Source organism: Cupriavidus gilardii, assembly GCF_013347325.1.
Classification (GTDB): Bacteria; Pseudomonadota; Gammaproteobacteria; order Burkholderiales; family Burkholderiaceae; genus Cupriavidus; species Cupriavidus gilardii.
Map to the genome: position 1 here is coordinate 261,602 of NZ_CP054624.1, position 55,665 is coordinate 317,266.

53 protein-coding genes (1 of these 53 running past the window's edge) are annotated in these 55,665 nt (G+C 69.1%); 28 read left to right on the top strand and 25 right to left on the bottom strand.

All coding sequences use genetic code 11. The annotated features are described in order from the left end of the window. The 4 genes from FOB47_RS01200 to FOB47_RS01215 form a co-directional block, all read right to left on the bottom strand. Nucleotides 1-316 carry the 5' end (the start) of a metallophosphoesterase gene (locus FOB47_RS01200; RefSeq protein WP_174779710.1) on the bottom strand. Its footprint begins 824 nt before the window's first position, so only the first 316 of its 1,140 coding nucleotides appear in the window; the start codon lies at nt 314-316; its stop codon lies off the left edge, out of view. A 149-nt stretch (nt 317-465) separates the two neighbouring features. Beyond that, nucleotides 466-1,965, bottom strand: a complete 1,500-nt coding sequence (locus tag FOB47_RS01205; RefSeq protein WP_244959246.1) for an MATE family efflux transporter — start codon at nt 1,963-1,965, stop codon at nt 466-468. Further along, nucleotides 1,949-2,470, bottom strand: coding sequence for a winged helix-turn-helix transcriptional regulator (locus FOB47_RS01210; RefSeq protein ID WP_144425842.1), 522 nt, complete (start codon nt 2,468-2,470; stop codon nt 1,949-1,951). The genes FOB47_RS01205 and FOB47_RS01210 overlap by 17 nt, the downstream gene beginning before the upstream one ends. A gap of 145 nt (nt 2,471-2,615) precedes the next feature. Continuing rightward, nucleotides 2,616-3,539 carry a LysR family transcriptional regulator gene (locus FOB47_RS01215; protein WP_174779711.1) on the bottom strand — a complete coding sequence of 308 codons (924 nt, stop codon included), beginning with the start codon at nt 3,537-3,539 and terminating at the stop codon, nt 2,616-2,618. 181 nt (nt 3,540-3,720) lie between these two features. Between FOB47_RS01215 and FOB47_RS01220 the strand changes: the two genes are divergently transcribed. From FOB47_RS01220 to FOB47_RS01235, 4 genes are all read left to right on the top strand, one after another. Further along, nucleotides 3,721-5,226, top strand: coding sequence for an acyl-CoA synthetase (locus FOB47_RS01220; RefSeq protein WP_174779712.1), 1,506 nt, complete (start codon nt 3,721-3,723; stop codon nt 5,224-5,226). 178 nt (nt 5,227-5,404) lie between these two features. Then, nucleotides 5,405-6,334 (top strand): Bug family tripartite tricarboxylate transporter substrate binding protein, encoded by a 930-nt coding sequence (locus tag FOB47_RS01225; protein WP_174780806.1) that lies wholly within the window; start codon nt 5,405-5,407, stop codon nt 6,332-6,334. A gap of 123 nt (nt 6,335-6,457) precedes the next feature. Continuing rightward, a complete protein-coding gene (locus FOB47_RS01230; protein ID WP_174779713.1) occupies nt 6,458-7,939 on the top strand; it encodes a chloride channel protein in 1,482 nt (493 codons plus the stop codon). A 97-nt stretch (nt 7,940-8,036) separates the two neighbouring features. After that, entirely contained in the window at nt 8,037-8,828 is a 792-nt protein-coding gene (locus FOB47_RS01235; RefSeq protein ID WP_053822626.1) for a hypothetical protein, read from the top strand. 158 nt (nt 8,829-8,986) lie between these two features. On the opposite strand, the gene dapB is transcribed toward FOB47_RS01235, so the two are convergent. Further along, nucleotides 8,987-9,796 carry a 4-hydroxy-tetrahydrodipicolinate reductase gene (gene dapB / locus FOB47_RS01240; protein WP_053822625.1) on the bottom strand — a complete coding sequence of 270 codons (810 nt, stop codon included), beginning with the start codon at nt 9,794-9,796 and terminating at the stop codon, nt 8,987-8,989. Between the two features lie 152 nt (nt 9,797-9,948). Then, nucleotides 9,949-10,398 carry an Lrp/AsnC family transcriptional regulator gene (locus FOB47_RS01245; RefSeq protein ID WP_053822624.1) on the bottom strand — a complete coding sequence of 150 codons (450 nt, stop codon included), beginning with the start codon at nt 10,396-10,398 and terminating at the stop codon, nt 9,949-9,951. Nucleotides 10,399-10,642: 244 nt separating this feature from the next. Between FOB47_RS01245 and FOB47_RS01250 the strand changes: the two genes are divergently transcribed. The 3 genes from FOB47_RS01250 (at nt 10,643) to FOB47_RS01260 (ending at nt 13,714) form a co-directional block, all read left to right on the top strand. Beyond that, nucleotides 10,643-11,809: a saccharopine dehydrogenase family protein gene (locus tag FOB47_RS01250; protein WP_174779714.1), complete on the top strand. Its 1,167-nt coding sequence runs from the start codon at nt 10,643-10,645 to the stop codon at nt 11,807-11,809. Continuing rightward, a complete protein-coding gene (gene amaB, locus FOB47_RS01255) occupies nt 11,806-13,326 on the top strand; it encodes an L-piperidine-6-carboxylate dehydrogenase (protein ID WP_174779715.1) in 1,521 nt (506 codons plus the stop codon). Before FOB47_RS01250 ends, amaB begins: the two co-directional genes overlap by 4 nt. 151 nt (nt 13,327-13,477) lie before the next feature. Beyond that, a complete protein-coding gene (locus tag FOB47_RS01260) occupies nt 13,478-13,714 on the top strand; it encodes a hypothetical protein (RefSeq protein WP_053822621.1) in 237 nt (78 codons plus the stop codon). A 63-nt stretch (nt 13,715-13,777) separates the two neighbouring features. Here FOB47_RS01260 and FOB47_RS01265 read toward each other — a convergent pair whose 3' ends face one another. The 5 genes from FOB47_RS01265 to prfA all read right to left on the bottom strand — a co-directional run bounded on the left by FOB47_RS01265 (nt 13,778) and on the right by prfA (nt 17,429). Beyond that, nucleotides 13,778-14,377, bottom strand: coding sequence for a UbiX family flavin prenyltransferase (locus FOB47_RS01265; RefSeq protein WP_053822620.1), 600 nt, complete (start codon nt 14,375-14,377; stop codon nt 13,778-13,780). Between the two features lie 16 nt (nt 14,378-14,393). Next, complete coding sequence (gene grxD / locus FOB47_RS01270; protein WP_053822619.1) at nt 14,394-14,705, bottom strand: Grx4 family monothiol glutaredoxin; 312 nt, start codon at nt 14,703-14,705, stop codon at nt 14,394-14,396. A gap of 135 nt (nt 14,706-14,840) precedes the next feature. Further along, on the bottom strand, nt 14,841-15,764 hold the full coding sequence (prmC, locus tag FOB47_RS01275) for a peptide chain release factor N(5)-glutamine methyltransferase (protein WP_174779716.1): 924 nt from the start codon (nt 15,762-15,764) through the stop codon (nt 14,841-14,843). A 79-nt stretch (nt 15,765-15,843) separates the two neighbouring features. After that, entirely contained in the window at nt 15,844-16,170 is a 327-nt protein-coding gene (locus tag FOB47_RS01280; protein WP_006577776.1) for a hypothetical protein, read from the bottom strand. A 176-nt stretch (nt 16,171-16,346) separates the two neighbouring features. Then, nucleotides 16,347-17,429 carry a peptide chain release factor 1 gene (gene prfA / locus FOB47_RS01285; protein ID WP_053822617.1) on the bottom strand — a complete coding sequence of 361 codons (1,083 nt, stop codon included), beginning with the start codon at nt 17,427-17,429 and terminating at the stop codon, nt 16,347-16,349. On the opposite strand from prfA, the gene FOB47_RS01290 reads away from it, so the two are divergent. After that, nucleotides 17,416-17,586 (top strand): hypothetical protein, encoded by a 171-nt coding sequence (locus tag FOB47_RS01290; RefSeq protein WP_158507270.1) that lies wholly within the window; start codon nt 17,416-17,418, stop codon nt 17,584-17,586. The two genes, prfA and FOB47_RS01290, sit on opposite strands and share 14 nt — an antisense overlap. Here the strand turns inward: FOB47_RS01290 and hemA are convergent. Further along, nucleotides 17,583-18,887: a glutamyl-tRNA reductase gene (gene hemA / locus FOB47_RS01295; RefSeq protein ID WP_174779717.1), complete on the bottom strand. Its 1,305-nt coding sequence runs from the start codon at nt 18,885-18,887 to the stop codon at nt 17,583-17,585. The genes FOB47_RS01290 and hemA overlap by 4 nt on opposite strands. Nucleotides 18,888-19,217: 330 nt before the next feature. On the opposite strand from hemA, the gene FOB47_RS01300 reads away from it, so the two are divergent. Beyond that, nucleotides 19,218-19,463, top strand: coding sequence for a hypothetical protein (locus FOB47_RS01300; RefSeq protein ID WP_174779718.1), 246 nt, complete (start codon nt 19,218-19,220; stop codon nt 19,461-19,463). Nucleotides 19,464-19,470: 7 nt separating this feature from the next. On the opposite strand, the gene FOB47_RS01305 is transcribed toward FOB47_RS01300, so the two are convergent. Further along, the gene (locus tag FOB47_RS01305) at nt 19,471-20,286 is read right to left on the bottom strand and encodes a 5'-methylthioadenosine/adenosylhomocysteine nucleosidase (RefSeq protein ID WP_174779719.1); all 816 of its coding nucleotides are present in this window, start codon (nt 20,284-20,286) and stop codon (nt 19,471-19,473) included. 187 nt (nt 20,287-20,473) lie between these two features. Here FOB47_RS01305 and FOB47_RS26320 point away from each other — a divergent pair, with 187 nt between their 5' ends. The 5 genes from FOB47_RS26320 (at nt 20,474) to FOB47_RS01330 (ending at nt 24,898) form a co-directional block, all read left to right on the top strand. Beyond that, entirely contained in the window at nt 20,474-20,854 is a 381-nt protein-coding gene (locus FOB47_RS26320) for a DUF2157 domain-containing protein (protein ID WP_338031295.1), read from the top strand. After that, nucleotides 20,827-22,734, top strand: coding sequence for a DUF4401 domain-containing protein (locus tag FOB47_RS26325; protein ID WP_338031296.1), 1,908 nt, complete (start codon nt 20,827-20,829; stop codon nt 22,732-22,734). Before FOB47_RS26320 ends, FOB47_RS26325 begins: the two co-directional genes overlap by 28 nt. Then, entirely contained in the window at nt 22,731-23,222 is a 492-nt protein-coding gene (locus tag FOB47_RS01320; protein ID WP_174779720.1) for a GDYXXLXY domain-containing protein, read from the top strand. Before FOB47_RS26325 ends, FOB47_RS01320 begins: the two co-directional genes overlap by 4 nt. Then, entirely contained in the window at nt 23,219-24,106 is an 888-nt protein-coding gene (locus tag FOB47_RS01325; RefSeq protein WP_174779721.1) for a DMT family transporter, read from the top strand. Before FOB47_RS01320 ends, FOB47_RS01325 begins: the two co-directional genes overlap by 4 nt. A 66-nt stretch (nt 24,107-24,172) precedes the next feature. After that, nucleotides 24,173-24,898 (top strand): sigma-70 family RNA polymerase sigma factor, encoded by a 726-nt coding sequence (locus FOB47_RS01330; RefSeq protein ID WP_174779722.1) that lies wholly within the window; start codon nt 24,173-24,175, stop codon nt 24,896-24,898. A gap of 33 nt (nt 24,899-24,931) precedes the next feature. On the opposite strand, the gene FOB47_RS01335 is transcribed toward FOB47_RS01330, so the two are convergent. After that, nucleotides 24,932-25,831: a LysR family transcriptional regulator gene (locus FOB47_RS01335; RefSeq protein WP_174779723.1), complete on the bottom strand. Its 900-nt coding sequence runs from the start codon at nt 25,829-25,831 to the stop codon at nt 24,932-24,934. A 106-nt stretch (nt 25,832-25,937) separates the two neighbouring features. Here FOB47_RS01335 and FOB47_RS01340 point away from each other — a divergent pair, with 106 nt between their 5' ends. Together FOB47_RS01340 and FOB47_RS01345 are read left to right on the top strand one after the other, a co-directional pair. Continuing rightward, nucleotides 25,938-26,933, top strand: coding sequence for a zinc-dependent alcohol dehydrogenase family protein (locus FOB47_RS01340; RefSeq protein ID WP_174779724.1), 996 nt, complete (start codon nt 25,938-25,940; stop codon nt 26,931-26,933). Nucleotides 26,934-27,019: 86 nt separating this feature from the next. Then, complete coding sequence (locus FOB47_RS01345; protein WP_174779725.1) at nt 27,020-27,310, top strand: HigA family addiction module antitoxin; 291 nt, start codon at nt 27,020-27,022, stop codon at nt 27,308-27,310. Between the two features lie 104 nt (nt 27,311-27,414). Here FOB47_RS01345 and ychF read toward each other — a convergent pair whose 3' ends face one another. Beyond that, nucleotides 27,415-28,506 carry a redox-regulated ATPase YchF gene (ychF, locus tag FOB47_RS01350; protein WP_053822603.1) on the bottom strand — a complete coding sequence of 364 codons (1,092 nt, stop codon included), beginning with the start codon at nt 28,504-28,506 and terminating at the stop codon, nt 27,415-27,417. A 151-nt stretch (nt 28,507-28,657) separates the two neighbouring features. Between ychF and FOB47_RS01355 the strand changes: the two genes are divergently transcribed. The 6 genes from FOB47_RS01355 to FOB47_RS01380 all read left to right on the top strand — a co-directional run bounded on the left by FOB47_RS01355 (nt 28,658) and on the right by FOB47_RS01380 (nt 37,005). Next, nucleotides 28,658-29,947: a UbiH/UbiF family hydroxylase gene (locus FOB47_RS01355; RefSeq protein WP_174779726.1), complete on the top strand. Its 1,290-nt coding sequence runs from the start codon at nt 28,658-28,660 to the stop codon at nt 29,945-29,947. 268 nt (nt 29,948-30,215) lie between these two features. Next, entirely contained in the window at nt 30,216-30,926 is a 711-nt protein-coding gene (locus FOB47_RS01360; protein WP_174780808.1) for a DsbC family protein, read from the top strand. 104 nt (nt 30,927-31,030) lie between these two features. Then, the gene (gene acuI, locus FOB47_RS01365; protein ID WP_174779727.1) at nt 31,031-32,029 is read left to right on the top strand and encodes an acrylyl-CoA reductase (NADPH); all 999 of its coding nucleotides are present in this window, start codon (nt 31,031-31,033) and stop codon (nt 32,027-32,029) included. 151 nt (nt 32,030-32,180) lie between these two features. Then, entirely contained in the window at nt 32,181-34,049 is a 1,869-nt protein-coding gene (locus tag FOB47_RS01370) for a M61 family metallopeptidase (RefSeq protein WP_174779728.1), read from the top strand. A 58-nt stretch (nt 34,050-34,107) separates the two neighbouring features. Next, a complete protein-coding gene (locus FOB47_RS01375) occupies nt 34,108-36,612 on the top strand; it encodes an FUSC family protein (RefSeq protein WP_174779729.1) in 2,505 nt (834 codons plus the stop codon). A gap of 123 nt (nt 36,613-36,735) precedes the next feature. Beyond that, on the top strand, nt 36,736-37,005 hold the full coding sequence (locus tag FOB47_RS01380; RefSeq protein WP_174779730.1) for an acylphosphatase: 270 nt from the start codon (nt 36,736-36,738) through the stop codon (nt 37,003-37,005). A 108-nt stretch (nt 37,006-37,113) separates the two neighbouring features. Here FOB47_RS01380 and FOB47_RS01385 read toward each other — a convergent pair whose 3' ends face one another. The 5 genes from FOB47_RS01385 to FOB47_RS01405 all read right to left on the bottom strand — a co-directional run bounded on the left by FOB47_RS01385 (nt 37,114) and on the right by FOB47_RS01405 (nt 41,272). Beyond that, nucleotides 37,114-38,016, bottom strand: a complete 903-nt coding sequence (locus FOB47_RS01385; protein WP_174779731.1) for a uracil-DNA glycosylase — start codon at nt 38,014-38,016, stop codon at nt 37,114-37,116. Continuing rightward, nucleotides 38,016-38,723 (bottom strand): CYTH domain-containing protein, encoded by a 708-nt coding sequence (locus tag FOB47_RS01390; protein WP_174779732.1) that lies wholly within the window; start codon nt 38,721-38,723, stop codon nt 38,016-38,018. The genes FOB47_RS01385 and FOB47_RS01390 overlap by 1 nt, the downstream gene beginning before the upstream one ends. Before the next feature lie 44 nt (nt 38,724-38,767). Continuing rightward, nucleotides 38,768-39,571: an indole-3-glycerol phosphate synthase TrpC gene (gene trpC, locus FOB47_RS01395; RefSeq protein ID WP_174779733.1), complete on the bottom strand. Its 804-nt coding sequence runs from the start codon at nt 39,569-39,571 to the stop codon at nt 38,768-38,770. Nucleotides 39,572-39,587: 16 nt separating this feature from the next. Then, the gene (gene trpD / locus FOB47_RS01400; RefSeq protein WP_053822596.1) at nt 39,588-40,616 is read right to left on the bottom strand and encodes an anthranilate phosphoribosyltransferase; all 1,029 of its coding nucleotides are present in this window, start codon (nt 40,614-40,616) and stop codon (nt 39,588-39,590) included. Between the two features lie 86 nt (nt 40,617-40,702). Beyond that, the gene (locus FOB47_RS01405; RefSeq protein ID WP_053822595.1) at nt 40,703-41,272 is read right to left on the bottom strand and encodes an aminodeoxychorismate/anthranilate synthase component II; all 570 of its coding nucleotides are present in this window, start codon (nt 41,270-41,272) and stop codon (nt 40,703-40,705) included. An 875-nt stretch (nt 41,273-42,147) separates the two neighbouring features. On the opposite strand from FOB47_RS01405, the gene pgaA reads away from it, so the two are divergent. The 4 genes from pgaA to pgaD are packed head-to-tail and all read left to right on the top strand — an operon-like array spanning nt 42,148 to nt 48,528. Beyond that, nucleotides 42,148-44,685, top strand: coding sequence for a poly-beta-1,6 N-acetyl-D-glucosamine export porin PgaA (gene pgaA, locus FOB47_RS01410; RefSeq protein WP_244959247.1), 2,538 nt, complete (start codon nt 42,148-42,150; stop codon nt 44,683-44,685). Between the two features lie 14 nt (nt 44,686-44,699). Further along, a complete protein-coding gene (gene pgaB, locus FOB47_RS01415) occupies nt 44,700-46,727 on the top strand; it encodes a poly-beta-1,6-N-acetyl-D-glucosamine N-deacetylase PgaB (protein ID WP_174779734.1) in 2,028 nt (675 codons plus the stop codon). Then, on the top strand, nt 46,724-48,055 hold the full coding sequence (gene pgaC / locus FOB47_RS01420; protein ID WP_174779735.1) for a poly-beta-1,6-N-acetyl-D-glucosamine synthase: 1,332 nt from the start codon (nt 46,724-46,726) through the stop codon (nt 48,053-48,055). Before pgaB ends, pgaC begins: the two co-directional genes overlap by 4 nt. After that, nucleotides 48,055-48,528, top strand: a complete 474-nt coding sequence (pgaD, locus tag FOB47_RS01425; protein ID WP_174779736.1) for a poly-beta-1,6-N-acetyl-D-glucosamine biosynthesis protein PgaD — start codon at nt 48,055-48,057, stop codon at nt 48,526-48,528. The genes pgaC and pgaD overlap by 1 nt, the downstream gene beginning before the upstream one ends. 119 nt (nt 48,529-48,647) lie before the next feature. On the opposite strand, the gene trpE is transcribed toward pgaD, so the two are convergent. The 3 genes from trpE to rpe form a co-directional block, all read right to left on the bottom strand. Next, nucleotides 48,648-50,168 carry an anthranilate synthase component I gene (trpE, locus tag FOB47_RS01430; protein ID WP_053822592.1) on the bottom strand — a complete coding sequence of 507 codons (1,521 nt, stop codon included), beginning with the start codon at nt 50,166-50,168 and terminating at the stop codon, nt 48,648-48,650. Nucleotides 50,169-50,627: 459 nt separating this feature from the next. Further along, nucleotides 50,628-51,356, bottom strand: coding sequence for a phosphoglycolate phosphatase (gene gph / locus FOB47_RS01435; protein WP_053822591.1), 729 nt, complete (start codon nt 51,354-51,356; stop codon nt 50,628-50,630). Continuing rightward, a complete protein-coding gene (rpe, locus tag FOB47_RS01440) occupies nt 51,357-52,058 on the bottom strand; it encodes a ribulose-phosphate 3-epimerase (protein ID WP_174779737.1) in 702 nt (233 codons plus the stop codon). A gap of 235 nt (nt 52,059-52,293) precedes the next feature. Here rpe and apaG point away from each other — a divergent pair, with 235 nt between their 5' ends. Then, nucleotides 52,294-52,668, top strand: coding sequence for a Co2+/Mg2+ efflux protein ApaG (gene apaG, locus FOB47_RS01445; RefSeq protein ID WP_174779738.1), 375 nt, complete (start codon nt 52,294-52,296; stop codon nt 52,666-52,668). 49 nt (nt 52,669-52,717) lie between these two features. Here apaG and FOB47_RS01450 read toward each other — a convergent pair whose 3' ends face one another. Next, nucleotides 52,718-52,966 (bottom strand): hypothetical protein, encoded by a 249-nt coding sequence (locus tag FOB47_RS01450; protein ID WP_174779739.1) that lies wholly within the window; start codon nt 52,964-52,966, stop codon nt 52,718-52,720. Nucleotides 52,967-53,223: 257 nt separating this feature from the next. Here FOB47_RS01450 and mltA point away from each other — a divergent pair, with 257 nt between their 5' ends. Further along, entirely contained in the window at nt 53,224-54,309 is a 1,086-nt protein-coding gene (gene mltA / locus FOB47_RS01455; RefSeq protein ID WP_174779740.1) for a murein transglycosylase A, read from the top strand. 38 nt (nt 54,310-54,347) lie between these two features. Here mltA and paaK read toward each other — a convergent pair whose 3' ends face one another. Beyond that, nucleotides 54,348-55,652, bottom strand: coding sequence for a phenylacetate--CoA ligase PaaK (paaK, locus tag FOB47_RS01460; protein ID WP_174779741.1), 1,305 nt, complete (start codon nt 55,650-55,652; stop codon nt 54,348-54,350). Nucleotides 55,653-55,665 lie beyond the last annotated feature (13 nt).

The following is a 55,665-nucleotide window of genomic DNA, read 5'->3' on the forward strand; positions in this document are numbered from 1 at the left end:
GCAGCCCGGGCGGATACCAGCCGGCCAGCGCGCAGGCGATCAGCACCAGTTCGCGCAGCACGGTCAGGATCAGCAGCGTCGAGAACAGACCCATCGCCAGCATGCCGAGCCAGGACAGTCGGTCGCCCCAGGGTGGCTCGAAGCGGCGCGCCAGCAGCGCGGTCGGCATCGATATGGTCGAGATGGCGAGCCACAGCGCGGCCAGCGCTTTTGCCGCCAGCGGCCACGGCAGCGCGGGCAGCAGGCGCGCGCCGATATAGAGATGCAGCAGGGCGACGATCAGCGCGGCCGTCACGATCGAGCGGCGAGGGGTCATGGTGCTCCGGGCAGGCGTGCCGCGTCGGCACGATAAGCCGCACGATACCGGGGTTACGGCGCGCGCGCATGCGCGGGCCTCGGGTGGCGCCGTGCCCCCGGGGCGCCGCAGCTGACCTGCAGCCGTACCGCTGCTGCCCTACCGCGTCGCTACCTTCCCGACCACACCTCGCGCCGCACGCCGATCGCCGTCACCGCGCCATAGGCGGTGATGCCGAGTGCCACGCCGAGGAAATGGCCATCCAGCCCCATGCCGCCCACATGCGCCAGCAGCCAGCCGCCGCCCGCGGCAAGCCCGATTCGCGCGATGCCGGCCGCGATCGGCCAGCGCATCCGGCCCGCGCCCATCGACGCGAAATACAGCGCCATGCCGAGCCCGAAGCCGCCAAAGGCCGGCGCGATCCACGACAGCGCCCGCGCGGCGATCGCGGCGACTTCCGCATCGCTGGTGAACCAGCTGGCAAAGCGCGCCGGCGCGAGCCCCACGGCGATGCCGATGGCGCCGGCCAGCGCCAGCGCCAGCAGCGCGCCGACCCAGGCGGTGCGCCGCGCGCCGGCCCAGTCGCCGGCGCCGACCGCGCGGCCGACCAGCGCGGTCAGCGCCGAGCCCACGCCAAAGGCCAGCGGGATCATCAGGAATTCGAGCCGCGCCGAGATGCCGTAGGCCGCGACCGCCGCGGTGCCATAGGGGCGCAGCTGCGCCGTCACCAGGATCGTCGCCAGATTGGCCAAGGCGGCCAGCCCGCAGGCAACCAGCCCGACTGACAGGATGCGCTGGAACAGCGCCGCGTTCGGCCGCACGCGCAGCACCGGCACGAAGCCCGCGCCGCCGCGCAGCACGACCACCGCCATGCCGAGCGCCGCGGCCCACGACACCAGCGCAAAGGCGGCGCCGATGCCGGCCAGGCCCATGCCGGCTGCTTCGGCCAGCGTCCAGGCCAGCAGCGGAAACGCGATCCACATCAGGCACAGCACGCGCGCCGCCAGTGCATGGCGGCCGCCGCCGCGCAGCACCGAGGCCATCGTGTTGGCCAGCCAGGCCGGCACCGCACCGGCGCCGAACAGCCAGATCGCATAGCTCGCGGCGGCTTCGGCGGCCGTCGCGCCGGCCACCGCGCCGAGCACGGCATGCGGAAAGCCGGCCAGCGCGATCGCGAAGCCCAGGCCGGCCAGCACGGCGATGATCAGCGCGTGCAGCACCAGCGCCGACGCATCCTCGCGCTTGCCGGCACCGAGCGCACGGGCGATGGCCGACACCACGCCGCCGCCCATCGCGCCGGTCGACATTTGCTGCAGAAGCAGCGCGAATGGCAGCACGACGGCCCACCCGGCGAGCGCGGCGGTGCCCTGGCGCGCCGCCAGCCAGGTCTCGATCAATTGCGCGACGGCCTGCAGCAGTGCGATCAGGCTGGTCGGCGCGGCCAGCTTGACGATGGCGCGCAGCACCGTGCGGGGCGACGCCGCACCGGTCGCGGCCGCCTTCGCGGCGCCGGCCGCAGCCGGTTCGGGAGTGAGAGCGGAAGCGGCAGCCGCAGCGGATTCGGAAGCGGGTTCGGAAGCGGGACCGGGAGTCGGAGTCCGAGCCGGAGCGCGGGTCGGAAAGGCTGCGGCGGGCGCGCCCACCCGCACGGCCTCATGCAGTTCGGTCATCGCCCACCTCCGTGGCTTCGACGGTGTCGGCTTCGGACGCGAAGCGGCGGCGCAGGTGGTGGCCGGCGGCGGGGCCGGCGGTGACGCGCAGATCGTCCAGCGTGACCGGGCTGCCGTCGGCGCGGGTCAGCGCCGGGGCGGCGATCTCGTCGCCGGTGCGCCGGTCCAGCAGCACCGTCATCGGGCCGCGGTCGGTCATCCAGCGGTCGGCCCAGGCCTTCAGCGCGACGAAGGCCGGGAAGAAATCGCGGCCCTTGTCGGTCAGCCGGTAGTGGTGGCGCGCGCCGCCGTCGGCCGGCACGCGCTCGAACATGCCGTGCTCGACCAGCGTCTTCAGCCGCGCGCTCAGGATATTGGGCGCGATGCCGAGGTTGCGCTGGAATTCGTCGAAGCGCGTGCTGCCGTAGAAGGCCTCGCGCATCAGCAGGATCGCCCAGCGCTCGCCCAGTACCGCCATCGAGCGGGCGATCGGGCACGGCATGCTGGCAAAGTCGGTGTGGCCCACGTCTCCTCCGTTTGGGACAGCCAATGACGCAATCGGTCGATCGCGAAATGGCTTTTACTTTCAATTTGCAAGCATTCTAGCTTGCAAATTGAAAGTGCGTGAGGAGCGGTTGGCTGCGAGCGGTTCGGTCGGGTACGTTGGCCGTTCAGGCGGAACCGTCGGGCGCGTCGCGGAACACCGGCAAGGCAGGGATCTGCTCTCGCAGGAAGTCGATCAGCGCCCGCGTCGCCATCGGCGGATGCGGGTTCGGCGTGGTGATCAGGTACAGCCGGTCGCCCAGCCCCTCGGGCCGCCAGTCCGGCAGCACCTTGACTAGCCGGCCGGCGTGCGCGTCCTGCCAGCCGGCGTAGACCGGCAGCAGGCAGACGCCGTGGCCGGCCTGCACCGCGCGGATCAGGAAAGGGAAGTGCTCGGACTGCAGCCGCGGCAGCAACTGCACCGCATCGCGTTCCTCGCCGCGCGTCAGATGCAGTTCAAAGGGGCGGGCGAAGTAGGGCGGGCACAGGAAATCGGCCGCGGCGAGGTCCGCCGGCACCCGGATCGGACCGATCCGTTCCAGATAGGACGGCGCCGCATAGAGGCCCCACTCGATCGCGCAGACGTCGCGCGCCACGTGGTCCAGCGGCGGCTGCGAGGTGACTTTCAGCGCCACGTCGATCTCGGCCGCGATCAGGTCGTTGACGCGATTGTTGAAGAACACGCGCAGCGTGATGCCCGGATGCCGTTCGGCGAATGCCAGCAGCAGCGGCGCGACAAAGGTGTCGCCCAGGCCGGTCGGCACGCTCAGGCGCACATGGCCGCGCAGCGTCTTGCCCAGGCTGTCGATCTCCGCCTGCGCCGACGCGACCTCGCGCAGGATCGCCAGCCCGTGGCGGTACAGCGCGTGACCGGGTTCGGTCAGCTCCAGCCGGCGCGTGGTCCGGCGCATCAATTGCGCGCCCGACTGGATCTCCAGCTCGCGCAGTTGCCGGCTGACCTGCGAACGCGTGACGCCGCGCCGGCGGCCGGCCTCGGCCAGATTGCCGGCGTCGACGATATCGACGAAGGCCTGGATCAGGTTCAGGTCCATGGTGCGTCCATCGGGGATTGCCAGGGGGATTGTCGCGCTGGGCTCAACATTGTGCTGCGCAGGGCGGCAATTGTCGATGACGATGCCCGCCGTTACAGTGACCGGTCAATATGGCGCCCGTGTCCCGATGCCTGATGTCGCTGGCACGCAAGCGGCGCCCCAGCGCAAAGGAGCACATTCCATGGCGGCGGACCTCTGGTTCCAGGATCTTCATCGCAGCGGCGACGAACTGCTGTCGCGCGGCAGCCGGCTGGCCGGCGGCCTGCGCGCGCTTGGCGTGGCGGAGGGCGATGTGATTGCCGTGCTGCTGCGCAACGACGCGCCGTTCGCCGACATCGTGCACGCCTGCCGCACTGCCGGCTGCTACTACTGCCCGATCAACTGGCATTTCACCGCGGACGAGGTCCGCTATCTGCTGGAGGACAGCGGCGCCAAGGTGCTGATCGCCCATGCCGACCTGCTGCCCGCGGTGCAGGCGGCGGTGCCGGCCGGCATGCCGGTGCTGGCGGTCGGCGAAGAGGCGGCCCCGGCGGGGCTCGATGCCGTGGCATACGAACCGTGGCTCGCCGCCCAGCCGTGCTACGACGGCCCGCGCGTCGCGCCGCGCGGCCATATGGCCTACACCTCCGGCACCACCGGCCGCCCCAAGGGCGTGCTGCGCCAGGCGGTGCCGCTCGACCGGCTCGACGCCCAGCAGGCCGCGATGCGTTCGGTGGTGGCGCAGGCCATCGGCATCGTGCCGGGCTGCCGCGCGCTGATGTCGGCGCCGCTGTATCACAGCGCGCCCGGCGTCTTTATCCAGAACGCGCTGCAGATGGCCGAGCGGCTGGTGCTGACGCCGCGCTTCGATGCCGAGCAGGTGCTGGCACTGATCGAGCGGCATCGCATCGATGTCGTCTATCTGGTGCCGATCATGTATGTGCGGCTGCTGAAGCTGCCCGACGAGGTACGCCGGCGCTACGACCTGTCGTCGCTGCGCTTCGTCGCGTCGACCGGCTCGCCGTGCGCGCCCGAGGTCAAGCGCGCGATGCTCGATTGGCTGGGCCCGGTCATCCACGAAACCTATGCGTCCAGCGAGGCCGGCATGGTGACCGTCGCCACGCCCGCCGATGCGCTGGCGCGGCCGGGCACCGCGGGCCGGCCGGTCGACGAGGCCAGCGTGCGCATCCTGCGCGAGGACGGCGCGCCTTGCGAGACCGGCGAGGTCGGCCTGATCTATGTGCGCCAGCCCGCCTATCCGGATTTCACCTACCGCCACAACGACGCCGCGCGCCGCGCAATCGATGTCGACGGGCTGGTGACGCTGGGCGACATGGGCTATCTGGACGCCGATGGCTATCTGTTCCTGTGCGACCGCGCGTCGGACATGGTGATCTCGGGCGGCGTCAACATCTATCCGGCGGAGATCGAGCACCAGCTGGTGCGCTATCCGGGCGTGGCCGACTGCGTGGTGTTTGGCGTGCCCGACGACGAGTACGGCGAGCGGCTGCTGGCGATGGTGCAGCCGATGCCGGGCGAGCGCCTGGACGAGACCGAGATGATCGCCTGGCTGCGCGAACGGCTGTCGGGCTTCAAGGTGCCGCGCACGATCGTGATCGCCGAGCAATTGCCGCGCGACGAGACCGGCAAGCTCGCCAAACGGCGTTTGCGCGACCAATACTGGCAGGGGCGGACACGGCGCGTCTGAACGCGGCCGGCACCCCGACCGGAACGCAGCACACTAGGAAGCAGGACATAACGGAGGAGACACCATGCAAGGCTCGAAAACGGCAGGGCAGGTCCGGCGCGGCATCGCCGCGGTGGGGGCGAGATTGGCGCCGAAATTGGCGAGGTTGGCGCTTTGGTCGACGCTGACGTTGGCGGCGATGTTCGGTGCCGTGACGGCGGCTGGCGCGGCGTACCCGGACCGGCCCATCAAGCTGATCGTGCCGTACACGCCGGGCGGCTCGACCGACCAGTTCGGCCGCGCGCTGGCCGAGGGCATGAGCAAGGTCCTGAAGCAACCGGTGGTGGTCGACAACAAGCCCGGCGCCGCCACGATGATCGGCACCAATCTGGTCGCTCGCGCGCCGGCCGACGGCTACACGGTCGGCTTCGCGACCAACGGCAGCATGGTGCTGAACCCGATGCTGTACAAGAAGATCACCTACGACCCGCCGAAGGACTTCAAGATCTTCAGCATCGGCGCCGAGGTGCCGCTGGTGGTGGTGACCAATACCCAGGTGCCGGCCAACAACATTCGCGAGTTTGCTTCTTACGCGAAGAGCCAGGGCGGCAAGCTGAACTACAGCTCGGTGGGCCTGGGCAACGCGCTGCAGCTGGCCACCGAGATGCTGAAGACCGAGCTCGGCATCGAGCTGACCCATGTGCCCTACAACGGCAGCGCGCCGGCGCTGGCGGCGCTGCTCGCCAACGACGTGCAGCTGATGGTCGATGTGGTCAGCACCTCGCTGCCGCACATCAAGGCCGGCAAGCTGAAGGCGCTGGCCGTGACCAGCCGCAACCGGCTCGACGTGCTGCCCAATGTGCCGACGGTGGCCGAGAGTTATCCGAACTTCCAGGCGGCGACGTGGTTCGGGCTGGCAGTGCCGGCGCAGACGCCGCCCGAGGCGGTCGAGAAGCTGCGCGCGGCGGCCGATCAGACCCTGCGCGACCCGCAATTCCGCGCGACCTTCAACGGGCTCGGCCTGCAGGTGCTGCAGCCGATGAGCCAGGCGGAGATCGACCGCTACGTCGCCGCCGATCGGGAGCACTGGGGCAAGGTGATTCGGGCGAAGAATATTTCGCTGGATTGAGCGAGGGCGGGCGCCTGGGTTTGTTCCAGCACCGGCAAGCGTCCGTCATGCTGAGCGCGGCCCCGTTTCCCCGGGCCCGATTTCCGAAGCGGGTATAGTTGTGCGCGCTGTCGTCTTGTGCCCATGACCGAGCCCGAATCCTCATCGTCCCGCCGCCCGGCCCCGCCGCCGCCTGAACCGGCCGAACCGGCCGAACCGGCCGAACCGGCATCTGCAGCCGACTCCCAGACCGCGCGCCTGCGCCGCCGTGCCCGCATGGCCGCGTGGCGCAAGACGCGCCAGGTCGGCCGCATCTCCCGCACCACCCTCCGTTACGCCATCTTCATGTGCGGTGCCGGCGGGGTGGCGCTGTTCTCGCTGGCGTTCGCCTGGATCGCCGAGATCGCGCTGCACTGGAACCGCCAACTGACCAGCGCGACGCCGTGGCTGGCCTTCGTGATGCTGCCGTTTGGCCTGGCGACGCTGCGCTGGCTGACGATCCGGCTGGCGCCGCAGGCCCGCGGCAGCGGCATTCCGCAAGTGATCGCCGCGGTCACGCTGCCGCCGGCGGGGCCGGCGCAGTCGGTGCTGGTGTCGCTGCGGCAGGCGCTGTGGAAAGTGCTGCTGACCGCCGGCGGGCTGTTGGCGGGCGCCTCGATCGGCAGGGAAGGGCCGTCGGTGCAGGTCGGCGCCGCCGCGATGCTGGCCTGGGGCCAGTGGTGCCATCGGCGGCTGCGCTTCCGCATCGGCTTTCATCCCAACGCGCTGATCGCCGCGGGCGCGGCCGGTGGCCTGGCGGCGGCCTTCAATACGCCGCTCGCCGGCGTGGTGTTCGCGATCGAGGAACTGGGCCGCGGCACGGCGGTGCGCTGGGACCGGCTGGTGCTGTCCGGCGTGCTGACAGCGGGCTTCGTGTCGCTGGCGCTGTTCGGCAACAATCCGTATTTCAACGTCAGGACGCCGATCCTGGCGCTGGACGACGCCTGGGGGCCGGTGCTGCTGTGCGCGCTGATCAATGGCCTGCTCGGTGGCCTGTTCGCCAAGGCGCTGATTCGCGGCGTGCCGGGCATGCTGCCCGCGCGCTGGCGCGGCTGGCCCGCGGCGCATCCGATCCGGGTGGCGTTCGTTTGCGGCCTGATTGCCGCGGCGATCGGCTGGGCCACCGATGGCGCGACGTTCGGCACCGGCTACGAGCAGGCGGCGGGTCTGATCAATGGCGAACCGGTGACCGGCGTGGCGTTTGGCCTGGCCAAGCTGGGCGCCACCGTGGTGTCGTACTTCGCCGGCGTGCCGGGCGGCATCTTCACGCCGGCGCTGGCGATCGGCGCGGGGCTGGGCGAAAACGTTGCCCATCTGGTCGGCGGCATCGGCGAGCCGCGCGTGCTGGCGCTGGTCTCGATGGCGGCCTTCCTCGCGGCGGCGACCCAGGCGCCGATCACCGCCAGCGTCATCGTGATGGAAATGACGCGCTCGCAGGACCTGACGCTGTTCCTGCTGGCCGCGTCGCTGCTTGCCTCGTTCTTGTCGCGCCAGTTCAGCCCGCGGCCGTTCTATCACCAAGTCGGTCACGCGTTCCGCCGCGAGGCCGTGCAGATCGAGCGCAAGGCGGCGCCAACGGCGCCTTAGACCGATCGTTTGCACCTCGGGGCCCGCGTCGGCGTCACATCCGGAACAACGGGCGGTGGGGTTGCTCCAACGCCCGACCCTAATATCAGGAGCTTGAATGCGATTCCATCTTGCCGGCCTGGCTGTGGCCGGTCTTGCCGCGGCCGGTGTGCTGGCTGCGGCGCCTGCAGTCCATGCGGCCAGTGCGGCCTCCGCTTCCACGGCTTCACCCGCGAATGCCGCCCCCGCGGCTTCCGCCGCTCCCGCAGCGAATGCCGCCAGGCCTGTCCAGAACCCCTCCTCGCCATCCACGGCCGACCTGCTGGCGCCAATGCTCGGCACGCTGAAGATCGGCAATCCGATGCCCGACCTGCCCGACTGCGCGGACAAGCGCACGCCGGACGGCACCGATGTGACCGCCTTCTGCGTGGAAGTGCGCGGCGATGGCGCGATGCGCCAGGTCGGCGTGCCGCGCAAGCAGCGCCCGGCCTTCATGGACGGCCCGCATGCGCTGGCGGTGGTCGATCGCAATGCGCTGGTCGGCCTGATCGTGCCGACCGACGGCGTGCGCTCGGAACAGTCGACGCTGCGCACGCTGACCGCGCGCTACGGCAAGCCGTTCCGCGAGGAGCAGGTCGCGCTGCTGGACAAGGACGGCAAGACGGTCAACAGCGTCCACGCCGGTTGGATGCAGGCGCCGCTGACGGTCGAGGTCTATTCGATTCCCGACGATCCCGACACCGGCAGCATCGAGCTGTTGCTGCCGCGCGCCCGCACGGTGATGGCGCAGAAGGATGCGGCGATCACGCAGCAACTGAACCCCGGCGCCGCCTCGGCACCGAGCGCGCCGAAGGCCGTGGCGCAGAAGCCGAAGAAAGGCGAGGGCGACGGCAAGCCGGGCAGCTGGTAAGCACGGCCCGTGTCGTCCGCATGTCCGGTTGTTCCCGCGCAGGCGGGAACTCGGCCGCCCGATGGAGCGAGGTACCGGTCGCCGAGCACGGCAACAGTCGCTGCGCCCCCGCCATCGCGGGGGCGACGATGCCCGGCGTACCTGGAGTACCTGCCGCCCTACAGGCCCTCCATCACCTTGTCCAATCCCCGCACGACGCCGCGCAGGGTATGCACCTTGCGGATCGCCAGCAGCGCGCCGGACACATAGGGCTTGGAGCCGTCGCCGGCCTCGTGCTTCAGATGCAGCCGCTGGCCGTCGGCGCCGAAGATCACCTCGACACCGAGCTGATAGCCGGGCAGCCGTACCGCGTGGACCTGCGTGCCGGACATCGTCGCGCCGCGCGTCTCGACCGGTCCCTTGACCTGGTCCAGCGGCACCGTCTGCGTAGCCGCTTTGACCTGTCCTAGCCGGTAGGCCAGCTCGCGCACGGTGCCCGACGGCACATCGACCTTGCCCGCCTTGGCGTAGTCGATGATTTCCCACTGATCCAGATGGCGCGCAGCCATCTCGGCGAACTTCTGCAGCAGCACCACCGTGATGGCGAAATTGCCGCAGGCCAGCACACCGCGGTCGGCCGCGCGCGCGGCGGCGTCGATCTCCGCATAGTCCTCGTCCGACAGCCCCGAGGTACCCACCACCACATGGGCGCCCTGCGCCAGCGCCTGCAGGATGTTGTGCTTGGCGATGTCCGGCTTCGTGTATTCCACGTAGACGTCGTACGGCGTGCCCGCCAGTTCGGCGATGCTCGCCACCGCCTTGCCCGGCGTGCCGGCGTGGCCGGTCAGCTGCGCCAGCGTCTGGCCGGCCGCGCCGCGCGAGAGCCCTGCGACCAGCGTCATGTCCTGCGCGTGCGCGACGCCGCGCGCCAGTTCGCCGCCGGCCCAGCCGGTCACGCCGCCCACGGCGACACGGATTGGTGTGTTCATCGGCAGATTCCTCCTGGTGCCATGTTGCGATGTTGCGATGTCCGCGTTGCCGCGGACGGCCCGCCAGTTTGCCGCGTTTGCGCGATGTGCGCAGGCAAGCGCGCGGCATCGGGCGGGGGAGGGCGACCCGGCGCCGAAGACGAGGCTGCCCGTCACCCCACGGGGCGCCGCCGATCGATCTTGCGCGCCAGCACGATCGACGTGCTGGTGTGATTGACGCCGTCGAGCGCGCCGATCTCGTCGAGCAGCCTGTCCAGCCGCGCGTGCGTATCGCAACGGATCACCGCCATGTAGTCGACCGGCCCGCTGACCGAATCGAGCTCCACCACCTCGGGGAAGCGCTGCAGCGCGCGCAATACCGTCGGCGCGGTCTTGGGCTGCACCGACAGCCCGCAGAAGGCCAGGATCGCGTTGTCCTCCATCTGCTGGCCCAGCCGCACGCCATAGCCGGCGATCACGCCGAGCCGCTCCAGCCGCGCGATGCGCGCGACCACGGTGGTGCGGGCGATGCCGAGCTTGCGCGCCAGGTTGGCGGCGCTGTCGCGCGCATTGGCCTGCAGCAGCGACAACAGGTGGCGGTCGGTCTGGTCGAGGTCGGTCATGCGGTCTCCGGTCTCCGGTCTCCGGTCTCCAGTGGGTCTTCGGTATGCGAGCGGCGCCGGCATCTCGTCGTTTCGTCGAGACAGGCCGACGAATCGACCGATTATGGCGGGTTTTCGTCAATGTTGTCTGTTCAATCCGACGCCACCGCGGACCATACTTCGATCACGGCATGGCGGTGCAACTGCTGCGCAGCCATGGCCGGCGCGACCAGCGCGCTTCCTTTCCCCGCGTCGGAGGACCGTCATGAACAACAACCTTTCCTTCCCTTCGGCTCGCTCCGGTGCGGCGCTGCCCGTCACCGTGCTCGGTGCCGGCAAGATCGGCCGCACCATCGCCGGCATGCTGCAGGACACCGGCGACTATGCGGTGACCGTGGTCGACCGCTACCGCGACGCGCTCGACGCGCTGCCAGCGGGCGTCTCCACCCGCGTGGCCGATCCGTCCGAGCGGCAGGCCTGCATCGACGCGCTGGCAGGCGCCGCGGCGGTGATCAACGCCTTGCCGTTCCACGCCGCGGTGCCGGTGGCGACCGTCGCTGCTGAAATGGGCGTGCACTATTTCGACCTGACCGAAGATGTCGCCGCGACGCGCGCGATCCGCACGTTGGCCAACGATGCGCACGCGGTGCTGATGCCGCAATGCGGACTGGCGCCCGGTTTCATCGGCGTGGTCGGCCATGACCTGGCGCAGCGCTTTCTGCGCGGCGGCGGCCAGCTGCTGGACCTGCGCATGCGCGTCGGCGCGCTGCCGCGCTATCCGAACAATGCGCTGAAGTACAACCTGACCTGGAGCACCGAGGGTCTGATCAACGAGTACTGCAACCCGTGCGAGGCCATCGTCGACGGCCGCCGCGTGGAGGTGCCGGCGCTGGAGGGGCTGGAGAGCTTCGCGTTGGACGGCATCGAGTACGAGGCCTTCCATACCTCGGGCGGGCTCGGCACGCTGCCGGAAACGCTGGCCGGGCGCGCCCGCCACGTCGATTACAAGTCGATCCGCTATCCTGGCCATTGCGCGGTGATCAAGCTGCTGCTCGACGATCTGCGGCTGCGCGAACGGCGCGACTGGCTGCGCGAGATCTTCGACAGCGCGATTCCGCTGACCGAGCAGGACGTGGTGGTCGTGTTCGCCAGCGCCACGGGACGCACGGCCGGCGAGGACGGACGGCTGGGCCCGCTGACGCAGGCGTCGTTCTCCGCGCGCATCGGCGGCGCCGAGGGCGAGCACGGCCATCTGAACGCGATCCAGCTGACCACCGCCGCGGGCGTCTGCGCCGCGCTCGACATGGTGATCGCCGGCCAGCTGCCGCAACGGGGCTTCGTCCGCCAGGAGGACATGCGGCTCGAGGCCTTCCTCGCCAATCGTTTCGGCAGGCACTACACCTGCCATCCGCTACAGGAGGCCCTCGCATGAAAGCCGACGCATTCGAGCGCTGCTGGCGCGCCATCGGCCAGCCCATTCCCTGGCGCGACGGTGCCGGCGGCCCCGGCGCGCTGCCGGCGCGTTCGCCGATCGACGGCGAGGTATTCGGCCATATCGCGGCCTGCAGTGCCGACGAGGCGAACGCCCGCATCGCCCAGGCCCATGCCGCGCAGAGCGGCTGGGCGTTGGTGCCGGCACCGGTGCGCGGCGAGGTGGTGCGGCGCTTCGGCGAGGTGCTGCGCGAACACCGTGGCGCGCTCGGCGAACTGGTCTCGCTCGAGACCGGCAAGATCCTGCAGGAAGGGCTGGGCGAGGTGCAGGAGATGATCGACATCTGCGACTTCGCGGTCGGCCTGTCGCGACAGCTGCATGGGCTGACGATCGCCAGCGAGCGGCCGCAGCATGCGATGCGCGAGACCTGGCATCCGTTCGGCGTCTGCGGCGTGATTTCGGCGTTCAACTTCCCGGTCGCGGTGTGGGCGTGGAACGCCGCGCTGGCGCTGGTGTGCGGCAACGCGGTGGTATGGAAGCCGTCGGAGAAGACGCCGCAATGCGCGCTGGCGGTGCAGGCGCTGCTCGATCGCGTGATCGAGGCCGCGGCGCCCGAGCAAGCCGGCATCGCCACGGTGCTGTGCGGCGGCCGGCAACTGGGCGAGCGGCTGGTCGCGCATCCCGATGTGCGGCTGGTCAGCGCGACCGGTTCGACGCGGATGGGGCGCGAGGTCGGCTTCGCCTGCGCCGGGCAGTTCAAGCGCAGCATCCTCGAACTCGGCGGCAACAATGCGGCCATCGTCGCGCCGTCGGCCGATCTTTCTCTGACGTTGCGCGCGATGACGTTCGCCGCGGCGGGCACGGCCGGACAACGCTGCACCACGCTGCGCCGCGCCTTCGTCCATGCCGATCTGTTCGGCACGGTGCGCGAGCAGCTGACGCAGATCTTCGCCCGCCTGCCGGTCGGCGATCCGCTCGAGGCCGGCACGCTGGTCGGCCCGCTGATCGACCGCGCCGCCGGCGACAACATGGCCAATGCGCTGGCCAGCTGCCGCGCCCAGGGCAACGCCGTGCATGGCGGCGAACGGCTGCTGGCCGACCGCTATCCGCATGCCTGCTACATGCGGCCGGCGCTGGTGGTCACCGACACGCAGCACGACACCATGCTGACCGAGACCTTCGCGCCGATCCTGTACCTGATGCCGTACACCTCGCTGGAGGAGGCCATCGCGCTGAACAATGCGGCGGCGCACGGCCTGTCGTCGTGCATCTTCACCGAGTCGCTGCGCGAGGCCGAGCGCTTCCTGTCGTCGGCCGGCAGCGACTGCGGCATCGCCAACGTCAATATCGGCACCAGCGGCGCGGAAATCGGCGGGGCCTTCGGCGGAGAGAAGGCGACCGGCGGCGGGCGCGAATCGGGCTCGGATGCGTGGAAGGGCTATATGCGGCGGGCCACCAATACGATCAACTATGGCGACGCGCTGCCGCTGGCGCAGGGCATCCGCTTCGATCTGTGAGGCCGGGAAAGCGCGAACGTGGAAAGGCGGAAAGGCGGCCGGCCGCCAGCTCTTTGTAGGGAACGGTAACGCAGGTTACAGGGCCCTGACCCCGTATTACCAACTCGCCCCGTATAACGGCGTCATCAATTCCGTATAACAGGGGCAAAAAATGAAAGCGTGGTTGGCAGGTCTGGGGGCAGTGGCGGCGGCGGGCTTGTCCGGCTGCGCGGTCTACCCGGCGCCGGTCGATGCTGGCGTCACGGTCGGTGTGGGGGCGCCCGTCTATGTTGCACCGCCGCCGGTGGTGGTCGCGCCGCGGCCTTATTACTACGGCTATCCGTATCGGGGCTATTACCGCGGCGGGCACGGCCACTGGCATGGCCATGGACGCGGGCACTGGCGCTGATACCGGAAGGGGGTGAATCGCAAGGGGGGGCCGTGGCCGGCAGGACGCCGCGATGCCGGCGGCTCAGATCTGTCCGTTCAGGCCGGCCCAGCTCGGCGCGAGTGTCTGCGGCACATCGATCAGGTCGAGCACACGGCCGATCGTATGGTCGACCAACTGCGCGATGGTATCGGGCTTCTGATAGAAGCCGGGCACCGGCGGAAAGACGATGCCGCCCATTTCGGTGACGGCCGTCATATTGCGCAGATGCGCCAGGTTCAGCGGCGTCTCGCGCACCATCAGCACCAGCTTGCGGCGTTCCTTCAGCGTGACGTCGGCCGCGCGGGTGATCAGATTGTCGGACAGGCCATGCGCGATCGCGGCAAGCGTACGCATCGAGCACGGCGCGATCACCATCGCCTGCGCGCGGAACGAACCGCTGGCGATGGTTGCGCCGATATCGCGCACGTTGTGCACCACGTCGGCCAGCGCCTCGGCCTCGGCCTTGCCGATGTCGAGCTCGTGCTGCAGGTTCATCACGCCCGCGGGCGAGATCAGCAGATGCGTTTCGACGTCGGCGACCGCGCGCAGAACCTGCAACAGCCGCACGCCATAGACGGCGCCGGTGGCGCCGGTGATCGCGACGATCACGCGCCGCGGCACAGCGGCAGGCCCGGCGCTCATCGGGGTTTCCAGGGCGTCAGCCCTTCAGCAGGGTTTGCAGCTCGCCGCTCTGGTACATCTCCATCATGATGTCCGAGCCGCCGACGAATTCGCCGTTGACGTAGAGCTGCGGGATGGTCGGCCAGTTGGCGTATTCCTTGATACCCTGGCGGATGCTGTCGTCTTCCAGCACGTTGACCGTCATCGGCGCATCGACGCCGCAGGCCTTCAGGATCTGGATCGCGCGGCCGGAGAAACCGCACATCGGAAACTGGGCCGTGCCCTTCATGAACAGCACGACGGGATGGCCCTTGACGATCTGGTCGATCTTTTGTTGCACGTCACTCATGATTTTCGCTTCGGAGGAGGGGCGCTGAGGCGAACCGCGCGCCATGGAGTCGGAGACGCGCGCCGGCCGATGGCATGAAAAGCCGAAGGGTGGCGCGCGGGATCGGGTCGATTCTACCGGATTCGGACCACCGCTTCAGCGCTCGGACCCGGCCCCGGCGGTGTCAACGCCGGCATCGCCGCCGGGCCAGCGACCGCCGCTGCAGCGTTCGTTGCCGCCCAGGTCGCGCTCGGTGAAGACGCTGCCAAAGCCCGCGTCGCGCAGCAGTTGCCGGGCGGCCTCGCCCTGGTCGAAGCCATGTTCCATCAGCAGCCATCCGCCCGCTTGCAGGTGCGGGCCGGCGCCCGCGACGATGGTGGCGAGGTCGGACAGCCCGTCGCCATGGTCGGTCAGCGCATCGACCGGTTCGAAGCGCAGATCGCCGCTGGACAGATGCGGATCGCCGGCCGCGATATAGGGCGGATTGCTGACGATCATCGTGAAGCGGGCGTCGGCAGGCAGCGCCGCATACCAATCCGATTCGAGGAAGACGACGTTGCCTGCCCCCAGCGCGGCCGCATTGGCGCGCGCGATGTCGAGCGCCGCGGGCGAGATGTCGGTCGCCCAGACCCGCGCATCGGGCCGTTCGCAGGCCAGCGTGACGGCGAGGATGCCCGAGCCGGTGCCGAGGTCCAGCACCCGCGGCGCCTGCGTGCCCGTCAGGCGCGCCAGCGCCGCCTGCACCGCGATCTCGGTGTCCGGACGCGGGATCAGCACCGCGGGACTGACACGGAACGGGCGGCCGTAGAACTCGCGCTCGCCGACCAGATAGGCCATCGGCTCGCCCGCCAGCCGCCGCGCCAGCAGCGCGGCGAGCGCGTCATGCTGGGCGGCGTCGAGCGGCTGGGTATCGCGCGTGATCAGCTGCGTGCGGGAGAGACTCGTTACATGAGTCAGCAGCATCCGCGCTTCCAGCGCCGGCAGCCCGGCCTGCGTCATCGCGGTCAGCGCCTCGCGCAGCGTCGCCTGCGCCGGCAGGGTGCCGGGCGGCAGCGGTGCGGAGGACGGGGAATCGTTCATTGGAATCGAGGCCATCAAAAAGACGAGAGCCCCGCCGGCACTGTGCCGTGGCGGGGCTCGGTACCGCGCGGGCGACGGTTTAGTTCTTGGTCGCTTCCTTGGCCTTGTCGGCGGTCTCGTTGACCGCATTGCTGGCGGCGTCCTTGGCATTTGCCATGGCGGCGGCCGCTTCGTCCTTGGCGCGCTCGGCGGCGGCGGACACGTCCGAAGCTGCGTTGCTGGCCGCGGCCTTTGCAGCGTCGGCGGCGGATTCCGCAGCCGCGGCAGCGTCGCTGGCCGCCGACTTGGCCGATTCGGCCGCGCTGGCCATCGCGCTATCGACGTTCGACGAGGCGGGGGCTTCATCCTTCTTGCCGCAAGCAGCCACTGCAGCGGTGACCATCAACAACGCAAGCAGTTTCTTCATGATTTCGTCCTTTTGTCCGTTTTTCGAGAAAAGACCCGCCCGGTATTTGTGCCGGGTTAGCCGTTTCCGATTATAGCGACCAACCATGTCGTTACCATGGCTGTTTCAGGCATTTACAAGAAATACAAGTATTTTGCCGGCGGAAAACAACCGTAGCGAATATCCCGCCGCGGCATTTACGCGTCCTCGCCCAGCGCCGCCAGTTGATCGGCCTGGTGCTCCGCCGCCAGCGCCCCGATCAGTTCGTCGAGGTCGCCGTCCATGATCATGTCGATCTTGTACAGCGTCAGATTGATGCGATGGTCGGTCACGCGGCCCTGCGGGAAGTTGTACGTGCGGATGCGGTCGCTGCGGTCGCCCGAGCCGATCAGGTTGCGCCGCGTGGTCGCTTCCTTCGCCTGCGCCGCGCGCAACTGCATGTCCTTCAGACGCGCCGCCAGCACCTTCATCGCCTTGTCCTTGTTGCGGTGCTGGCTGCGGTCGTCCTGGCATTCGACGACGATGCCGGTCGGCAGGTGGGTCAATCGCACCGCCGAATCGGTCTTGTTGATGTGCTGGCCGCCGGCGCCCGAGGCGCGGAAGGTGTCGACGCGCAGATCGCCGGGATTGATCTCGATCTCGCCGAGTTCGTCGGCCTCGGGCATCACCGCGACCGTGCAGGCCGAGGTATGGATGCGCCCCTGTGCCTCGGTGGCCGGCACGCGCTGCACGCGATGGCCGCCCGATTCGAACTTCAGCTTAGAGAACGCCGCATCGCCGGCGATGCGCACGATCACTTCCTTGTAGCCGCCCAGATCCGATGGCGACTCGCTCATGATCTCGACCTGCCAGCGCTGCCGCTCGGCATAGCGCGTGTACATGCGCAGCAGATCGCCGGCGAACAGCGCACTTTCCTCGCCGCCGGTGCCGGCGCGGATTTCCAGGATCAGGTTGCGGTCGTCGTTGGGGTCCTTGGGCAGCAGCAGCGTCTGCAGGCTGGCTTCCAGTTCATCGAGCTTCGCGCGCGCGGCATCGATCTCGTCGCTGGCGAAGGCCTTCATCTCCGGGTCGTCGAGCAGCGCCTGCGCGGTGGCCAGATCGTCCTGGGCCTGCCGGTAATGCGCATATTGCTCGGCCACGGGCGACAGCTCGGCATGCTCGCGCGTCAGCTTGCGGTACTGCTCCATGTTCGCGGTCGCGTCTTCGCGCGCGAGCAGGGCGTTGACTTCGTCGAGGCGCTCGGCCAGTTGGTCGAGCTTGGCTTGCATGCTGGCTTTCATCGGAATCCGGCGTGTTGGGGCGGTGTCTTTGGGCGGCGTCCTGGAACGGCGTGCTGGTGCTGAGCGCCTGGCGCAGGCGGATGCCGCGCTGGCGTGGCGCGGTGATGCGGACGACGACCTTGGCGCGAAGGCGCGGACGCTGCCCGCGAGCGGCTAGCGCTCGGAGTGGCTGCTGTGGCGGAACAGGCCGGGCACCAGGCGCAGCAGCGCCTCGCGGTCCTCGCCCTGGGTGTGATTGAGCGCGTGGGTGGGACCGTGCAGGAACTTGCGGGTCAACGCGCCGGACAGCGCCTCGAGCACGGCCTCGGGATCGTCGCCGCGCGCCAGCATCCTGCGCGCGCGTTCGAGTTCGGCCTGGCGCATCGCCTCGCCGTTGGCCTGCAGTTCGCGGATCACCGGCACCACGCTGCGCGTCTCCAGCCAGTGCATGAAGTGCTGCACGCGCGTTTCGATGATCGCTTCGGCCTGCGCCACCGCGGCCTGGCGCATCGCATTGCCTTCGCGCACGATCGCGCCGAGGTCGTCGACGGTGTAGAGGAAGACATCGTCGAGCCGCGCCACTTCGGGCTCGACATCGCGTGGCACGGCAAGGTCGACCATCATGATCGGGCGGTGCTTGCGCTGCTTGACCGCACGTTCGACCGCGCCCAGCCCGATGATCGGCAGCGAGCTGGCGGTGCTGGAGACGACGATGTCGAACTCGTGCAGCCGCGAGCCGAGGTCGGACAGGCGGATCGCCTCGGTATTGAGCCCCTGCGCGGCCAGCTGCTCGGCCAGCTTCTCGCCGCGCTCGACGGTGCGGTTGGCAACGACGATCTGGCGCGGGCTCTGCGCGGCGAAATGGGTGGCGCACAGCTCGATCATCTCGCCGGCGCCGATGAACAGCACACGCTGGCCCGAAATGCTCTCGAAAATCCGCTGCCCCAGCCGTACCGCGGCCGCCGCCATCGACACCGAATGCGCGCCGATCTCGGTCTGGCCGCGCACTTCTTTCGCCACGGCGAAGGTGCGCTGGAACAGCTGGTTCAGATAGGTGCCGAGGGTGCCGGCCTCGCCGGCGGTGCGCACCGCATCCTTCATCTGGCCAAGGATCTGCGTCTCGCCGAGCACCATCGAATCGAGGCCGCTGGCGACGCGGAAGGCATGGCGCACCGCCTCGGACTGCGGCAGCGCGTACAGATGCGGGGCCAGCTCGCCGGCGGGGATATTGTGGTGCTGCGACAGCCAGCGCAGCGTGTGATCGAAGCCCTCCGAGCCGGACAGCACCAGGTCGGTGGCGCAATAGATCTCGGTCCGGTTGCAGGTCGACAGGATCGCCGCCTCGGTGCCGCGCTTGCCGGCCAGCTGGGTGCGCAGCGCGCCCAGCGCCGGCTTGATCTGCTCGAGCGGAAACGCCACCCGCTCGCGAAGCGAGACGGGCGCCGTGTTGTGATTGATTCCGATTGCGAGCAGTTGCATGGTTGGGGACTTTTCGCTGTCCGGCTGGCGGGCCATTCGGCCTCGCGGCAGCCTTGCCTGCGCTGGGCATGGCGGCGCACATATTGCTCTTGCATCGCCTGCGTACTGCCTGCACAGGTTGCGGAGCGTCTTGAGCGTCTTGAATCTATTCGGGCCCTGGTCGAGCGCCGCCGGGACGGCTTGCATTATACCGCCCGGGCGCGATCCTTGCGTTCGGGGGCCGGCCGAGGCTGTCGGGTATCGGCCGGCGTTCCGAGTTGAGTTATCGTTACGCCGCTGCCGCCGGGGCGGTAGGCGGGTCAGGTCGATGGTCGAACACGGAAGCGGGCGATGCTGGGGACGTTCTTGGTGGGCATGGTGGTCGGACTGGTGGCGCGGGCGATGCATCCGCGCGGACCGGTGCTGACCGTGGCGATGGCGCTGCTGCTCGGCGGCGTCGGCGCGCTCGCCAGCTTCTATATGGGCCGGGCGCTGCGCTGGTTCATCGACGGCCAACTGAGCGGCTGGACCGCCGCGATCCTCGGCGCCGCGCTGCTGGTCGGGCTGGCCGGGCTGTTCGCGCAGCGCGGGCGCTGACCCCATTTCAGCGCCGCGCCGCGAGGAAACGCCGGATTACGCCCTCCGAGTAATGACTGGCCACCTCGGCCAGGAATGCCGGGAAATCGACATGGGCGCTGTCGTCCGCCCGATCCGACACGGTACGCATGACCGCATGCGGCACGCCGTATTCGTGACAGACCTGACCGACCGCGGCCCCTTCCATTTCCACCGCCAGCAGGCCGGGCAGCCTCGCCCGCAGTTCGGCCACCGTGGTCGGCGCGCCGATGAACTGGTCGCCGCTGGCGATCATGCCCAGATGCAGGCGTGGCGCGGGGACGCCCGCAGTGTCGCCCGCAGTGAGGTCCGCAGTGAGGTCCGCAGTGACGCCAAAACGGGCACGTACGGCGGCCGGCACGGCGGTGGCCAGATCTTCCGCCAGGAAGGCCTGCGCGGCGTCGCGCAGCGCGGCCGTCAGCGCCGGATCGGTCGGGAATTCGTCCCGGCCCAGCAGCGGCACCTGATGGCGCGGGAACAGCGGACGCGCGTCCATGTCGTGCTGCACGGTGCGATCGGCCACCACCAGATCGCCGACCTGCACGCCGGCGCCGATTCCGCCCGCCAGCCCGGTGAAGACGATGCCGTCGACACCGAATTCGCGGATCAGCGTCACCGTGGTTGCCGCGGCGGCCACCTTGCCGACCCGCGCCAGCACCACCACGCAGCGCTGCCCGTACAGTTCGCCCACGTAGTAGTCGCGCATGCCGATCCGATGGACAGTCGCGCGGGCATCGTCGTGGCGCATGGCGGCGATCAGGCCGTCGATTTCATCGTGGAGGGCGGCGAGGATGCCGAGGGTCATGGCGTACGGGACTCGAAACGGGATGGTGGACGGTCCGGCCGAGCAGGGAGCCTGAGCCGGGAAAGCCGACAGCATACTGGCATCGCCGCGCGCCAGCGGCGGCCGGTATCGCGCGGTTCGGCGCGTGCGGTGGCCATGGCGCTTTGCTAGAGTGCAGCCAACGCCTTTCCGGAGCCCCCTCCTTCCGATGCCCGCCGATCGCCACGCCTCCCGTCTGAACATCCGGCATGCACAGCGGCTTGCGCTGGCGGACTGGTGCGCACAGGGCCGGCTCGCGATGCAGCCGGCGCGGCACGCGTGGGCCGATACGGAACCGCGCCTTGCGGACTGGCACCGCTGGCTGCAGCGGGCGCTGCTCGCGCTCGGCGTGGCGCTGTTGTGTGCCGGCGTGATCGTCTTCTTCGCATTCAACTGGCAGGCCCTGCACAAGTTCAGCCGCTTCGGCTTGCTGGCGGTGCTGATCAGCGCGCTGGCGGCCTTCGCCTGGCGGCGCCCCGACGGCGACGCGGCCGGCCGCGTCGCCGTCGGGGCGCCGCGCAAATGTTCACCGGGGCGTTGCTGGCGGTGATCGGGCAGGTGTACCAGACCGGCGCCGACGCCTGGCAACTGTTCGCGTGGTGGACGTTGTTGTCCGTGCCCTGGGCGCTGGCCGCGCACGCCCCGCCCCACTGGTGGTTGGTGGTGGTGCTGGCCAATGTCGCGCTGCTGCGCTTCTTCAGCGTCGAACTGGGCGCCGGCCTGCCGTTCACGCTGCTGTTCGGCGTCGAAGGCGGCAAGCTGGTGGGCCTGTGGCTGCTTGCCGCGGCCATGCTGCAGTTGGCACTGTGGCTGGTGCTGTCCGCGCACGCGCCGCGTTTCGGCCTGCGGGGTCAGGGCGGCGTGCGGCTGCTGGCGGCGCTGGCTTGCGCGCATGCGGTCTGGCTCGGCCTGGGCGCCTTGTTCGGCGACCGCTTCGACGGCGCGATGCTGATCGTCGCGCTGGCCGCCGTATTGGGGCTGGGCGCCTGGTTCCGGCGGCGCAACGTCGATCTGCTGGTGCCGAGCGTCCTTGCGCTGTCGCTGATTGCGCTGATCGTCGCGGGGCTCGGCCGCCTGTTGTCCGAGGCCGGTGCGGAATTCGGCGGCTTCCTGCTGCTCGGCCTGCTGACACTCGGCCTGTCGGCCGTGTCGGCGACGTGGTTGATGCGCTTGCATCGCGACCATGCGGAGGGGCCCATCGATACGTTCGCCGACGCGTCCACCGACAGCTCCACCGATAGCACCACCGCCACGTTCGCCGAACGGCCGCCGTCGCGTCAGCGGAGCGGGACGGTGCAACCGTCAGCGGCGGTGCAGGCGCTGTGGCGCGCGCTGGCCGCGGAAGGCGCGGTCGAAGGGCACCCGCCCGCCGAGACCGATGCACCATGGTCCGTGCGGCTGTTGACCGGCATGGCCGGATGGCTCGGCGCGGTGTTCTTCCAGCTGTTCCTGCTCGGCACCGTCTTCGTCGCCGCGCGCGAAAACGCCTGGGCCATCCTGGTCTGCGGACTGGCGCTGATCGCGCTGGCCGCGCTGCTGTACCGGCGCCGCGCCGGCCATACCGGCTTCGAGCAATTTGCGCTGGCCAGCAGCCTGACCGGGCAGGGGCTTGCGCTGTATGCCGCCGCCGATCTGCTGGGGCGCGCCCGCGCCGTGGAAACCGCGGCGTTCTGGTGCGAGGTCGCGGCCTGCGAGATGCTGCTCTATGCGGCGATCGGCAATCGCCTGCATCGATTGCTGGCCGCGCTGGCGGCGATGGTGTCCGTGGCGGTTGCCCTGACCATTGCCATTGCGATGGGGCCGCCGACGCCCTGGCAGGCGTTGGGCTGGGCCCTGGTCTGGCTGGCGCCCGTCGCCGTGCTGAAGGCGACGCTGTTTGCCGGGGGCGAGGGACGGCTCGCCGCGCATGGGCGCCATCCATGGCTTGCGCCGGCGGCTGACGCCTTGCTGGTTTGCGGCCTGCTTGGCGCCCTGATCGTGACGGGCATCGGCAATCCGGTCAGCCTTTTCGCCGAACCCCCGGCGCGCGGCGTACCGCATTGGCTGGCGGGCGCGCTGTTCGCCGTGCTGCTGGTCGGCTTCGGCTTCGCCGAAGCGGCTCGGCTCGGCCTGCCATCCCGCGGGCGCACCGCGGCCGCAGGCGTACTCGCGCTGTACGCCGCCTTGATGGCCGGCGCCCCCGCCGTCGTGGCCGGCACGTTGGCGGTGGGACTGGCCCTGCGGCGGGCTTCGCTCGCCTGGCTGGGACTGGGCCTGGCCGCGATCGGCCTGGGCTTCGTCTGGTACTACAGCGCGCTGCACTGGACGCTGGCGATCAAGTCGGCAACGCTGGTGGCGGCCGGCATCGCCGTGCTCGCCGCACGCGCGTGGCTGTCGCGGCCGAGGCCGACGCCGGCCGCAATCGACATTGCGGAGGAGGGCGGCCGATGAAACGCTGGATCCTGATTGCCTGGGTGCTGACGCTCGCGGTCGCCGGCGCCGGCGTGATCGGCAACGAGCGGCTGCTCGCGCGCGGCGATGTGGTGCTGTTGCGGCTGGCGCCGGTCGATCCGCGCTCGCTGATGCAGGGCGACTATATGGCGCTGAACTTCGCCATCGGCGCGCCGATCCTGCGCGCGCTGGAGACCACCGACGACCGTATCCGCACGGCGGTGGTCCGGCTCGATGCGCACGGCGAGGCCAGCTTCGTCCGGCTGCATCGCGGCGAACCGTTGGTCGCCGGCGAACATCTGCTGCGCTTCCAGCTGAAACCGTCGCGCTGGGGTAGCGATCGGATCCAGATCTCGACCGACGCCTTCTTTTTCCAGGAGGGCCAGGCGCGCCGCTACGAGGGCGCGCAATTCGGCGCCTTTCGCGTCGATGCGGACGGCCAGGCGCTGCTGGTCGAGCTGCGCGACGCGGCAAGGCATCCGCTGTGAGCACGCGGCCGTCCGCCGCGCTGGTGGTCGGCTGCACCGCGCTGTCGATGCTGGCCTTCGCCGGCAATTCGCTGCTGTGCCGGCTCGCGCTGCGGGACACCACCATCGACGCGGCGAGCTTTACCACCGTGCGGCTGTTGGCGGGCGCCATCACGCTATGGGTGCTGGTCCGGTTGCGTGGTGGCGCTTCGCGCGCGCCTGAGGCAACGCTAACGACTGGGGCATGGAGCGGCAACTGGCGCTCGGCGCTGGCGCTGTTCGCCTACGCGATCCTTTTCTCGTACGCCTACGCTCAGCTATCGGCGGCCACCGGCGCGCTGCTGCTGTTCGGCGCGGTGCAGGTCACGATGATCGGCCGCGGACTGTGGCTCGGCGAACGGCCTTATCTCGTGCAGACGGCCGGGTATCTGATTGCTGTCGTGGAACTGATCGGCATGCTGCTGCCCGGCCTGTCCGCGCCCCCGCTGGTCGGCGCGCTGCTGATGATCGCGTCCGGCGCGGCCTGGGGCATCTATTCGATCCGCGCCAAGGGCGCACGCGACCCGGTGCGCGCCAACGCCGGCAACTTCCTGCGCGCCTCGCTCTGCTGCGTGCCGCTCTATCTGGCTGCGCTGCCGTGGGCCAGCCACGATGCCGAAGGCATGCTGTACGCGGTGCTGTCCGGCGCGATCGCCTCGGCGCTGGGCTATGCGATCTGGTACGTCGCGCTGCGGGGTTTGACGGTGACCACCGCTGGACTGGTGCAACTCAGCGTGCCGGTGATTGCGGCGGCGGGTGGCGTGCTGCTGTTGGGTGAGGCGGTGACGTGGCGGTTGGTGGTGGCGTCGGTCGCGGTGTTGGGCGGGGTGGCGGTGGGGATGGGGTATCGGCGGGCGACGCGGTGAGGCGCTGCTGTCTCAAGTTGTGAGTTTCGTGATGTCAACGGTTGCACGTTGTTTATTGGAGCAACGATGTTCTCTGATCTCGCTGGCGCGTTTCTCGCCAAACTTATTCCCGCCATTCTTCCTGATCTGGCCCGAATCGCGAAACAGTCGCGAGGCGAAATGACTGTGGACGATCTACAAGGGGAAGCGTGGATTCTTGCAGAGAAATTAAGCCGTAACCGTGATCCGCGACCGGACCCGGCCGACAGAGCCTTCCAACAACAGATCCTCGCGAGGCTGTTCAATCGCTTCGTAAAGTTTGCGGATAAGCGTTTGCGATTCGCAGTGAGGTTGGATGAACAGATTGAGGATGACAACGGCGGAACGCACGAAAACTGGTTTGCCGCGACGCTGACCGCCCCGGAAGCCAATGAGCCGTACCGGATGTTGGAGACATACGAGCAGCTAAACCAACAAGACAAAACGGTATTGGCTCGTTTTGCGGAAGCCGTCGCCTACCTCCGGGTCTTTGCCAACATGCCGAATGACCTGACATCCATCGCAAATCATTTGGCCATTTCAACCGGCACATTGCGCAAGCGGTTGAAGTACGCGGAACGAACAATGGCGCTCCAGCCGTCACTATTCGATGGCGTTACTCAAATAGAAGAGAACTTCATGCCCCCGGCAGCAGGAAGAAAACACCGAATAGTTCCAGCCGTCGATAGCGCTTGCTCTATGGCTGTCCAGTGTCGGCTTTTCCCGCGTGCTTATGTGCCACTTCGACTCATCTGTTTGCAGCAGGGGCGGTAACAGAGTCGGTATCTCAGTGTGCCGGTCGTCTCTCTACACCATCAAATTTGGCAACGCATCCGCAAGCGCATCGACAGCCAGCCGTACCTTGCGCGCAAGATGCGGCGTGCGCAGCCAAAGCGCATAGGCGTCGTACAGGAAAGCCGGCTCGTCCGGGAACAGCCGTACCAGTGCACCGGCGTGGATCCGTTCACGGACGAGCCAGGAGGGAAGCCATGCGACCCCCATGCCGGCGGTCGCCGCGTCGGCAATCGCATCGAGGTCGTCGAGCTGCAGCCGGCCTGCCGGATGCCATTCCACCGGCGGCCCATCGTCGCGCGGGAACAGCCATGGCGCCACCGGTCCGGAGCGGCGATAGATGATCGCATGGTGCTGGCGCAGGTCTTCGATTTGATGCGGCTCGCCATGGCGATCGAGATAGGCCGGCGAGGCGCAGACGATCATGCGCTGGCGAGCGATCCGGCGCGCGATGGTGTCGGCCCGGTCCTGCAGGCTTCCGGTGCGGATCGCGAGGTCGTAGCCGTCTTCCGCCAGGTCGATCAGCCGGTCGCTGAACGACAGCTCCAGTTCCAGCGCCGGATATTGCCGCGCCAGCTCCAGCAGGATCGGCATCGCGCAGTGCCGGCCAAAGTGAACCGGCATCGTGACGCGCAGCTTGCCGCGGGGCTCGGCCAACTGGTCCGCCGCCAGGGCGTCGGCCGCCTCGGCCTCGGCCAGGATCAGCCGGCATCGTTCGTAGTAGGCACGGCCGAAATCCGTCAGGCTCTGCCGGCGCGTGGTGCGGTTCAGCAGCCGCGTGCCGAGGCGCTCTTCGAGGAAGCGGACGTGCTTGCCGACCATCGGCCCCGTGATGCCCAGCGCGTCCGCGGCCGCGGCAAACGAGCCAAGATCGACGGCTTTTACGAACACGGCCATGCTGGTCAGGCGGTCCATGATTCGAAAGTATTGGTTTTGATAGCCGAGCCGGAGCGGCGATTTATCGGTTTGTCGCCGGAAATCATACTGGATTCATCGCAATCAATTTGGAGTGAATTCAGCCATGCAGACCGCTCGTGTCGTCCGTTTCCATCAAATCGGCGGGCCTGAAGTCCTGCGCATCGAACATGCCGAAGTGCCGGAGCCCGGCGTCGGCGAGGTGCGGATTCGCGTCAAGGCGCTCGGTCTGAATCGCGCCGAGGTATTGCTGCGGACCGGCCGCTATATCGAGACGCCGACTTTCCCGTCCGGACTCGGCGTGGAAGCGGCGGGCGTGATCGAATCCGTGGGTCCGGGCGTGGACGGTCTTGCACCGGGCGACGCCGTCAGCGTGGTACCGCCGAAATCGATGGTGCAATGGCCGACCTATGGCGAATGGATCCGCATGCCGGCCGCGCTCGTCGTCAAGCATCCGCCGTCGTTGAGCTGGGAAGGCGCCGCGGCGCTGTGGATGCCATACCTGACCGCTTATGGCGCGTTGATCGATGTCGCCGGACTCGGCAAGGGCGACGTCGTGGCGATCACCGCGGCCTCCAGCAGCGTCGGCCTCGCAGCGATCCAGATTGCCAATATGGTTGGCGCCATTCCCATCGCGATCACGCGATCGTCGGCGAAGCGGGCGGCCTTGCTCGACGCCGGTGCGCGGCATGTCGTGGCCTCGGGCGAGGAAGACCTCGAGGCACGGCTGAAGGAGATTGCGGGCGAGCACGGCGTGCGCGTCGTGCTCGACGCGATCGGCGGGCCGATCTTCGAACCGCTGACGGCAGCGATGTCACGCGGCGGCATGCTGATCGAATACGGCGGCCTCAGCCCGTCGCCCACGCCGTTTCCGCTGTTCACGGTCCTGAGCAAATCGCTGACGCTGCGGGGGTATCTGGTGCACGAGACCATCGGCGATCCGGCGCGGCTGGCGGATGCAAAGGCGTTCATCGTGCGCGGAATCGACGAGGGGCAACTGCGGCCGACCATCGCCCGGACCTTTGCGTTCGACCAGATCGTCGAGGCGCATCGGTTTCTGGAGTCGAACGAGCAGTTTGGGAAGGTGGTGGTGAGGGTTTGAAGGGGGCTTTCTGCAAGAGTGGATCAGCGTGTTGAGGCAATCTCCTGCGCTTCAGTTCATTGTTATCTCACCAACGAGCATCGGCTATGCGCCTCCACAATCCCCCGCATCCTGTCGAGATCCTGCGTCAGCTCTGGCTGGAACCTCTGAAGCTGACCATCACCGAAGCGGCCGCCGCTCTGGACGTATCGCGGAAAACCCTGTCCGGGATCGTCAACGGTCGTGCCTCCATCACGCCCGAAATGGCGGTCCGGCTTGACATGGCCTTCGGCAAGAGCGCGGAATCGTGGTTGGCGCATCAGGCCGCGTATGACCTGTGGCAGGTCAATCAGCGGCGCGATGGATTGCATGTGCGGCGGCTGACGTCGGCCACCTGAACAACGCCGCTGACCATTCCGGAGATTGAAAAAAACAAAACAGCCCGGCAAGCCGGGCTGTCCAATAGGGTCGGGAAAGCGTGGGTGCAGTCCGTTCGCTGTCCTCAGACGTTGAACAGGAAGTTCATCACATCCCCATCCTTGACCACATACTCCTTCCCTTCCGCCCGCATCTTGCCCGCTTCCTTGGCGCCCTGTTCGCCCTTGAAGGCGATGAAGTCCTCGAAGGCGATGGTTTGCGCGCGGATGAAGCCGCGTTCGAAGTCGGTGTGGATCACGCCGGCCGCCTTGGGAGCCGTGTCGCCGACGTGGATGGTCCAGGCGCGCACTTCCTTGACGCCTGCGGTGAAGTAGGTCTGCAGGCCGAGCAGCTTGAAGCCGGCGCGGATCACGCGGTCCAGGCCCGGTTCTTCCATGCCGAGGTCGGCCAGGAACACGGCCTTGTCCTCGTCCTCGAGGTCCGCGATCTCGGCCTCGATCGCGGCGCAGACGGCGACGACCGGCGACTTGGTCGTCTCGGCGTACTTGCGCACGGCGTCCAGGTGCGGATTGTTCTCGAAGCCGTCCTCGCGCACGTTGGCGACGTACATGGTCGGCTTGGCGGTGATCAGGCAGAACGGGCGCAGCGCGTCCCATTCCTCGGGCGCCAGATCCAGCGTGCGCACGGCCTTGGCCTCGTCGAGCACGGCCTGGGCCTTCTCCAGCACGGCGACCAGCCGCTGCGCTTCCTTGTCGCCGGCGCGGGCCGGCTTGACGTAGCGTGCCAGCGCCTTTTCGACGGTGGCGAGGTCGGCCAGCGCCAGTTCGGTATTGATGACTTCGATATCGGACAGCGGATCGACCTTGCCGGCCACGTGGATCACGTTCGGATCCTCGAAGCAGCGCACCACGTGCGTGATGGCGTCGGTCTCGCGGATATTGGCCAGGAACTGGTTCCCCAGGCCTTCGCCCTTGGACGCGCCCGCCACCAGGCCGGCGATGTCGACGAACTCGACCGTCGCCGGCACGACGCGCTCGGGTTTGACGATCTCGGCGAGGGCCTTAAGCCTCGGATCCGGCACTTCCACCACGCCGACATTGGGCTCGATGGTGCAGAACGGATAGTTTTCGGCGGCGATGCCGGCCTTGGTCAGGGCGTTGAACAGCGTGGACTTGCCGACGTTGGGCAGGCCGACGATGCCGCATTTGAGGCTCATGGTGTTCCGGGCGGTAAGCGATAGCAAAGCCGGTATTCTAGCGGATGGGCGTCCCGGCGCCCGCCGGTCCAAGCCGCCCGCGTCAGGGGGCCGGCTCGCCTGCCGGGCGAGCGCTGGGTGACCCATCAATGCCGCTGGCTATAATCGCCCCATGACCAGAGCCAGCGCGTCCACGCGGACCTCGTTTTCCCATTTCCAGATTGCCGTGGTTGGCGGCGGCATCGTCGGCAAGACTTGCGCGTTGCTGCTGGCGCAGCAGGGCATGCAGGTCGCGCTGATCGCGCCGCGGCCCGGCAATGCCTCGGCCGCCGCGGCCGCGCCCGGTGAGGGCGAGTGGGACAGCCGCGTCTACGCGTTCTCGGCCAGCTCTCAGGCGTTGCTGAGCCGGCTGCGGATCTGGGAGGCGCTGGACCCGGCCCGGATGCAGCCGGTGCGCGACATGCGGGTGTTCGGCGACGATACCGCGGCGCGGGACGACGCCGGCCTGACCGGCGATCTGCATTTCTCGGCCTACGCGGCCGCGGTGCCGGAGCTGGCGTGGATCATCGAATCGAGCCATGTCGAGCGCGTGCTCGACACCGCGCTGCGCTTCCAGCATCAGGTCCATTGGTATCAGCAGGCCGCCACCGGCTTCGAGCGCGACGAGCTGGGTGTCACGCTGACGCTGGCCGATGGCGCGCGGGTCCGCGCCAACTGCGTGGTCGGCGCCGATGGCGCGCGCTCGTGGGTCCGCACGCAGTGCCACATCGGCGTCAGCACGCGGCGTTACCGGCAGTCTGGGGTGGTCGCGAACTTCGCCTGCGAGCTGCCGCATCACGCGACCGCGTGGCAGTGGTTCCTCGGCGCGCCGCCGAAGCTGCTGGCCGACGAGGAGTCGTGCAACTGCGAAATCCTGGCGATGCTGCCGCTGCCTGGCAATTACCTGTCGATGGTGTGGTCGGCCGACGAGGCCCATGCGCGCGAATTGACCGCGCTGACGCCGGAGCAGCTGGCGCAGGCGGCGATGGACGCGGCCAGCGGCGCGGTCGGCCGCCAGTTCGGCGCGCTGCGTTGCGTGACGCCGGCGCAGGCGTTCCCGCTGGTGCTGCAGCATGCCGAGTGCGTGGTGCAGCCTCATGTGGTGCTGGTCGGCGATGCCGCCCACGTCGTGCACCCGCTGGCCGGGCAGGGCATGAATCTCGGCTTGCGCGATGTCGCGGAACTTGGCCGCGTGATGGCCGCCAAAGAGTCGTTCCGCGACGAAGGCGATCTGCGTCTGCTGCGCCGCTACGAGCGCGCGCGCGCCACCGACCTGCTGTCGCTGACGGCGGCCACCGACGGCCTGCATCGGCTGTTTTCGTTGCAGGGCGGGCTGGCGCGGATGGTGCGCAATACCGGCATGCGGGCGGTGGGCGGCCAGGCGCTGCTCAAGCGCTTCCTGATCGGACGGGCGCTCGGCTGAGCGCCGGCGCCATCGAGGCGGTCCAGCCGCGCAACAAACGCAACCGAAGTAGCCAACGCAACCGACGCGACCAGCGCGCTGCACGCAGCCAACGCCGCCAATGCACCGAACCCATCCGCGGCCGATCCGCCCGGTCCACCCACATCCGAGCCAACCAGAACCCGGAGTCAATATGCCGTATTCCCTCGGGCGCTCCGCCCGCCCGAACCCGCAGCACGCTAACCCGCTGCGCAACGTGCTGACCCAGCGCGCCGCGCGCGCGGTGGCAATGCTGACGCTCGCCGTTGCCACCGCCGCCTTCGCGCACCCGGCACTGGCCGCAAGCGACCCGACCGCGGACCGCATCAAGGCCAACGTGCAGAAGATGCTTGGCGGCCGCGCGGAGATCAAGAGCGTCGAGAAGACGCCGATCGCCGGCCTCTACGAGGTCAATATCGGCGGCCAGCTGGTCTATGCCGATGCCAGCGGGCGCTACATCCTCAATGGCGAGCTGCTCGACACGCGCAGCGGCACCAACCTGACCGAACAGCGGTTGGCCGAGATCAATCGCATCAAGTGGTCCGACCTGCCGCTGTCGCGCGCGATCAAATGGAGCAAGGGCGACGGCAGCCGCCAGGTCGCGGTGTTCTCGGATCCGAACTGCGGTTATTGCAAGCAGATCGAGCAGACCTTCCAGCAGATGGACAACATCACGGTCTACACCTTCCTCTATCCGGTGTTGTCGCCGGACTCGACCGTCAAGGCCAGGCAGGTCTGGTGCGCGTCCGACCGGACCAAGGCGTGGCGCGACTGGATGCTGTCGAAGGTCACGCCGAGCGGTGCCGGCAATTGCAAGACACCGCTGGAAGAAAACCTGGCGCTGGGCCACAGCCTCAATGTCACCGGCACGCCGGCGGTGTTCTTCACCGATGGCACGCGCATTGCGGGCGCGGCCGATGTCGCCACGCTGGAGCGCAAGCTGTCGAGCCTGAAGAAGTAAGGAACCAAGCAGGTCCGGCGCGGCAGGCCGGCGTGGGCCGGCATGGCCTCCAGGGCCTGCACGATCGGATCGCATAACGGATCGCATCCCCAGGAGACACCACCATGACCTTCCGCGCGCTGTTGCTGAACCAGACCGACGGCGACAAGCCGTCGACCCGCGCCGAGATCGCGACGCTGCAGGACGACCAGTTGCCCGCCGACGGCGACGTGCTGGTCGAGATCGACTGTTCAACGATCAACTTCAAGGACGGACTGGCGATCACGGGCCGCAGTCCGGTCGTGCGCAAATGGCCGATGGTGGCCGGCATCGACGGCGCCGGCACCGTGCTGGAATCGTCGAATCCGCGCTGGCGCGCCGGCGACAAGGTGGTGCTGAACGGCTACGGCGTCGGCGAGACGCACTGGGGCTGCCTGGCGCAGCGCGCGCGCCTGAAGGGCGAATGGCTGGTGCGCCTGCCCGAGTCGCTGACGACGCGGCAGGCGATGGCGATCGGCACGGCCGGCTATACCGCGATGCTGTCGGTGCTGGCGCTGGAGGCGTCGGGCGTGCGGCCGGAGCAGGGCGAGGTGTTGGTCACCGGTGCGTCGGGCGGCGTCGGCACCGTCGCGATCGCGCTGCTGGGCAAGCTCGGCTATCGCGTCGTGGCCTCGACCGGCAAGACCGGCGAGGCTGACTTCCTGAAGGCGCTTGGCGCGGCCGACGTCATCGATCGCGCCGAGCTGTCGGCGCCGGGCAAGCCGCTGCAGAAGGAGCGCTGGGCCGCGGTGGTCGATGCGGTCGGCTCGCACACACTGGTCAACGCCATCGCGCAGGTGCGCTACGGCGGCGTGGTGACCGCCTGCGGACTGGCCCAAGGCATGGACTTCCCCGGCTCGGTGGCGCCGTTCATCCTGCGTGGCGTGACGCTGCACGGCATCGACAGCGTGATGGCGCCGATGGCGCGGCGCGAGCAGGCGTGGGCGCGGCTCGCGCAGGACCTGGAACCGGACCGGCTGGCGGCGATCACGCAGGAGATCGGCCTGGCGGAGGCGATCGAAGCGGGCCAGCGCATCATTGCGGGCGGCATGCGCGGACGCGTGGTGGTCGACGTCAATCGCTGACATTGGAGGCGGCGCCGCGCGCGGCGGGCGTACCGCGACGGCAGCAACGCGACACCAACGCATCAGCGCATCAACGCATCAACGCATCAACGCCCGAGCGCGTCAACGGCAGCGCCCGGGCCCACGTGCCCGTGACGCTACAATCGTGGCCATGAAGCCGATCCACTACGCCATTGCCCCGCTTCAGCCCGAAGCGCATCTGTTCGCGGTCACCGTCACGGTGGACGATCCCGATCCCGCCGGCCAACGTTTCTCGCTGCCGGCGTGGATTCCCGGCAGCTACATGATTCGCGAGTTCGCGCGGAACATCGTCAGGATTCGCGCCGATGCCGGCAATGGAGCAGACCGCCGGCCGGTCGCGCTGACCAAGCTCGACAAGCACAGCTGGCAGGCCGAGCCGATCGACCCGGCGCAAGGTCCGCTGACGCTGTCGTACGAGGTCTACGCGTGGGACCTGTCGGTGCGCGCCGCGCATCTGGACCGGACCCACGGCTTCTTCAACGGGACCTCGGTGTTTCTGTGCGTCGACGGCAAGGCCGACCGGCCCTGCACCGTCGACATCCATCCGCCGCAGGGCGACCAATATCGCAACTGGCGCGTCGCCACGGCGATGCCCGAAGCGCCGGGCCGCGGCGGTGCGAAGCGCTATGGCTTCGGCCGCTATCGCGCCGCCGACTACGACGAGCTGATCGATCATCCGGTCGAGATGGGCGAATTCGCGATGGGCTCGTTCAAGGCTTGCGGCGCGCAGCACGACGTGGTGTTCACCGGCCGCGTGCCGCAGCTGGACATCGACCGCGTCTGCCGCGACCTGAAGCGGATCTGCGAGGCGCAGATCCGGCTGTTCGAGCCGCGCAGCGAGCGCGCGCCGTTCCTCGACAGCAATCGCCGCTATGTCTTCATGACGATGGTCACCGGCGACGGCTATGGCGGCCTCGAACATCGCGCCAGCACCGCGCTGATGTGCGCGCGCGGCGATCTGCCGGTGCGCGGCAGCTCGGATACCAGCGCCGAAAGCAGCGAGGGCTACCGCGGCTTCCTGGGCCTGTGCAGCCACGAGTATTTCCATACCTGGAACGTCAAGCGGATCAAGCCGGCGGCCTTCGTGCCGTACCGGCTGCAGGCCGAAACGCATACGCCGCTGCTGTGGCTGTTCGAGGGCTTCACCAGCTATTACGACGACCTGATGCTGGTGCGCAGCGGCTGCATCACCGAGCAGCAATACGTCGAGCTGCTGGCCAAGACCTGGAACGGCGTGCTGCGCGGCAGCGGCCGCACCAAGCAGAGCGTGGCCGACAGCTCGTTCGATGCCTGGACCAAGTACTACCGCCAGGACGAAAACGCGCCCAATGCGATCGTCAGCTACTACACCAAGGGCTCGCTGATCGGCCTGGCGCTGGACCTGACCATCCGCAGCCGCACCGACGGCCGCCGCTCGCTGGACGACGTGATGCGGATGCTGTGGCGGCGCTATGGCCGCGATTTCTACGCGCCCGGCGCGGTGCAGCGCGGCGTCACCGAGGACGAGGTCCATGCGCTGATCGACGAGGTGGCCGGCGTACGCGTGTCCCCGCAACTGCGGGCCTGGACCGAGGGCACCGGCGAGCTGCCGTTGCCCGCGCTGTTCAAGTCCTTCGGCATCCGGGCCGAACTGCGCAAGCCCACGCGCGCGGCCGCGCTCGGCATCAAGACCACCAGCGAGAACGGCTGGGTGCGCGTGACGCAGGTGCTCGACGGCGGCGCGGCGCAGGCGGCCGGCTGGTCGGCCGGCGATCTGCTGGCCGCGGTGGACGGGCTGCGCGTCACGCCGAACGGGGCCGGGCAGCTCGACAAGCTGCTGGCGCGCTATCGCGCCGGCGACAGCGTGCCTTGCCACCTGTTCCGCCGCGACGAGCTGCACGTGCTGCCGGTGACCTTCGCGCCGGAGCCGGCCACCGAATATCGGCTGCAGCTGGAAGAAGGCGGAGATCGGCGCCAGCGCGGCCGCCATCCATTGCGCGCACGCTGGCTGGGCCGGTAAGCTGGCGGCCCCGCCGTTTGCCGTAGCTCGTCCGCCGTAGCTCGCCCACCGCGCCCGCATGCAATACGCCCACGATCCCCGCACCTTCGTTTTCTCGCATTACGTCTATCGCGGCCTGCGCTCGGCCACCGGCGTCATCGGCGCGACGCTGATCGCGCTGCAGCTGGCCGACCTGCCGACCGCGATGGTGGTGTCGATGGGCGCGCTGTGCACGAGCCTGATGGACCTGCCCAGCCCGGTGAACCACAAGTTCAACGAGATGCTGGCCAGCGTGCTGTTGTGTACCGCGGTGACGCTGATCGTCGCGCTGGTCACGCCGTTCCCGCGCGTGCTGCCGGTCGTGCTGGTGCTGGTCACCTTCCTGGCCGGCATGATGACCGTCTACGGCAACAAGACGATGCCGTTGCAGTTCTCGACGCTGTTCGTGATGACGCTGACGTTGAGCGAGGACTTCGTCGTGCGGCGCGCGATCGAGCATGCGCTGCTGTTCGGCGCCGGCGCGGCCGCGTACATGGCCTATGCGATGGCGGTCAGCTGGCTGATGGAGCGGCGCACCAAGCAGCAGATCCTGGCCGAATCGCTGTACGAGCTGGCCGCCTATCTCGAGATCAAGGCCGGCTTCTACGATGCCGGCAACGACTACGACGAGCAGTTCAACGCGCTGGTGCGGCAGCAGATCGTGGTCGCGGAGCGGCAGCAGGCGGCGCGCGACCTGGTGCTGCGCGGCAACCGCACGCTGCACGACGGACTGCTGGTGCAGGTCCATCTGCGGATGCTGGACCTGTACGAATACATCCTGTCGACCAATACCGACTACCCGCTGCTGCGCCAGACCTTCGCCGGCACGCCGGTGCTCGACGCGCTGCGGCGGCTGATCCGGCTGATGTGCCAGGACGTCGAGGGCATCGCCTATGACGTGACGCGCGGCCGGCCCTCGTATGCCGAGGTCGATTACCGCGAGGCGCTGCGCGCGGTCGCCGACGAGATCGCGATGCTGCGGCACCACCATATCGATCCGGCCGCGATGACGGCGCTCGGCGAGACGCTCGACATGATCAAGGGCGCGATCGCGCTGGTCGAGCAGCTGCACGTGGCCTCGCGCACGCCGGTCGAGCCGCGCCAGGTGCTGCCCGGCCCCGACATGACGCCATTCCTGACGCGCCAGCGCTACGAATGGCGCGTGCTGCGCGACAACCTGCACTGGCGCGCGCCGGTGTTCCGCTTCTCGCTGCGGGTCACGATGGCGGTGGCGGCCGGGCTGGTATTGGCAAGCTATCTGCCCTACGCCTCGCACAGCTACTGGATCCTGCTGACCATCATCGTCATCCTGAAGCCGAACTTCAGCATGACCAAGCAGCGCTACAACGACCGCCTGATCGGCACGCTGATCGGCTGCATCATCGCGTTGGCGATCCTGCGCGTGGTGCACGAGCCGCTGGTGCTGCTGGCGGTGCTGTTCGTCTCGCTGGTGGCCAGCGCGACCTTCGTCACGATCAAGTACCGCTACACGGCGATCGCGGCGTGCGTGCAGGTGCTGGTGCAGATCAACCTGCTGATGCCGGGCTCGACGGTCGTCGGCGAGCGGCTGGTCGATACGGTGATCGGCGGCGTGATCGCATCGATCTTCAGTTTCGTGCTGCCGAGCTGGGAATATCGCGCGATTCCGGCGCTGGTCGAGAACGTGCTGAACGCCAACCGCCGCTATATCGCGGCCACGCGTGATCTGCTGCTGGGAAAAACGGGGGATGACTTCGCCTATCGGGTCGAGCGCAAGCAGTTCATGGACAGCCTGTCGGCGCTGATCGGCTCGTTCCAGCGGATGCTCGACGAGCCCAAGAGCCGGCACCGCGCCGTGGACAACCTGAACCGCTTCATCGTGCAGAACTACCTGGTCGCGGCCCATGTCGCCGCGGCGCGCATCCAGGTGCGCCAGCACGCCGACGAGCTGGACCTGCCGGCCGCGCGCGCCGCCATCGAGGAGGCGACCGAGGCGGCCAGCCGCAGCCTGCGGCTGGCCAGCGAGCGGCTGCTCGAGGGCGACCGCGGCGAGGGCCGGGGCGCGGGCTTCATCCGCCGGCGGGCGGCGCCGGTGGAGCAGCCGGCCGCGGCCGTGACAGAACCGGGCGCGGCGGGGGACAGCGACACCGACACCGCCGCAGCACCGAAACCATCGGAACCATCGGAACCACCGGGAGCCGCCGAGGCAGCGGACTCGCGCGCCGAGGCGACCGGGCACAAGCAAGCGACGGAGGCGCCGGGCGAAAACGGCGCCGGGCAAGCGAAGGAAACCGAGGATGCCACCGTGGCCGCCGACGCGGCTGCCGATGCCGCGCTCGCCGAAGCCACCGAACGGCGCGCCCGCCTCGCCGATTCGGCCGACCGCTGGCATACCGAAACGCTGGTGCAGACCGCCGGCGCCCCGGAACCCGGCGGCACCGCCAGCTCGACCGGCCGCGCCGCCAACGCGGTGCTCGAGCGCCGGCTGCGCGCGCTGCGCGCCGACGCCGCCAAGATCGCGCTGCGCACCGGCGCGATCGGCCGTGCAATCCGGCAGCGTGCCTGAACGCCAGCCGCCCGCCCGCGGCCAGGCCGGCTTCCGCGCACGGGGGTGGTCATGGCCGCGTCATCGCACTAGTCTACGGTTGTACGGATGTATGGGCGTACGGACTCGCAAGGAGGAACGGCGATGGAAACCTGGCACATCGTGGCGCACGGCAAGGTGCAGGGCGTCGGCTATCGTGCGGCCTGCGAGGATCTGGCGATCCAGCTCGGCCTGGGCGGCTGGGTACGCAACCGCGACGATGGCACCGTCGAGGTGATGGCGTACGGGCCGCCGGAGCGGTTGGCGACACTGCGCGAATGGATGGAGCAGGGCCCGCCGGCGGCACAGGTGGAAAGGCTCGAGGTCGAGCCCGGCGAGGGGGAGTTCGAGCTGTTCGAGTGGCGCACCACGTAGTCGCTTGCTCGTCGTTCCCGCGCGGGCGGGAACCCGGCGGCTTTCACGATCACGCAAGCCTCGCTGGGCCCCGCGTTCGCAGGGGCGACGATACATTCGCGCCTGGTGTCATCGCGCCTGGTGCGCGCTCCAGTCGATCGGCTCGCGCTGGTGCTCGACCAGCCAGTCGTTGGCGAGGCGGAAATGCCCGCAGCCAAGAAAGCCGCGATGGGCAGACAGCGGCGACGGGTGCGGCGCCTCCAGGATGCAGTGCTCGCCGGTCAGCAGGTCCTTCTTGGCCTGCGCGTGGCTGCCCCACAGCAGAAACACCAGATGCTCTCGGCTGGCCGCCAGCGCCGCGATCAGGCAGTCGGTGACCGCTTCCCAGCCGCGCCGGGCGTGGCTGGCGGCTTGTCCCTGCTCGACGGTCAGCACGGTGTTCAGCAGCAGCACGCCCTGCCGCGCCCAGCCTTCCAGATTGCCGGAGGCCGTGGGCCGCGCCACCGCCGGGTCGCCGTACTCGGCGGCGATTTCCTTGAAGATATTGCGCAGGCTCGGCGGCACCCGCACGCCGTCCGGCACCGAAAAGGCCAGGCCATGCGCCTGCGGCACCTCGATGCCATCGACCACGCCGACGCCGTGATAGGGGTCCTGGCCGAGGATCACGACCTTGACCGCCTCGGGCGGCGTCAGATGCAGCGCGTGGAAGACGTCGCGCGGGAACACCGGCTTGCCGGCGGCGCGTTCGCCGTCGACGAAGTCGGCGAGCCGCTGCCATGCGGGCGTGGCCAGGCACGGCGCCAGCAGCGCGCGCCAGGCGGGCGGCAGGGCGTCGGCCTGCGCCGCCAGCGGCGTCCACCGGGGCGGCGGCGCGCTGGCGGGCGCGGCATTGGCGGGTGCATTGGCGTCTGCGTCGGTCTGTGCGTCGGCCTGCGTATCGGCCCTTGCGTCGGCGCCGGCATCGCTCGCCACGCCGGCGAACAGTTCGCCCTGGCCGGTTTCGGCGGCAGATCGGTTCGGACGGCGGCCCATCAGGCGGCTCCCGCCGGCGAGCCGGCTTGCTTGGCCAACGCGTAGCCGCGCGCGGCCTTGCTGCGGTCCGACGGCGTCAGCGCGGCGACCGCGCCGAGCCGCTCGCCGAGCGCGCGCAGCGTCGCGGCAGCCTGTGACGGATCGCCCGACAGCCATTCCAGTTCGAGTTCATGGATGGTCTCGCGCGCCGACCCCGACGCCGGCGTGGTGCCATCCTCCGACACCGCGGCGATCACGCCGGCGTCCAGCGCCGCTTCGATTTCGGCTTCGCCCTGCGCTTGCCCGTGTGTCTCGCCGGCGCCGGCGCCGGTCAGCGGGCAGCGCAGCCGCCAGGTCCGCCGCACGAAATCGGTGCGGAACACCGGCCGCAGCCGGCCCAGCAGCGGCTCGAGCAGCGCGCGCGCCTCGTCGTCGAGCTTCGCCGGCTCCAGCGCTTCGCCGGCGACCTCGGTCTCCCATTCGTTGCGCGTGGCCAGCCCGGCCTCGCTGCGCCCGGCGGTCTTCAACGTCTGCAGCCAGCGCTTGCCGTCGCGGCGCAGCCGCAGCGCGGCGCGCGCCTGCGCCAGCTCATGGGCCGGCGTGTCGAAATAGACGTTGAGCAGATGCGATTCGCCGACGGCCTGCGCGTTGGCGTCGAGCCAGGCCACCAGCGCAGCCGCGGCGGCGGCATCGGGTACTGCCAGTTTCAGTTCGATTTCCTGGGCCATCGGATCGGTCGGTGCGCCGCCGTAAGAGCGGTGAATGGTGGAAATCAGGCGAACAGCCGGGCCAGCTCGGCGCCCGGGTCCTTGGCGCGCATGAACGCTTCGCCGACCAGGAAGGCGTGCACATTGGCCTCGCGCATCCGGGACACGTCGTCCGGTCCGAGAATGCCGGACTCGGTGACCACCAGCCGGTCCGCCGGCATCGCCGGCAGCAGGTCCAGCGTGTTCTGCAGCGAGACCTCGAAGGTGCGCAGATTGCGGTTGTTGACGCCGACCAGCGGCGTCTTCAGCCGCAGCGCCGCTTCGAGCTCGGCGCCGTCGTGGACCTCGACCACCACGTCCATGCCCAGTTCGTGCGCGCAGGCCTCGAGGTCGGCCATCAGGCCCGGATCGAGCGCGGCGACGATCAGCAGGATCGCATCGGCTCCCCAGGTGCGGGCCTCGTAGACCTGGTACAGGTCCACCATGAAGTCCTTGCGCAGCGCCGGCAGCGGGCAGGCGCCACGTGCGCGGCGCAGGTAGTCGGCATGGCCCTGGAAGAAGTGTTCGTCGGTCAGCACCGACAGGCAGGCCGCGCCATGGCCGGCGTAGCTCTCGGCGATCGCTTCGGGCACGAAATGCTCGCGCAGCACGCCCTTGGACGGCGACGCCTTCTTGATCTCGGCGATCACGCCGGCGTGGCCGGCCCCGATCTTCGCGCGCAATGCCGCGCCGAATCCGCGCGGCGCCAGGCCGGGTTCTGCGCGCAGGCTCTCCGCTTCGGCGCGCAGACTGGGCAGGTCGCGGCGCTTGCGCGCGGCGCTGACTTCGTCGGCCTTGACGGCCAGGATCTTCTGCAGGATGTCGGACATGCTTGCTTGCCTCTGATTACTGGAACTGCCGCGTCGCCTGCACGAACTCGTCGAGCTTGGCGCGCGCAGCGCCGCTGGCGATCGCCTCGCGCGCGCGGGCGATGCCGTCCTCGATCGACGACGCGACATTGGCCGCATACAGCGCGGTGCCGGCGTTCAGCGACACGATCTCGCGCGGAGTGCCCGGCACGTTGGACAGCGCCTCGAGCAGCATCTCTTTCGATTCGGCAGCGTCGGCGACCTTCAGGCCGCGGTTGGAGATCATCGACAGCCCGAAGTCCTCCGGATGGATCTCGTACTCGCGCACCTCGCCGTCCTTGAGCTCGCCGACCAGCGTGGCGGCGCCCAGCGACACCTCGTCCATGCCGTCCTTGCCGTAGACCACCAGCGCGTGACGGGCGCCCAGGCGCTGCATCACGCGGACCTGGATGCCGACCAGATCGGGGTGGAACACGCCCATCAGGATATTGGGCGCGTCGGCCGGGTTGGTCAGCGGGCCCAGGATGTTGAAGATCGTGCGAACGCCCATCTCCTTGCGGATCGGCGCGACGTTCTTCATCGCGGGATGGTGCGTCGGCGCGAACATGAAGCCGATGCCGGTCTGTTCGATGCACCGGCCGACTTGCTCGGGCGTCAGCATGATGTTGACGCCGAGCGCCTCCAGCACGTCGGCGCTGCCGGACTTCGAGCTGACGCCGCGGTTGCCGTGCTTGGCGATGCGCGCGCCGGCCGCGGCCGCGACGAACATCGACGCGGTCGAGATATTGAACGTATGCGAGCCGTCGCCGCCGGTGCCGACGATGTCGACGAAATGCTCGCGCTCGGACACCGTGACCTTGTTGGCGAATTCGCGCATCACCTGCGCGGCGGCGGTGATCTCGCCGATGGTCTCCTTCTTGACGCGCAGCCCGGTCAGGATCGCGGCGGCCATTACCGGCGAGATCTGCGCCTGCATGATCTGCCGCATCAGATGCAGCATCTCGTCGTGGAAGATCTCGCGGTGTTCGATGCAGCGCGTCAGCGCTTCCTGGGGCGTGATGGGCATGGCGGTCTCGCAGGCGTGGGGTTCGTTCGATCGGTCGCGTGAGGGGGCGGGAGCAAGGGCAGGGGCGAGCGGGGCGTCGAGCCGTTTCATCGCGCCGCCTTCAGGAAGTTGTCCAGCAGCGTGTGGCCGTGTTCGGACAGGATCGACTCGGGATGAAACTGCACGCCCTCGATCGCGAACTGCTTGTGCCGCACGCCCATGATCTCGCCGTCGGGGGTCCATGCGGTGACCTCGAGGCAGTCGGGCAGCGTCTCGCGCTCGATCGCCAGCGAATGATAGCGCGTCACGTCGAACGCCCTGGGCAGGCCGGCGAACACGCCCTGCTGCGTGGTCTCGATGCGGCTGACCTTGCCGTGCATCACCTGCTTGGCGCGGATCACCTTGCCGCCGAACGCCTCGCCGATCGCCTGATGGCCCAGGCACACGCCCAGGATCGGCAGCTTGCCGGCGAAGTGCTTGAGCACGGCCACCGAGATGCCGGCCTCGGCGGGGCTGCACGGGCCGGGCGAGATGCAGATGCGCTCGGGCGCCAGCGCCTCGATTTCATCGATCGTGATCTCGTCGTTGCGGTGGGTCCGCACGTCGGCGCCGAGTTCGCCGAAGTACTGCACCAGGTTGTAGGTGAACGAGTCGTAGTTGTCGATCATCAGCAGCATGATTCACCCGGCTTGGAAATTGGTGGACATGGAACGCACGTGCGCCTTGCCAAGCGGCCTGGCGGCGCGCGGACGCACGAAGCGACGGCCGCGGGCTGGCGCGCAGCGGCGAATCGGAACGGTTGAAGCGGGGGAGGGGTTCGACGGCATCGGCAGATCTCCTGGGTATCTAGGAGCCGCCGCACCGGTGAGCTGTCGGACCGCACGTTTGCCAACCGGAACGGCGGCAAGGTGCGAACAAGAACGCAACGACGTGCCGCTTCCTAGTGGAAGCGCCACCAACGGGACGAATGCGACGAAACGGTCGGAGCCCGGAAGGTCATCGTGGTTCTAGGTCGGACGATTGGGTGATCAGGTCGATCGAGGGTGATCGGTCTGTGTTCGGAGGTTACACGGAAAGCGACGCTTTGTGGGGCACCGCGCATCCGCAACGAAGTCGCTACTTTAACTTGCCTCGCACGCCGGTGTCGAGCGTAGGCGCTCCCCGGCGGCGGGCCCGTGCCGCAATCCCCAACCAGGGTTGGGGGCGGCGGAAGCGGAATTTGGCGCGTTTTCTATCGTTCACAATCGATTTTCAGCTTCTTCACTACACTTTGCGAAGTTTTGCGGCTCCGCACCTTGCGCCATTGCAGCGGTTGCGGTTGCACGACGCCATCCCCTCTGCGATGGCCATCCGGCGCGGTTCTTCGGTGCCCGCCGGATCCCGTAGGTCCTCCCCCGTCGATCTCCGCAGGCGGGACAGACCCGATCGGGTTCCGTGCCCTCGTGCCGCCCTTCCCTAGCCGATAACGGACTCGCGTGCGCGCCATCGATGCACGCCGCGGGCGCTTGACCATCACAGCGAGACAGGCTGCGGAGTCCCAATGGAGTCTTTGATGACGCGTCATTCGCGCTCTCCTGCCCGCGTTCCGGCCGATAGCCGCCGTCTGCCGGCGTTGCGGCGGCGTACCCCGGTGCAGCTGGCCGTCGGGCTGGCGGCGGCGATGTCGTGCCTGGCGGTGCCGGCACATGCCGCACCGGCGCAGGCCGGCCAGCAATACGATGCGCTGATCCAGCGCGCCCGCGCCGGCGACTACGAACCGGCGCTGACCGCGCTGCGCGAGCGGCTGGCGCAGGCGCCGGCCGACCGCCGCGCCGCCTACGACCGCATGATCATCGCCGGCTGGGCCGGCCGCCCCGCCGAGGTCCTCGAGACGTATCGCGGCCTTGGCGGCGACGCCAGCCAGCTGCCTGCCGAGGTGCTGGCCGCCGTCGCACGCGCCGAGCGCGACGAGCGCCAGTGGGACGCGTCGCTGGCGCACTATCGCGAAGGCCGGCAACGTTTCCCGGCGCGCCAGGACTTTGCCCTGGGCGAGATCCTGGTGCTGGCCGACAGCGGCCGCACCGCCGACGCCGTCGCGGCGGGCAGGGCGCTGGTCGAGCGGCAGCCGACCAGCCCCGATGCCCGGATTGCGCTGGCCTACGCGCATACCCGCGCCAACGATCCGTACGAGGCGCTGTTCGAGGCCGACCGCGCGCATGGCCTGGCCCCGCAGCGCAAGGACGTGGTGCGCGAATACGTACGCGCGCTCGAGCATGCCGGACTGCCGGAAGCCGCGCTGCGCGTGGCGGACGAACATCCCGGCCTGCTGGACCGGGCCGACCGGCTCGAACTGGAACTGGACGCGACCGCCGAACAGGTGCGGCTTGCCGACATGCCGACCCGGACCGAAGCCGAGCGCTTCGCCATCGCCGACCGCGCGCTGGCCCGCTACGAGCAACTGCTGCCGCAACTGCGCGGCACCGGCCCGCGCGGCGAGGCCCAGCTGCGCCGCGCCCGCATCGACCGGCTCGCCGCGCTGCATGCGCGCGTGCGGATGCAGGACCTGGTCGACGAATACGAGGCGCTGCGGGCCGAGGGCGTCGAGGTCCCGGCCTTTGCGTTGTCCGACGTGGCCGCGGCCTATCTCTATCTGCGTCATCCCGAACAGGCCGAGACGCTGTACGCGCAGGCAATCCGCGAGGCCTATCCGCCGGGCGGCGACGCCGAGGCGCGGCTGGCAGCGCAGACGGGTCTGTACTTCGCGCATGCCGAGGCCGAGAAGTTTCCGCCGGCCGGCGAGGTGGTGGAGCAGGCCAGCGCCGAGCAACCGCGCTGGCGGTGGCTGCGCGGCCAGCCGACGCGGCAGCCGAACGATCTGTGGCTCGATGCCGCCGAGGTCAGCGCGCGTTCGCGCCGGCAGGCCGACGACACCGTCGACGCGCAGCAGCGGCTCGAGGAGCTGGTCAGCCATGCACCGGGCAATTCGCGGCTGCGCGTGCTGCTGGCCGAGCTGTACCGGGCCCGCGGCTGGCCGCGCCAGGCCGAGGGCGAGCTGAAGCTGGCCGAAACGCTGGCGCCGCGCGCCGTGCCGCTCGAGGTGCAGCAGGGCCATGCCGCGCTGGACCTGCAGGAATGGCGCCAGGCCGAGATGCTGCGCAACGACACGATGGCGCGCTATCCCGAAGACCTTGCGGTCCGGCGCCTGGACCGCGACTGGCAGGTCCACAACAAGTCGGAGCTGCGCATCGAGGGCTATCGGGGCCTCGCCAACGACAGCGCCGTGGTCGGCAACGGCAACTTCGGCATCGAGGCGGTGCTGTACAGCCCGCCGATCCACTACGACTGGCGCGCCTTCGGCGGCATCGGCTATGCGACCGGCCGCTTCCAGGAAGGCAGCGTCGACTACCGCTGGGCGCGCACCGGCGTGCAATACCGCGTGCGCGACCTGACGCTGGAGGGCGAGGTCTCGGCGCACGACTATGGCGGCGGCAACGGCGGCCGTGCCGGCGGCCGGCTGTCGGCGCAATACGACATCGACGACCGCTGGCAGGTCGGCGCCTCGGGCGCGCTGCGCTCGACCGGCACGCCGCTGCGGGCGCTGAAGCAGGGCATCTACGCCGATACGTTGGCGGCGTTCGCGCGCTACCGCGCCAGCGAGCGCAGCGAGTGGATGTTCACGGTGGCGCCGTCGCGCTTCAGCGACGGCAACGATCGCCTCGAGGGCGGTGTCGCCGGCGTGCAGCGCTTCTACACCGCGCCGCACCTGAAGGGCGACCTGCTGGTCGACATCTGGGCCTCGCGCAATACGCGCCGGGACACGCCGTACTACAACCCGCGCTCGGACCTGACCATGCTGCCGTCGGTGCGGCTGACGCACACGCTGCATCGCCGCTACGAGACCGTGTGGGAACAGCAGTTCCTCGCCGGCGCGGGCGCCTACGCGCAGCGCGGCTACGGCACCGGCGCCATCATGATGATCGGCTATGGCCAGCGCTTCCGCACCAACGACGTGTTCGACGTCGGCGCCACGATCACCGGCACCAGCCGACCGTACGACGGCCAGCGCGAGCGCGAACTGCGCATCGTGTTCGACCTGACCTACCGATTCTGAACGGGATGCATGCCATGGACGCAACCTTGATGCGCCCTTATCGCGCTTTTCTGATGCTGTTGCTGGCGCTGGCCACGTTGCTGCTGGCCGCCTGCGCCAAGGACATTCCGGTGTTCACGCCGCCGGCCGACCGGCCTGTCGCGAAGGCCGAGCAACCGTGGCCGCGCAACCATGTCGCGGTGCTGGCGTACCACGACGTGGAGGACCGCGATCCGGACCAGGCCTATCTGAGCGTACGCACCGACCATCTGATCCGCCAGCTGGCCTGGCTGCGCGAGAACGGCTATCGGCCGGTCACGGTCGACCAGATCCTGGCCGCCCGCAACGGCGGCCCGGCGCTGCCGGACCGCGCGGTGCTGCTGACCTTCGACGACGGCTATCGCAGCTTCCATACGCGCGTGCTGCCGATCCTGAAGGCCTATCGCTGGCCCGCCGTGCTGGCGCCGGTCGGCGTGTGGCTCGATACGCCCGAGAACAAGCCCGTCGATTTCGGCGGCACGCCGACCGAGCGGGACCGCATGCTGACCTGGCAGCAGGTGCGCGAGATCGCCGCCTCGGGTCTGGTCGAGATCGGCGCCCATACCGACGCGCACCACTACGGCGTGCTGGCCAATCCGCAGGGCAACACGCAGCCGGTGGCCGCGGTGCATGCCTACGACAGCAAGACGGGCACCTACGAGAGCGACGCCGCCTATGAGAAGCGCGTGCGCGACGACGTGCAGCGGATCACCGAGAAGGTTCGCCGCATCACCGGCAAGCCGGTGCGTGTCTGGATCTGGCCGTACGGCGCCGAGAGCGGCTCGGCGCTGCGCATCATCGGCGAGAACGGCTACCAGATGGCGCTGACGCTGGAAGACGGGCTCGCGACGGTGGACAAGATGATGTCCGGCGCCCGCCTGCTGATCGGCGACGACCCTGGCCTGCGCGGCTTCGCGCAATCGGTGGTCGAGATGGAGCAGCAGCAGAACATGCGCGTCGCCCACGTCGATCTGGACTATATCTACGATGCCGATCCGGCCCAGGTCGACCGCAATCTGGACAAGCTGGTGCAGCGCATCTACGACCTGAAGATCGACACGGTGTTCCTGCAGGCCTTTGCGGATCCCGATGCCAGCGGCCTGGTCAAGTCGGTGTACTTCCCCAACCGCGTGCTGCCGGTGCGCGCCGATCTGTTCAACCGCGTCGCCTGGCAGTTGCGGAACCGGACCAACGTCAAGCTCTATGCGTGGATGCCGGTGCTGGCGCTGGACCTGGACAAGTCGATCGCCCGCGTGTCGCGCTGGGATCCGAAGACCGGCGGCATCGACGTCGATCCGAAGCAGTACCGGCGCCTGTCGCCGTTCGATCCGGTGGCCCGCCAGCGCATCGGCGAGCTGTACGAGGACCTGGCGCGCCATGCGGTGTTCGACGGCATCCTGTTCCACGACGACGCCGTGATGAGCGACTTCGAGGATGCCAGCGCGCCGGCGCTGGCGGCCTATCGCAAGGCCGGGCTGCCCGACTCGATCGAGGCGCTGCGTGCCAATCCGGAGACGATGCAGCGCTGGACGCGCTTCAAGAGCCGTGCGCTGGTCGACTTCACGCACGAGCTGACCGCCCGGGTGCGCGCCATTCGCGGTCCGGCGATCAAGACTGCGCGCAACATCTTCGCCGCGCCGATCCTGCAGCCGGAGAGCGAGGCCTGGTTCGCGCAGAACCTCGACGACTTCCTCGCCGCCTACGACTGGACCGCGCCGATGGCCATGCCGTACATGGAGCAGGTGCCGGCCGGCAAGGAGAACGCGTGGCTCGACTCGATGGTCGACACCGTCGCCAAGCGCCCGGGCGCGCTGCGCCGCACGGTGTTCGAGCTGCAGAGCCGCGACTGGCGCAAGGCCGATGCGCCGCCGGTGGACAGTGCCGTGCTGGCGGGCTGGATGCAGCGCCTGCAGCGCCGCGGCGCCCGCAACTTCGGCTACTACCCGGACGACTTCCATAACAACCAGCCTCGGCTCGACGTGATCCGGCCGGCGCTGTCCAACGCCTGGTACCCCGCGCCATGATCGAACGTCTATTTGCCCTGATCGTCCTGTGCATCGCGCTCGGCCTGCCGATCGGCCTGGCCGTGCTGGCGACCGGCGACCTGCTGCTTGCCTTCGTCTTCTTCTATCCGCTGTTCATGTCGGGACTGTGGATGGCCGGCGGCGTCTATTACTGGTGGCACTGGGAACGCAAGTGGTCCTGGGACGAACACCGCCAGCCGCCCAAGGTGGCCGGCGAGCCCTTCATCTCGATCCTGGTGCCGTGCTTCAACGAGGAGAAGAACGGCGAGGAAACACTGCTCGCCGCGCTCGGCCAGCGCTATCCGAACTTCGAGGTGATCGCCATCAACGACGGTTCGCGCGACGGCACCGGCGCGCTGCTCGATGCGATGGCGGCCAGGCACGAGCGGCTGCGCGTGGTTCACCTGGCCCAGAACCAGGGCAAGGCGATGGCGCTGCGCATGGGCGCGCTGGCCGCGCGCGGCGAGTATCTGGTCTGCATCGACGGCGACGCGGTGCTCGATCCGGATGCGGCTGCCTATCTGGTCGCGCCGATGGTCGACAACCCGCGCGTCGGCGCGGTGACCGGCAACCCGCGCATCCGCACCCGCTCGACGCTGATCGGCCGCATCCAGGTCGGCGAGTTCTCGTCGATCATCGGGCTGATCAAGCGGACCCAGCGCGTCTACGGCCAGGTGTTCACGGTGTCCGGCGTGGTCGCGGCCTTCCGCCGCCGCGCGCTCGATCGGGCCGGCTACTGGAGCCTGGACATGATCACCGAGGACATCGACATCAGCTGGAAGCTGCAGCGCGACCACTGGTCGATCTTCTACGAGCCGCGCGCGCTGTGCTGGATCCTGATGCCCGAGACGCTGCGCGGCCTGTGGAAGCAGCGCCTGCGCTGGGCACAGGGCGGCGCCGAGGTGTTCCTGAAGAACGTGCGCTCGATCTGGATCTGGCGCCATCGCCGGCTGTGGCCGCTGATGGCCGAGTACTGCCTGTCCGCGGGCTGGGCCTTCATCTTCGCGATGTCGATCATCCTGTGGGCACTGGGCCATTTCGTCGACCTGCCCGACAACGTCCGCATCGAGAAGCTGGTGCCGCCAGGCTTTACCGGCATGGTGCTGGCGGTGGTGTGCGTGCTGCAGTTCGCGATCAGCGTGGCGATCGACCGCCGCTACGAGCCGAAGCTGGGCCGCTCGATGTACTGGACGATCTGGTATCCGCTGGCCTTCTGGATGATCGGCATGCTGACCACGCTGATGGCCTTCCCCAAAGTCATGCTCAAGACCCGGCGCCGCGCCCGTTGGACCAGCCCGGATCGCGGCATCAAATCGATGAGGTCGTGATGAATCCCGATGACATGATCGTTCGCACCAGGCGCACGCGGCTGGGCTGGCTGATCGACGCGCTGCTGACCGCGCTGGCCTGGATCGGCTTCGGCTACCTGTGCGTGACCGGGCTGCAGGCGGTGCTGCGGCACGCCAATGCGGGTCCGGACGTGCCGTTCTGGTCGGCACTGCTGCCGACCGCGGGCACGCTGTCGATCTACGTGGTGGTGGGGCTGTTCAATGGCGTGGTGCTGCTGAGCTGGGCGCTCTACAACCAGTACCGCTTCTCCGGCCTCGATCGGCGCAAGCCGATCCCGGCGCTGCGCGACGACGAACTGGCGCGCAGCTTTCACGTGTCGCGCCAGCAGTTGCACGCGCTGCAGCGGGCCAAGGTGGCGGTGGTCGACCATGAGGGCGACGGCACGATCGCGGACGTGCATCTGCCGCATGCGGTGCAAGCGCCGGCCCGGGAAACTGCCGCGGTGAAGTAACGCTGGTCGTTCCCGCGCAGGGGGGAACCCAGTGGCTTTTTCCATTTTTCAGCCCGGAGGGAAGACGCTGGGCCCCCGCGTGCGCGGGGGCGACAAACTCCCTGGGCTGCAGCCGGCGCTTACGCGAAGTCCGAGTCCAGCCCGTCCTGGACCTGCTCGGCGGCGCGGATCACCGCGCGCGCCTTCGCCTCGGTCTCGCGCCATTCGGCCTCGGGATCCGAATCGGCCACGATGCCGGCGGCCGCCTGCACATACAGATTGCCATCCTTGACGATGCCGGTGCGGATCGCGATCGCCAGGTCCATCTCGCCGCCGAACGACAGGTAGCCGACCGCGCCGCCGTAGATGCCGCGCTTGCGCGGTTCGAGCTCGTCGATGATTTCCATGGCCCGCACCTTCGGCGCGCCGCTCAGCGTGCCGGCGGGGAAGGTCGCGCGCAGCACGTCCAGATTGCTGATGCCGTCCTTCAGCGTGCCCTCGACCGAGCTGACGATGTGCTGCACGTGCGAGTATTTCTCGATCACCATCTGGTCGGTGACCTTGACCGAGCCGGTTTCCGCGATGCGGCCGATGTCGTTGCGGGCCAGGTCGATCAGCATCACATGCTCGGCGATCTCCTTCGGATCGTTGAGCAGCTCGGTGGCCAGCTGTGCGTCGCGCTCGGGCGTATTGCCGCGCGGCCGCGTGCCGGCCAGCGGGCGGATCGTCACCACACGGCGCGAGCGTGTCTCGCCCTGTTCGCTGGTGCGGCGCGTTTCCTGCCGCACCAGGATTTCCGGCGACGCGCCGACGATCTGGAAATCGCCGAAGTTGTAGAAGTACATGTACGGCGACGGGTTCAGCGAACGCAGCGCGCGGTACAGCGACAGCGGCGCGTCGCGGTAGGGCTTGGTCAGCCGCTGGCCGATCTGCACCTGCATCATGTCGCCGGCCACGATGTACTCCTTGGCCTTGGCCACTGCGGCCAGATAGTCCGCCTTGTCGAATTCGCGGTAGACCTCGGTCTGCACCGACGGGCTGGTGACCGGCACGTCGACCGGCTGGCGCAGCTTCATGCGCAGGTCGCGCAGGCGCTGGCGCGCGCGCGAATAGGCCTCGGGCATGCCGGGGTCGGCGTAGACGATCAGATAGAGCTTGCCCGACAGGTTGTCGATGACGGCCAGTTCCTCGCACAGCAGCAGCTGGATGTCGGGCAGGCCGAGGTCGTCGGGCTTCTGCGTGTTGGCCAGCTTCTTCTCGATGTAGCGCACCGTGTCGTAGCCGAAATAACCGGCGAGGCCGCCGCAGAAGCGGGGCAGGCCGGGGCGCAGCGCGACCTTGAAGCGCCGCTCGAAGGCGGCGATGAAGTCCAGCGGATTGCCCTCGTGGGTCTCGACCACCTTGCCGTCGGTGACGACTTCGGTGCGTTGCCCGTAGGCGCGCAGCAGCGTGCGCGCATGCAGGCCGATGAAGGAATAGCGGCCGAAGCGTTCGCCGCCGACCACCGATTCGAGCAGAAAGGTGTTGACGCCGCGCGTTTGCGACTGTGCCAGCTTCAGATACAGCGACAGCGGCGTTTCGAGGTCGGCGAAGGCCTCGGCGATCAGCGGAATGCGGTTGTAGCCCTGGTCGGCCAGCGATTTGAATTCGAGTTCGGTCATGACGGTCCTCTGGGACGGCGCACCGGGGCGCGGCGACAAGGTGATCCCCGGCGGGCGATTCTGGGAGGGGCAGGATGGCCGAAGCACCGGCCCCGTCGGGCGGCTCGCCGGAACGCCACTGTCGCTCCATGTCGAGCCAGCGGGCGTATTGCGCGTTCGGGTAACGCTAGCAGGGATTGCCGGGAAGGAAAACCGGGCCGGCAGGACCGCCGGTCTGATCGCAATGCCTTGCCGATGGCCAGGCCGGACGCGATCAGCGCAGTCGCGAACGCACTTTACGCCTGTTGGGAGGCGCGCCAGCGACGCCAGGGCCAGGCCTGCCGATCACTGTCAGTAAAGATGCGTTTGCGGTTCAGGAACATGAAGTCGTGTTCTGGGGGTCTGCGCGGGATGCGGAGAGGGCGGTCTCGCGGATCGGGCAGGGCGCGTGCCGTGCGGCTGCCGCGCCGTGGCCGGAGACTACCGGTGTGCCGTCAAGACCTCAGCAGCCTTGACAAGCGAGCCGACTATACCATCGGCGTCGACGCCTTGTACAGGGTTGCCATGGTTGTAGCCGTAGGGCACCAGCAGCACGCCGATGCCGGCCGCGCGGGCCGCCATCGCGTCGTTTTCCGAGTCGCCGATCGCCACCATCTGCGCCGGTTCGAGCCGGAACGCCTCGCAGACCTTCAGCAGCGGCAGCGGGTCCGGCTTGCGGAACGGAAAGGCATCGCCGCCGTAGACCAGCTCGAAACAGGGCGCCAGGCCCAGCTTGTCGAGCAGCGGCGCGGTGAAGTCGTGCGGCTTGTTGGTGACGCAGGCCAGCCGCAGGCCGGCCGCCTTCAACGCCGCGAGACCGGCCTCGACGCCGGGATAGAGCGCCGAGAACTGGCCGTTGATGCGCAGGTATTCGCGGTTGTACAGGGCCAGCGCGTCGGCGAACAAGCCGTTGGCCGCGGCGGGCGGCAGGCGCGTGTCGAGCACGCGCCGGATCAGGTTCTCCGAGCCCTTGCCGACGAAGCTGACGATCTCGGGCAGCGGCAGCGGGGCGATCTCGCCGAGCGCCGGATGCAGATGCGACAGCGCCTGCAGCATCGCGTTGACCGCCGCGTGGAAGTCTCCCGCGGTATCGACCATGGTGCCGTCCAGGTCGACGATGGCGCCGCGGATGCCGCGCCAGTCGGTGCGCTTGAGCGTCGCCCCTTCCATTTACTGGCCCACCTTGGCCAGTTCGGCGCGCAAGGCCGACAGCACGCCGCGATAGCCGCCGTCGGCGTCGGGCTTGCCGAACACCGCCGAGCCCGCGACGAAGGTGTCGGCCCCGGCCGCGGCGATCTGCGCGATGTTCTCGACCTTCACGCCGCCATCGACTTCCAGCAGGATCGTGCGGCCGGTGCGGGCGGCATAGGCGTCGATGCGTTCGCGCACCGCGCGCAGCTTGTTCAGCGTCTCGGGGATGAAGGCCTGGCCGCCGAAGCCCGGGTTGACCGACATCAGCAGGATCACGTCGAGCCGGTCCATCACGTGGTCCAGATGGTGCAGCGGCGTGGCCGGGTTGAAGACCAGGCCGGCCTGGCAGCCGTGATCGCGGATCAGCGCCAGCGAGCGGTCGACATGGTCGCTCGCCTCGGGATGGAAGGTAATGATGTTGGCGCCGGCCTTGGCGAAATCCGGGATGATCCGGTCGACCGGTTGGACCATCAGGTGCACGTCGATCGGCGCGGTCACGTGCGGGCGGATCGCCTCGCAGACCAGCGGGCCGACCGTCAGGTTCGGCACGTAGTGGTTGTCCATCACGTCGAAGTGGATCCAGTCGGCGCCGGCTTCGGTGACGCGGCGCACTTCCTCGCCCAGGCGGGCGAAGTCGGCGGACAGGATGGACGGGGCGATGCGATAGTTCGGGGTGCTCATGATGGCGTGGGTGACGGCTTGGGTTGCGGCGCTGGTGGCGACGTGGCAAGGAGGCAAGGGCGCGTCCCGCCGCTGCGGCCGGCGCGCAAGGGCGCCATTTTACGCCGCCTTCGCGGCGGGCGAGGGCGGCGGGGCGGGCGCCGCTCCGCGCGGGCTGCGGCGCCGACCCGACTTGCCGCACCCCTGCCCTTGCCGCACAATGCCGCTACCTTGTCTTGCCACCGGCCCCCCGACAATGAGCGAGTACGCTTTTTCCGTTTCCGTGCGCACGCAGTATCTGACCGATCAGTCCGACCCGGAACACGGACGCCATGCCTTTGCCTACACCATCACGATCCAGAACACCGGCGAGGTCGCGGCCCAACTGATCTCGCGGCACTGGCAGATCACCGACAGCGACAACGCCACGCAGGAAGTGGCAGGGCTCGGCGTGGTCGGACACCAGCCGCTGCTCAAGCCGGGCGAGCACTTCGAATACACCAGCTGGGCGACGATCTCCACGCCGGTCGGCTCGATGAAGGGCAAGTATTTCTGCGTGGCCGAGGACGGCCATCGCTTCGAGGTACCGATTCCCGAATTCGCGCTGGTGCTGCCGCGCATGCTGCATTGAGGCGCGCCGGGCAACGGGTTCGGGCCGCGGTGGGAACCCGCGCCGGAACCTAGACGCCCGGCCGGTTGTCCTTGCTGTGCGCCTGCCCCGCGGCCTGGTCCGCCTGGCTTGCCTGACCGGCCTGGCCCGGCGCTGCCGAAGCGGCGCGCGACGGGTGATCGGCCGGAGCGCGGCTGGGGCGCGGATGCTTCTTGGCCGTGCCCATCGTCCATACCACGATGAAGATCAGCAGAAACAGCGCCACGCCGGCCTCGAGGGCGAACAGCAGCATGGGATGGTCTTGAAAGAATTCGCTCATGGATGATTCCCGCGTTCGAGGCAAAGCCGGTCGGGCACAGCAGAATCGGCCCGGATCGGCCCCGAGCATTGTATGGCATCGCCCTCCGGCCGGTGCCCTTGCCATTGCCGCCGCCAGCCACTGAGAGCCACTGTCCTTGCCGCCGCGGCCCACGCCCGGCGACAACCACACCGCAAACGATGACTGACCACGACTCCGTTTCCGCCCTCCGCCGTTATTTCCCGCTTTCTCCCCGCTCTGCCGCCGTCGCGCGCCGTATGCCCGGTGCCCGCGCGCTGTGGGCCATCGTCGGCGCGGCCGCCGTGCTGGCCGGTTGCGTCAGCGGCCCGCCGCCGCGCATCGAGACCGGGCAGCCGACGCCCCCGGTGACCGGTGCCGCCGGCAAGGGCCGGCTGCAGCCGGCGAGCTGGAGCGAGATCGGCGGCTGGACGCGCGACGACGTGCGGGCCGCATGGCCGGCGCTGCAGGCGAGCTGCCAGGCGCTGAAGAAGCGCGCCGAATGGCGCGGCCCCTGCACGGCCGGGCTGATGGTCGATGCCAGCGACCCGCAGGCGCTGCGCAACTACTTCGAGCAGCATTTCCAGCCGTACCGCGTCGTCAACGGCGACGGCACCGACAGCGGTCTGGTGACCGGCTACTACGAACCGATCCTGCACGGCTCGCATACGCGCCAGGGCGCCTATCAGATTCCGCTGCACCGCAAGCCGCCGCAATGGGGCAACCGGCCGCTGCCGCCGCGGGCCCAGCTGCTGCGCGATCCGGCGTTGCGCGGCAACGAGGTGGTCTGGGTCGATGACGCGGTCGAGGCGGCCTTCCTGCAGATCCAGGGCTCGGGCCGCATCCGGCTGGCCGACGGCACGATGATGCGGGTCGGCTTCGGCGGCACCAACGACCAGCCGTTCCGCTCGTTCGGCAAGTGGCTGCTGGACCGGGGCGAGATCACGCCGGCGCAGGCCACGATGCAGGGCATCAAGGCCTGGGCGCGCGCCAACCCGGCGCGGGTCGAGGAGATGCTGAACGTCAATCCGCGCTATGTGTTCTTCCGCGAGCTGCCGCCGAACAACGACGGCCCGATCGGCGCGCTGGGCGTGCCGCTGACGGCGGAGCGCTCGATCGCGGTCGATCCGGCCACCATTCCGCTCGGCGTGCCGGTGTTCCTGTCGACCACGCGGCCGCTGTCCAGCGAGCCGATCGAGCGGCTCGTGTTTGCGCAGGACACCGGCAGCGCGATCAAGGGCGGCGTGCGCGCCGACTTCTTCTGGGGCGCCGGCGATGCGGCGGGCGAGACCGCCGGCCGCATGAAGCAGGCCGGCCGGATGTGGGTGCTGATGCCGCGCAGCTGAGCGCGGGCGGGTCCGCGAGCGGACGGCGGCTTGGCGGCCTAGCGCGGCCGCTGGTCGACGATCCGCCGGGCCTTGCCGACCGAGCGCTCGACGCCGCCAGACGGCAGGATCTCGAGCGCGACCGTCACGCCGATATAGGCCTTGATCTCGTGCGTCAGCGTGTCGCGCGCCTGGCGCACGGTGTCCGGCTCGACGCCATGCGCGCATTCGACTCGTACCGTCAGCGTATCGAGATGGCCTTCCTTGCCCAGCACGCACTGGTAGTGCGGCGCCAGCTCGGCGTGCTTCAGGATCAGTTCCTCGATCTGCGACGGAAACACGTTGACGCCGCGGATGATCATCATGTCGTCGGAGCGGCCGGTGATCTTCTCCATCCGGCGGAACGCCGGCCGCGCCGTGCCGGGCAGCAGCCGGGTCAGGTCGCGCGTGCGATAGCGGACGATCGGCAGCGCCTCCTTGGTCAGCGACGTGAACACCAGTTCGCCGAAGCTGCCGTCGGGCAGCACCTCGCCGGTGTTCGGGTCGATGATCTCGGGATAGAAGTGGTCCTCCCAGATGGTCGGACCGTCCTTGGTCTCCGCGCACTCGTTGGCCACGCCGGGGCCCATCACCTCGGATAAACCGTAGATGTCGACCGCCGAAATACCCATCCGCCGCTCGATCGCCACGCGCATCTCGGGCGTCCACGGCTCCGCGCCGAAGATGCCGACCTGCAGCGAGCTGGCGGCCGGATCGAGCCCCTGGCGCTCGAACTCGTCGGCGATCGCCAGCATATAGCTGGGCGTCACCATGATGATCTCGGGGCGGAAGTCCTGGATCAGCTGCACCTGGCGCTCGGTCTGGCCGCCGCCGAACGGGATCGCGGTCAGGCCCGCCTTCTCGACGCCGTAGTGCGCGCCCAGGCCGCCGGTGAACAGCCCGTAGCCGTAGCTGATATGGACCTTGTCGCCGCGCCGCGCACCGGAGGCGCGGATCGAGCGCGCCATCACCGTGGCCCAGGTGTCGATGTCGCGCAGCGTATAGCCGACCACCGTGGGTTTGCCGGTGGTGCCCGAGGAGGCGTGGATCCGCGCGACCTGGTCCTGCGGCACCGCGAACATGCCGAACGGGTAGTTGTCGCGCAGATCCTGCTTGGTCGTGAACGGGAAGCGCGCGAGGTCGGCCAGCGATTTCAGATCTTCCGGGTGCACTCCCGCCTCGTCGAACTTACGCCGATAGACCGGCGAATGCTGATAGGCATGGTCGAGCGACCACTTCAGGCGCTGCAGCTGCAAGGCCTGCAATTCGTCGCGGCTGGCGGTCTCGATCGGCTCCAGCGGCAGATCGGTCAGGCGCGTGCTCATCGTTCTCTCCTGC

Coding starts and splice junctions, on each gene's coding strand:
- FOB47_RS01205 (WP_244959246.1), bottom strand. CDS start 1,965: ATGACCGAACTGCATGAGGCCGTGCGGGTGGGCGCGCCCGCCGCAGCC.
- FOB47_RS01215 (WP_174779711.1), bottom strand. CDS start 3,539: ATGGACCTGAACCTGATCCAGGCCTTCGTCGATATCGTCGACGCCGGC.
- FOB47_RS01220 (WP_174779712.1), top strand. CDS start 3,721: ATGGCGGCGGACCTCTGGTTCCAGGATCTTCATCGCAGCGGCGACGAA.
- FOB47_RS01225 (WP_174780806.1), top strand. CDS start 5,405: ATGTTCGGTGCCGTGACGGCGGCTGGCGCGGCGTACCCGGACCGGCCC.
- FOB47_RS01230 (WP_174779713.1), top strand. CDS start 6,458: ATGACCGAGCCCGAATCCTCATCGTCCCGCCGCCCGGCCCCGCCGCCG.
- FOB47_RS01235 (WP_053822626.1), top strand. CDS start 8,037: ATGCGATTCCATCTTGCCGGCCTGGCTGTGGCCGGTCTTGCCGCGGCC.
- dapB (WP_053822625.1), bottom strand. CDS start 9,796: ATGAACACACCAATCCGTGTCGCCGTGGGCGGCGTGACCGGCTGGGCC.
- FOB47_RS01245 (WP_053822624.1), bottom strand. CDS start 10,398: ATGACCGACCTCGACCAGACCGACCGCCACCTGTTGTCGCTGCTGCAG.
- FOB47_RS01250 (WP_174779714.1), top strand. CDS start 10,643: ATGAACAACAACCTTTCCTTCCCTTCGGCTCGCTCCGGTGCGGCGCTG.
- amaB (WP_174779715.1), top strand. CDS start 11,806: ATGAAAGCCGACGCATTCGAGCGCTGCTGGCGCGCCATCGGCCAGCCC.
- FOB47_RS01260 (WP_053822621.1), top strand. CDS start 13,478: ATGAAAGCGTGGTTGGCAGGTCTGGGGGCAGTGGCGGCGGCGGGCTTG.
- FOB47_RS01265 (WP_053822620.1), bottom strand. CDS start 14,377: ATGAGCGCCGGGCCTGCCGCTGTGCCGCGGCGCGTGATCGTCGCGATC.
- grxD (WP_053822619.1), bottom strand. CDS start 14,705: ATGAGTGACGTGCAACAAAAGATCGACCAGATCGTCAAGGGCCATCCC.
- prmC (WP_174779716.1), bottom strand. CDS start 15,764: ATGAACGATTCCCCGTCCTCCGCACCGCTGCCGCCCGGCACCCTGCCG.
- FOB47_RS01280 (WP_006577776.1), bottom strand. CDS start 16,170: ATGAAGAAACTGCTTGCGTTGTTGATGGTCACCGCTGCAGTGGCTGCT.
- FOB47_RS01290 (WP_158507270.1), top strand. CDS start 17,416: ATGCTGGCTTTCATCGGAATCCGGCGTGTTGGGGCGGTGTCTTTGGGC.
- prfA (WP_053822617.1), bottom strand. CDS start 17,429: ATGAAAGCCAGCATGCAAGCCAAGCTCGACCAACTGGCCGAGCGCCTC.
- hemA (WP_174779717.1), bottom strand. CDS start 18,887: ATGCAACTGCTCGCAATCGGAATCAATCACAACACGGCGCCCGTCTCG.
- FOB47_RS01300 (WP_174779718.1), top strand. CDS start 19,218: ATGCTGGGGACGTTCTTGGTGGGCATGGTGGTCGGACTGGTGGCGCGG.
- FOB47_RS01305 (WP_174779719.1), bottom strand. CDS start 20,286: ATGACCCTCGGCATCCTCGCCGCCCTCCACGATGAAATCGACGGCCTG.
- FOB47_RS26320 (WP_338031295.1), top strand. CDS start 20,474: ATGCCCGCCGATCGCCACGCCTCCCGTCTGAACATCCGGCATGCACAG.
- FOB47_RS26325 (WP_338031296.1), top strand. CDS start 20,827: ATGTTCACCGGGGCGTTGCTGGCGGTGATCGGGCAGGTGTACCAGACC.
- FOB47_RS01320 (WP_174779720.1), top strand. CDS start 22,731: ATGAAACGCTGGATCCTGATTGCCTGGGTGCTGACGCTCGCGGTCGCC.
- FOB47_RS01330 (WP_174779722.1), top strand. CDS start 24,173: ATGTTCTCTGATCTCGCTGGCGCGTTTCTCGCCAAACTTATTCCCGCC.
- FOB47_RS01335 (WP_174779723.1), bottom strand. CDS start 25,831: ATGGACCGCCTGACCAGCATGGCCGTGTTCGTAAAAGCCGTCGATCTT.
- FOB47_RS01340 (WP_174779724.1), top strand. CDS start 25,938: ATGCAGACCGCTCGTGTCGTCCGTTTCCATCAAATCGGCGGGCCTGAA.
- FOB47_RS01345 (WP_174779725.1), top strand. CDS start 27,020: ATGCGCCTCCACAATCCCCCGCATCCTGTCGAGATCCTGCGTCAGCTC.
- ychF (WP_053822603.1), bottom strand. CDS start 28,506: ATGAGCCTCAAATGCGGCATCGTCGGCCTGCCCAACGTCGGCAAGTCC.
- FOB47_RS01355 (WP_174779726.1), top strand. CDS start 28,658: ATGACCAGAGCCAGCGCGTCCACGCGGACCTCGTTTTCCCATTTCCAG.
- FOB47_RS01360 (WP_174780808.1), top strand. CDS start 30,216: ATGCTGACGCTCGCCGTTGCCACCGCCGCCTTCGCGCACCCGGCACTG.
- acuI (WP_174779727.1), top strand. CDS start 31,031: ATGACCTTCCGCGCGCTGTTGCTGAACCAGACCGACGGCGACAAGCCG.
- FOB47_RS01370 (WP_174779728.1), top strand. CDS start 32,181: ATGAAGCCGATCCACTACGCCATTGCCCCGCTTCAGCCCGAAGCGCAT.
- FOB47_RS01375 (WP_174779729.1), top strand. CDS start 34,108: ATGCAATACGCCCACGATCCCCGCACCTTCGTTTTCTCGCATTACGTC.
- FOB47_RS01380 (WP_174779730.1), top strand. CDS start 36,736: ATGGAAACCTGGCACATCGTGGCGCACGGCAAGGTGCAGGGCGTCGGC.
- FOB47_RS01385 (WP_174779731.1), bottom strand. CDS start 38,016: ATGGGCCGCCGTCCGAACCGATCTGCCGCCGAAACCGGCCAGGGCGAA.
- FOB47_RS01390 (WP_174779732.1), bottom strand. CDS start 38,723: ATGGCCCAGGAAATCGAACTGAAACTGGCAGTACCCGATGCCGCCGCC.
- trpC (WP_174779733.1), bottom strand. CDS start 39,571: ATGTCCGACATCCTGCAGAAGATCCTGGCCGTCAAGGCCGACGAAGTC.
- trpD (WP_053822596.1), bottom strand. CDS start 40,616: ATGCCCATCACGCCCCAGGAAGCGCTGACGCGCTGCATCGAACACCGC.
- FOB47_RS01405 (WP_053822595.1), bottom strand. CDS start 41,272: ATGCTGCTGATGATCGACAACTACGACTCGTTCACCTACAACCTGGTG.
- pgaA (WP_244959247.1), top strand. CDS start 42,148: ATGACGCGTCATTCGCGCTCTCCTGCCCGCGTTCCGGCCGATAGCCGC.
- pgaB (WP_174779734.1), top strand. CDS start 44,700: ATGGACGCAACCTTGATGCGCCCTTATCGCGCTTTTCTGATGCTGTTG.
- pgaC (WP_174779735.1), top strand. CDS start 46,724: ATGATCGAACGTCTATTTGCCCTGATCGTCCTGTGCATCGCGCTCGGC.
- pgaD (WP_174779736.1), top strand. CDS start 48,055: ATGAATCCCGATGACATGATCGTTCGCACCAGGCGCACGCGGCTGGGC.
- trpE (WP_053822592.1), bottom strand. CDS start 50,168: ATGACCGAACTCGAATTCAAATCGCTGGCCGACCAGGGCTACAACCGC.
- gph (WP_053822591.1), bottom strand. CDS start 51,356: ATGGAAGGGGCGACGCTCAAGCGCACCGACTGGCGCGGCATCCGCGGC.
- rpe (WP_174779737.1), bottom strand. CDS start 52,058: ATGAGCACCCCGAACTATCGCATCGCCCCGTCCATCCTGTCCGCCGAC.
- apaG (WP_174779738.1), top strand. CDS start 52,294: ATGAGCGAGTACGCTTTTTCCGTTTCCGTGCGCACGCAGTATCTGACC.
- FOB47_RS01450 (WP_174779739.1), bottom strand. CDS start 52,966: ATGAGCGAATTCTTTCAAGACCATCCCATGCTGCTGTTCGCCCTCGAG.
- mltA (WP_174779740.1), top strand. CDS start 53,224: ATGCCCGGTGCCCGCGCGCTGTGGGCCATCGTCGGCGCGGCCGCCGTG.
- paaK (WP_174779741.1), bottom strand. CDS start 55,652: ATGAGCACGCGCCTGACCGATCTGCCGCTGGAGCCGATCGAGACCGCC.